This window comes from Myxococcus sp. CA051A, from assembly GCF_013336705.1.
Classification (GTDB): Bacteria; Myxococcota; Myxococcia; order Myxococcales; family Myxococcaceae; genus Myxococcus; species Myxococcus llanfairpwllgwyngyllgogerychwyrndrobwllllantysiliogogogochensis.
The window spans coordinates 284,441-342,111 of the sequence record NZ_JABUMS010000002.1; the positions used below are offsets into that span (position 1 = coordinate 284,441).

Consider the following 57,671-nt stretch of genomic DNA (forward strand, 5'->3'; position numbering starts at 1 on the left):
CGCGCACTGGGGCAGGGGGTGGAGCAGGCCTGGGAGGAGGAAGTCGCGGCGCTGCGAGCGGGCGCCGACCTCCTGGGGTGGAACCTGGGTGGCAAGGTGGTGGCACCCGCGACGGCGGACCCGTACCTGACGGCCACGACGGCGGCGCACCGCATCTTCCAGCGGCTCTCCGTGGGCACCGACGAGGCGACGCGCTCGGAGGCCGTGCAGACGATGTATCGCGAGTCCTACGTGCACTCGGCCACGGCCTTCAAGCCGGAGGCGAAGGAGGTGCTGGAGGCGCTGCTCGCCACGGGCCTGCCCGTGACTGTCGTGACGAATGCGCACACGGAGCTGGTGGAGAAGAAGCTGGACACCCTGGCGCCCAAGGGCCGCGAGCGGCTGAAGGTCTCCGGCGACGCGCGCAAGTTCCTGCTGGACCCACCGGACGTGTCCGACGCGCGCTTCGATGCGCTGCCGGAGATGCAGACGCTGGACGGCGTGCTGCGCCGGCCCGTCTACCTGCGCCGGGGCCGCTACTTCGAGGCCCTCAAGCGCATCTGGGACACCACTGGCACGCGGCCCGAGGACACGCTGGTGGCCGGCGACATCTACGAGCTGGACCTGGCGCTGCCGGCCGCCCTGGGCGCGCACGTGCAACTCGTCGCCCGTGACAACGTGTTGCCGTACGAGCTGAAGGCCATCGAGGCGCTGGGCGCTCGCGGTGGCGTGGACAAGAGCCTGCTCGCGCTCCTGCCTCGCCTGCGCTGAAGCAGCCACCCGCCGATATGCTCCCGAGAGGCGCGGCGTTGACGAGACTGTCGTCCGCCGCGCCCTTTCATCGGAGCCCGCCATGTCCGTCAGTCGCTCGCTGTCGTCGTGCGTCCTCGCCGCCTGCATGTCCGCCTGCGCGACCTCGGCACAGGTGGCGCTGGAGGCGCACCCCGTCAGCGTCCAGCGTCCGGCGAGGGAGCCCGGCTGCGCGTTCGAGGTCTTCGAGGAGCGCGAGCCCCCGCGCCCCTACGCCGAACTCGGCACCCTGGCGGTGACGGGCAACGAGTACCTGGGCGCGCAGGGCCGCAAGGAGCTGCTCCAGGAGACCGCCTGTTTGATGGGCGCGGACGCCGTGCTGTTGCCGCGCCCCTTGGAGCGCAAGGTGGCCGGCGGCCAGCGCGTGCGGGAGTACGAGGCCCGCTTCGTCGCCTGGACGGACGTGCCCGCCCGCGTGGCCTCGAGCGACGAGCCGCCACCCCTCCACCCACGCCCCCCACCCACGGCCCAGGAGGGCTACCTCATCATCCCCGTGGACCCCGAGTGGACGGGCGAGTCCGTTGGCACCGTGGAGCGCGAGGTGAAGCCCGCCGACGGCGCGAAGCGGTAGCCGAAGCTCCAGGAGTCCGGGCACACGCCAGAAACACGAAGCCCCGCGTCCCAGGGAAGGGAGCGCGGGGCTCGGTGCGACGGGCCTTGGAGGCCGGAGAGTCTTAGACCTTCGCGCCCGGGGTGGGCTGGAAGACGTCGTTGAACTCCACGATGGCCTTGTTCAGCGAGGCCTTGATGTCGTTGGTGAGCTCGCGCTTGGAGGCGATGTCCTTCGAGATGGTCGGGTACTTGCCGTCCGTGAAGTCCAGGAACTCACGCATCCAGCGCACCACGTCCGCGACGGGAATCTCGCGAATCCAGCCGCGCTTCTTGGGGTCGTCGCGGTTGGTGGCGGCGTAGATCTGCATGACCTGACGCTCGACGGGCAGCGGCTCGTACTGGCCCTGCTTGAGCAGCTCCACCATGCGGGCGCCGCGGGCCAGCGTCTCCTGCGTGGCCTTGTCGAGGTCCGAGCCGAACTGGGAGAAGGCGGCCAGCTCGCGGTACTGCGCGAGCTCCAGCTTCATGGTGCCGGCCACCTGCTTCATGGCCTTGATCTGCGCGGCGGAACCGACGCGGGACACCGACAGACCGACGTTGATGGCCGGGCGGACGCCGGCGAAGAACAGGTCCGTCTCGAGGAAGATCTGACCGTCGGTGATGGAGATGACGTTCGTCGGGATGTAGGCGGACACGTCGCCGGCCTGCGTCTCGATGATGGGGAGCGCCGTGAGCGAGCCCGCGCCCTCTTCGTCGGACAGCTTGGCGGCGCGCTCCAGCAGGCGGCTGTGCACGTAGAACACGTCGCCGGGGTACGCCTCACGACCCGGGGGGCGGCGCAGCAGCAGCGACAGCTGGCGGTACGCCACGGCCTGCTTGGACAGGTCGTCGTAGATGATGAGGGCGTGCATCTTGTTGTCGCGGAAGTACTCGCCGATGGCCACGCCCGCGTACGGCGCGAAGAACTGCATCGGGGCCGGGTCGGAGGCGTTCGCCGCGACCACCGTGGTGAACTCCATGGCGCCGAAGCGGTTGAGCTTCTCCACGACCTGGGCGACCGTCGACTGCTTCTGGCCGATGGCCACGTAGATGCAGTAAACGTTCAGGCCCTTCTGGTTGATGATGGTGTCGATGGCGACGGCCGTCTTGCCCGTCTGGCGGTCACCGATGATGAGCTCGCGCTGACCACGACCCACCGGCACCAGCGCGTCCAGCGCCTTGATGCCCGTCTGCAGGGGCTCGTGCACGCTCTTGCGCTTCACGATGCCGGGCGCCTTCACTTCCAGGCGGCGCGTCTCGGTGGCCTCGATGGGGCCCTTGCCGTCCAGGGGGATGCCGAGCGGGTCCACCACGCGGCCCAGCAGGCCCTTGCCCACCGGCACGGAGGCGATCTGCTGGGTGCGCTTGACGACGTCACCCTCGCGGATGGCCTGGAAGTCACCCATGATGGCGACGCCGACGTTGTCCTCCTCGAGGTTCAGCACGAGGCCCTTCACGCCGTTGGTGAACTCCACCAGCTCACCGGCCTGCACGCCCTCGAGCCCGTAGATGCGCGCGATACCGTCACCCACGGACAGCACGGTGCCCGTCTCCGCGACGGTGACCTTCTTGCCGTAGTCCTTGATCTGCTCCCGGATGATTCTGCTGATCTCGTCGGCGCGGATTTCCATGGGCGTTTTGCGTCCTCGAACAGGGGGCGGGCCGGGTCGGTTCGGGTCCGCCGAAAGCTAGAAGTCGGGGCCCCTTACCACGCACCCCTACCCACTGCAATGCGCACGACATTCGGGGCTCTCGGGGCATTATCAACCCGGTAAGCGACGGTGCCCCGGTGCCCGGCGAGCGAGGGAGCACGACCCCTCCGGGCACGTGTGGCCGTCAGCGGCCGGGAGGCTCGCGGGGCAGCCAGACGACGAAGCGGGTTCCACCCTGGGAGGACTCCACCGTGAGGCGTCCCCCATGGGCCACGGCCACCTGCCGGGCGATGTAGAGCCCCAGGCCCAGGCCCTCCGCGCTGGCGGGGCGGCCCCGTCGGAAGGGCTCGAAGAGGGTGGCGTGCTCCTCCACCGGCACCGTCAGCGAGTCATTGCGGATGGAGAGCGTCACGCCCCCCACCGAGCCCACCAGCTTCAACCACACCGGCGTGGTGTCCGTGCTGTGTTGCAGGACGCTGCCCAGCAGCGTGTCCGCCAGCTGTGTCAGCCGCGCCTCGTCCCAGTGGCCGCGCAAATCCCCCTGCGTCTCCATCAGCAGGGTGCGGCCGGGGTGGGCCTGTCGCCGCTCGTCCAGCACCCGCTCCACCAGCCGGTCCAGCATCAGCGACTCCGGGCGCACCGGCAGCCCGCCGGCCAGCCGGGCCCGGGTGAAGTCCAGCAGCTCGTGGATCATCCGCTCCATCCGCCGGGCCGCCTGGGCCATGTGGCCCACCAGTCGCTGCTGGGGCTCTTCCATTCCTCCCAGCCGCTGCAGGGCGCCGGTGCCCATCTGGATGGTCTGCAGGGGCGTGCGCAAGTCATTGCCCACCACGCCCAGCAGCTGCTCCCGGAAGTGCTCGGTGCGCTCCGTCCGCTCCTCCGCCGCCTTGCGGCCGCTGATGTCCCAGATGGCGGCCAGTCGCACCTGCCGGCCTTCCCACAGGACGTGCTTGCCCAGCACCTCCAGGGGAATGCGCTGGCCGTCCCGGCGCACGCACATCACCTCGTAGGGCGTCTCCACCCCCCGGGCGACGGCGGACATGACGGCGGGGCGGTATTCGGGGGACACCCACTCGATGAGGTGGTGGCCGATCAAATCCCGGGGCGAGTCGTGACCCAGGAGGTGGGCCAGCGCGCGGTTGGCGTCCAGGACGACGCCGTTCTCATGCAGGAAGTGCCCGTCGCAGGCCACGTCCGCGAGGCTGCGCATGTGCGACTCGCGCTCCCGAAGCCGGGCCTCCTCGTGCGTCCGCGCCGTGTCGTCGCGCATCCACATCACCACGCCCGTGAGCACGCCGGCCTGGTGCGCCGGGGACAGCGCCACGCGCAGGCTGCGCTCTCCACTCGTCGACGACAGCACCCCCGTCACCGGCGCCTCCACCACGCTCTCACCAGAGAGCGCGCGAGACAGCAGGGGGGCCAGGGACACCGCCAGCTTGGGCCACAGGTCGACGAGCGGGCGCCCCAGGTGGGCCCGCATCTCCATGCCGGAAAGCGACGCCAGCGCGCCATTCACCCACACGGTCCGCAGCTCCCTGTCCAACAGGGCGATGCCACAACCCGTCGCGTTCAGTACCGCGCCAAGGAAGGGCCAAGCCTCTTCGGGGGCGACCGCGAAGAGCGGGCCACCGGGGAGGGGGTGAAGCAGGGACTGCGGCATGTTGAGGTCGTCCAGAAAACCCGGGGTTACCCCGCGTTCCCCCGAGTATACCTCTCTCCAGGGGCAACGGGAAATGCCGGTTTGCCCCGGACTGCGGGGTACAGGGACGACCTGCGGAGTGGGCCGCCGGACGGCGGCCGTACTCTTAGTGCTGCTTCAACTCGCGGCGCATCTCCTCCAACTGGGTGCGGAGGCTGCCGTCGTAGAGGATGCTGCCCACCTGGGCGGACACGCCACCGAGGAGGCTGGGGTCCACGCGCGTCTCCAGGATGACGTCGCGCTGGGTGATCTGCTGGAGCGACTGGCGGAGCGCGGCCAGGGTGTCGGCGGGAAGGGCGGCGGCGGTGGTGACGTTGCCGCGCACGCGTCCGGCCCGGGCGTCGGCCATGTCGCGGAAGACGCGGGCGATGTCGGCGACGTAGGGCAGGCGGTTGCGGTCCACCAGCAGCCGCAGGGTGTTGGCCAGCACCGGCTCCAGGTTGGGGACCAGCTTCATGACCCCTTCCACCACCTGCGCTCGCTGCGCGCGGGAGTAGATGGGGTTGTGGAGCACGTCCGTCATCTCCGGGTTCTTCGCGAAGATATCCGCGAAGGAGGAGAGCTGCTCGGCGACGGCATCAATGCGGCCCACCTCCGACGAGACGTCGAGGAGGGCACGGGCGTAGCGGCGGGCAATGGACATGTTCACCATGGCGGTCGCGCCCTTAGCATGGTGCTCCAGGGGCGTCCACCTCCGCGGCCAACGTGCCTGGCCGGACAGGGAAGCGACGCGCGGAGGGCAGGTCTGACGAGAGGGGGCTTGGCGAGGAGGCGGCAAGACCCGTACCGTGGGGTCCCGACCGCCCCCATGCACGACCCCGTCATCGGCATCGACCTGGGTACCACCAACAGCGCCGTCGCCACCGTGGAGGACGGCCGACCGCGCCTGATCCCCTCGCGCGCGGGAGGCCGCCTCACGCCTTCCGTGCTCGGTGTGACGAAGGCCGGCGAGCGCGTCGTGGGGCAGCAAGCCCAAGCGCTCGCGGAGGAGCATCCCGACTCCGTTGTCTGGGCCACGAAGCGCTTCCTTGGCCGGCGCTACACGCCGGAATTGGTGCAACAAGCAAAGGCCCTCGTTCCATATCCACTGGTCGCCGGTCCCTCCGGAGACGTTCGCGTGAAGCTGGCCGGGCGCGTGCTGCCCGTCACCCAGGTCTCCGCGATGATTCTGGGGGAGCTGGCGCTCGACGCGCAGGCGCACTTCGGCCGCACCGTCACCAAGTGTGTCATCACCGTCCCCGCCAACTTCGACGACAACCAGCGCCAGGCCACGCGGGAAGCGGCCTCCATCGCCGGGTTGGATGTGGTGCGGCTGGTGAACGAGCCGACCGCGGCGGCGCTCGCGTACGGCCTGTCGCGCGGCTTCGAGGGCAGCGCGCTGGTGTTTGATTTGGGCGGCGGCACGTTCGATGTCTCCATCCTCGACGTGAAGTCCGGCGTCTTCGAGGTGCGCGCCACCGGCGGCGACCCTCGCCTGGGTGGCGAGGACTTTGATCAACGCATCGTCCAATGGCTGCTCGCGCAGGTGGACGACGAGCTCCGCCATGTCGTGTCCCAGGATGCGCAGAGCCTGCGGCGCCTGAAGGTCGCGGCGGAGGCGGCCAAGCGCGAGCTGACCGAGCACGAGGAGGCGACCGTCTCCGTGTCGGGGCTGGGCGACCATTCCACGGGAGGCCGGCGCACGGAGCTGGAGACGGTGCTCACGCGCTCCTTCTTCGAGACGCTGTCGGAGCCGCTGTCGCGCCGCTGCCTGGAGGTGTGTCAGGGCGTGATGCATGAAGCGAAGATGAATCCGCGCTCGGTGGACGTGGTGCTGCTGGTGGGCGGCATGACGCGCGTGCCGCTGGTGCGCCGGCTGGTGGCGGACTTCTTCGGCCGCGCGCCGTCCACGGACGTGCACCCGGACGAGGCCGTGGCGCTGGGCGCGGCGGTGCAGGCGGACGAACTGTTGCGCCAGTCGGGGCAGGCGCTGCTGTTGGACGTGGCCAGTCAGAGCCTGGGCGTGGGCGTGTTGGGCGGACGCGTGAAGCGGCTCATCGCGAAGAACACGGGCGTGCCCGTCGTCGCGCGCGACATCTTCTTCCCCGGGACGTCCGGCCAGGCCGAGGCGCGCATCCCCGTGTACCAGGGCGAGAGCGAGTTCCAGGACGAGAACCACAAGCTGGGCGAGGTGGTGCTCAAGAACCTGCACGTGGCCGCGCGCGGTGACGTGCCGCTGGAGGTCGTCTTCGAGCTGTCCGGCGAGGCGATTCTGTCCGTGAAGGCCACCGACCTGACCACCGGCAACATGGAGACGGTGCGCCTGGAGGCCCGCGCGGGTCTGCCGCACGGCGAGGCGGAGAAGCTGGGCGCGGAGCAGGCGAACTACGCGAAGTCGCAGGGCGTGGTGGACGCGAAGCGCGCGGAGGAGTTGTTCCGCAAGCTGCTGGAGCGCGGCGAGAAGCTGGCGCGGATGCTCCAGAAGAGCGCGCAGGAGAACCCAAGCCCGGAGGCCGACGCCGCGGTGGGCACGGTGCAGCGGCTGCTCGACGGCGGGCGCTCCGCGCTGGACAGCAAGGACGCGGCGAAGTGCGCCGCCATTGCCCGTCAGCTCACGCAACTGTTGTCCGGCAAGCAGGAGCCGCGCGCCTGACCATGAATGCGCCCACCTCCACCACGCGCGAGGCCGTGTTCGTGGTGGATGACTCGCGCACGGCTCGCGAGGTGGTGAGGTTGCACCTGGCCCGGCTCGGCTGTGAGCCGGTGACGCTGGATGGCGGCGAGGCGTGCCTGTCGGAGCTCGCGCGCCGCGCGCCCATGCTCATCCTGATGGACCTGCGCATGGAGCGCATGCAGGGCGACGAGGTGTGCCGCGCGGTGAAGGCGCACCCGGCCGGCCGCAACGTGCCCGTCATCATGTTCACCTCCGCCGGCGAGCCGCACGAGGTCATGCACTGCTGGCGCGCGGGCGCGGACGACTTCCTGCCCAAGCCCGTGGCGCTGGAGGCCCTCCAGGCGAAGCTGGTGGCCGTGCGCGGCGCCCGCGAGCGCGCGAAGGAAGGTCCTCCCAAGGGCCGCCGCATGCTGCTCGTGGAGGGCGGGCGCTTCCTGCACACCTTCCTGGGCGGCGCGCTGGAGCAGGAGGGCCTGCACGTCCTCTATGCGCGAGACGCGGTGGACGCGGAGAAGCTCGCGAGCGAGCACTCAGCCCTGCTCGACGGCTTCCTCGTGGACGTCTCCCGGGCGCCGCGCGAGACGCTGGCCCTGGCCACGAAGCTGCGCGAGGCGAACCCGAAGAAGCCGCTGGTGCTCTTGTCGCGCGCGGAGGAGTCCGCGGACGTGCTGGCCCGCGCGCAGGTGCTCGCCGGGGCACCGCTGTTGGAGAAGCGGCACCTGGGCGCGGATGAACTCCTGGGGCGGGTGCTGTCGCGGCTCGTCCCGGAGCGTGTGCCCCTGCGCGCCGCGGAGCGCGTGCCCTTCTTCACCGTGGTGGAGTTCGCCCCGGTGGGCGGTGGCGCGACGTTGACGGGCTTCAGCCACGACGCCAGCCCCGACGCCCTCTTCGTGCGCACCCTCACCCCCGCGCGCGAGGGCACCCGGCTGACGCTGAAGGTGCTGCTCGCCGGGCAGCGCACGCCCTGCTCGGCCGAGGCCACTGTTGTCTGGTCCAACCCGCCGCGCACCCCGGGCCCCTTCCGTGCTCCGGCCGGCATGGGCCTGCGACTGGAGCGCATGGACCCGGCGCTCACGCAGCAGTTCGTCCGCTTCGTGCCCAGGACCCACGGTTTTTCCCCCTCGGGGACTCCTCGCTCCTCAGGTTTCTGAGAGGCACTGTCTCCCGCAACCCCCTGGAAATCCCGGAGTCCTCTGTCTGCCCGGTGCTGGCATGACGGTGGCAAGAGCGCGCCCGGACCGTTGAGCCATCTGGACGTGGCGGGGCTGGACGAGCCAGCTCGCGCGCCGGATGGGGCCAAGACGCGAACAGGGAGGAGCCTCATGCGGCAATGGAAGCGCTACGGGTGGGTGGGACTGGCGGCGGTGGCGGCGGTGGGCTGCGGGGATGACCCGGAGTACCCGAAGGTAGAGAACGAACCGGTGCAGCAGCAGGCCCGGCTGGAGTCCTTCGAGGACTGTGCTCCGCTGGAGCAGTACATCGAGGACACGGCGACCCGGAGGATGCGCGCGTCGCTGGAGCAGATGCGGCCTCGCAATGGCGGCTGGCTGTTCGGTGACGGCTCGATGCCGCCCAGGGCGGACGCCCCCACGGAGGGCGACGCCAGCTCGGGAGGCGGCTCGCCGCGCGGGCCGGATGACTACACGGGCACCAACAACCAGGTGGCGGGCGTGCACGAGGCGGATTTCGTGCAGAACGACGGCACGCACATCTTCGTGCTGTCCGGACCCCGGCTGTACCTGCACCGCTCCTGGCCCGCGGAGCAACTCACCCTGGCCTCGTCGATGGAAATCCAGGGCTGGCCCCGGGAGATGCTCTACGACAAGGAGCGCAAGCGGCTGGTCATCACCTCGCAGGTGGATGACGACCGTCCGGGACGTCCCACGGTGTGGGGCGGCTTGCTCACGGGCGCGCCCGTCATGGACTGCGCGGGCTTCCGGTGCGGCTACATGGGAGGCGACACGCTGAAGGTGACGGTGGTGGACGTGTCCAACCTGTCCTCGCCCCAGGTGAAGCAGCAGGTGTTCCTGCCGGGTTCGTACCTCAGCGCCCGTCGCATGGACGGCGCGGTGCGGCTGGTGTTGTCGGACGACTTCCGCTGGCCGGCGGACGTGCGCTTCTATCCCGAGTACTCGTCGTCGCTGGAGCGCAGCAAGAAGCAGATGAACGAGGCCATCGACGCGCTCCTCGTCAAGAACGAGCAGCTCATCCGGGCGCAGACGCTGGCGGACTGGGTGGCTCCGGGCAAGCACGTGGCCGAGGATGGAACCGTCACGCCGCTGCCCGTGTCGTGCGGGGACTTCTACCGCTCCAACGCGCCCACCGGGCTGGGCTTCGTGACGGTGCTGTCGCTGGACCTGGACGCCGCGGAGGGCGCGGCCCCCCTGGGCCGCACCAGCATCGTGTCGGCGCCCGGCACGGTGTACGCGTCCACGGAGGCGCTCTACCTGGCGGCGTCGCACTGGTGGTGGTGGCCGGAGGCGAACCAGTCCGACCACACGTACCTGCACAAGTTCGACCTCAGCGAGCCGAACCGCGCGACGTACGCGGGCAGCGGCACGCTGGAGGGCAGCCTGGTGAACCAGTTCGCCATGGACGAGCACGAGGGCGTGCTGCGCGTGGCCACCACGGTGAGCACCTGGCGCGTCGACCCCACCAACAACGGCAATGACGGCGTGTCGGTCCCCAACTCGATGGAGACCCACAGCCGCGTCGTCACGTTCGGCGCCGAGGGCGGACACCTCCAGGAGCTGGGTCGCAGCGAGGACCTGGCGGCGGGTGAGCGCATCTTCAGCGCGCGCTTCGTGGGCAAGAAGGGCTACGTCGTCACCTTCCGCCAGACGGACCCGCTCTTCACCTTCGACCTGAGTGACCCGGTGCACCCACGCAAGGTGGGCGAGCTGAAGATTCCGGGCTTCTCCACGTACATCCACCCGCTGGGTGACACGCACCTGCTCACCTTCGGCGAGGACCGAGCCGAGGACGGGACCTGGACCAGCCGCGCGCTGAAGCTGTCGCTGTTCGACGTGACGGATTTGGCCCACCCGAAGGAGGCCTTCACGCATCGGATGGGCGGGACGAGCAGCTACAGCGACGCGCAGGGCGACCACAAGGCGTTCAACTTCTTCCCCGCCAAGGGCCTGCTGGCCCTGCCCTTCACGGACTGGAACTACAACAACGGGTACGACTACTGGACGGGCTTCACGAGCGAGCTGCGCGTGTTCCGCGTGGACACGGCCACGGGCTTCACGCCGGTGGGCGCGCTGTCGATGAAGGACGTGTACCAGCGCTTCAACGAGCCCCAGTGGAGCTGGTACTGGTCGCCCTCCGTGCGCCGCAGCGTCATGGCGGACGACTACGTGTACGCCATCACCGACGCCGGCATCCGCGCGTCGAAGGTGGGCTCGCTCCAGACGCCGGTGGCCACCACGGTGTTCCAGCCGCCCGTGCGCTGAAGTCGCACCCGTGTCGCCGCGGGCGTGACATGACGTGACGGGTCGGGGCCCTCGGGACAGTGGATGTCCGGGGGCCCCTGTCTTTTTCCGGAGCCGGTCCACCGCCCGTGCAGGTCAGGTGGGCGGGCAAAGAGGCGTCCCTCGCGATTGGCGCATTCCACTTCGGAAGGCGCTATAGGCCGGGCCGTCATGTCCACCGCCGTCGTTCCGCCACAAACCGAAGTCCGTACCCCTCTTCGCACCGAGTTCCGGGCCCTGACGAAGCTGGCGGTGCCCATCGCCATCGCCCAGGGCGGGCAGGCGCTCATGGGCCTGGTGGACACGCTGGTGATGGGGCACGCGGGCACCTCCGCGCTGGCCTCCGCGGGCCTGGGCAACGGCCTCTTCTTCGCCGTCAGCAGCTTCGGCATGGGGCTGATGATGGGGTTGGACCCCCTGCTGTCCCAGGCCATCGGCGCGCGCAACGAGTCCCGAGCGCGCGCGCTGTTATGGCAGGGCGGCTGGCTGGCGCTGGCGGCGGGCGTGGTGCTGTGGATGCTCTTGTTGACGACGCCGGGCGTGCTTCCCTGGGCGGGAATCGTCGAGCCGGAGCTGCAGCAGACGAAGGACTACCTCGTGTGGCGCGCGCCCTGCCTGCCGCTGATGCTGGCCTTCATGACGGTGCGCACGTACCTGACGTCCACCGCGAACATCCGCCCGCTGGTGGTGGCCACGCTGGCGGCGAACGTGGTGAACCTCCTGGCGGACCTGCTGCTCGTCTTCGGCGGCGCGGGGCTTCCCGAGTGGACGGGCCCGCTGCGGCTGGTGCCGGCGCTGGGCGTGGTGGGCGCGGCGGTGGACTCGGTGCTGTGCACGGCGTTGCAGCTGGGCATCGTCCTCTGGGCGGTGCGCCGCATGCCCGCGCCGGAGACGAAGCCCACGCGCAGGCCGGTGTGGACGGACCTGGCTCAGGCGGCGCGCATCGGCACTCCGGCGGGGCTGCACATCGCCGCGGAGATTGGCGTCTTCGCGCTGGCGGGGGTGCTGGCCGCGGGCCTGGGGCCGGCGAGCATGGGCGCGCATCAAATCGCCATTGCCTTCTCCAGCCTCACCTTCACGGTGGCCGTGGGCATCGGCAACGCGGGCAGCGTGCGCGTGGGCTGGGCGGTGGGCGCGCGCGACACCCCGCAGGCCCGGCTCAGCGGCTTCATGGCCTTCGCGAGTGGCGCGGGCTTCATGGCCCTGGGAGGGCTGCTCTTCGCGACCTTCCCCTTGCCCCTGGCGAAGCTGGCTGGCGCGCCTGCTGACGTGATTCCGCTGGTGGTTCCGCTCTTGATGGTGAGCGCCGTCTTCCAGGTGTTCGACGGCGTGCAGGGCGTGGGCGCGGGCGTGCTGCGCGGCGCCGGAGACACGCGCTTCACCTTCCTGGCCAACATGGTGGGGCACTACGCCATCGGTCTGCCGCTCACGTGGCTGCTCGGCTTCAAGCTGGGGATGGGCGTGGTGGGCATCTGGTGGGGCCTGTGCGCGGGGCTCATCGTGGTGGCCCTGGCGCTGCTCTGGCGCTTCCACCGCGTGAGTGCCGGCACGCTGCGCCCGCTCGAGTCCTGAGCGGGCCCGGCGCCTTGATGCCCGGCGACTACCAGGGCAGGTACTGCTGAATCATCTCCCGCCACACGGGCCAGTCGTGATTGCCGCCCTGCCAGATGGCGAGCTGGTGGGCCAGGTCCTTCTTCCACAGCAGGCTGGAGAGGTGCTCGTTGGAGCCTCGGCAGAAGTCGTGCTCGCCCACCGCGAGCACCATCTCCACGCGCTGGAGCGCGGAGAGTTGGTTGCCGTCGGTGACGTTGGGCAGCCACTGCGTGGCGGAGTGGTAGTAGACGTCCGGGTCGTGGTGGCCGTCGAGGAACTCGTCCGTCTCGAACTTGCCGCCCATGGAGATGAGCCGGCGGAAGACGTCCGGATGGCGCAGGCCCACGTTGTACGTGTGGAAGCCGCCGAAGCTGCACCCGGCAAGCGTGAGCCGGCCTCCCGTGCTCCGACTCAAGAGCAGCGGCACCACCTCGTTCAAGAGATATGCCTCCCACTCCTGGTGGCGGGCGATGCGGTCATGGGGATGGATGGACTTGTTGAACCACGACTCCTCGTCCACCGAGTCCGGGCACACGACGACGTAGCGGCCGGACTGGATGCGGTCGGCGATGGCGCCGATGAGGCCGAAGTCCTCGGCCTGGTAGAAGCGCCCCCGACTGGTGGGGAGCAGCAGCACCGGTTCCCCGGAGTGGCCGAAGAGCAGCAACTCCATGTCCCGATGCAGGCGCTCGCTGTGCCAGCGGTGGTATTCGCGGTTCATGGCCGGCAACTTAACCGCGCCGCGTCAAGGACTGGCAATGGCGTGCGGGCAGAGCGTCCGCACTACGTACGACTGAACACCTCGCGCTGAGCGGAACGAAGAGGCCGCGCGGGGGCTCGGAGCCGGGGTCCGCGCCGTCCCACCCCCGTGGCGTGTCGCGGGTGGATTCGCGAGGGATGAGAAACAGACATGTCTCAAGCATGCTTCCTCGAGGGAGCGGCTGGCTTTCGTCCCCACCTGGAGGGCTGAGCGCAACTTCCACGTTTGTCGGGTGATAATCGACGCGGGGCTTTCCCGTGTTTTGACTGAGGTCCGCACATGTCCAGCGTGAGTGGTAGTTCTGGCGGCAGCAGGGGCGCAGACAGCGCCAGCAGGTCTGATTCCTCCACCCGGTCCGAATCGACCGAGTCCGCTCGCGCGGATGCGGCGAAGGCGGATGCGGCGAAGGCCGAGGCCGCGAAGGCGGAAGCGGCGAAGGCGGAAGCAGCGAAGGCCGCCGCGGCGGCTCAGGCGGTCCAGGCCTCCCTGCAGGTGGACGCCTTCACGGCGGCGCCCCCCGCGGCCCCGGTGGACATCAACCCCCAGCTGTCGATGCTCTCGCCCACGCCCATCTCGCAGCAGGTGGTTGCGGGGCAGCCGCCGGGCTTCACCGCGGCCTCGGTGTTGTCCGCCAACCCGCTGGGGCAGCCGACCTCGTTCACGGGAACCCTGAGCACCCAGGGGCTGATGGCGGCGGCCAACCGCCTCGAGACGCCGGCGATGCGCGAGGCGTGGAGCGGCGCGCAGCTGGCGGCGCAGCGGGCCAAGGACATCGCGACGGAGATGGGGTTCTCGGTCTCCAGCACCAAGCGCACCAAGACGGGGTCGATTGGTTCGAAGTCCACCTCCGACCACCACACGTCGCAGACGAACGCGTACGCCTACGACTTCCCGGCGGAGGGCACGAAGGGCACCAAGCTGGCCGAGGCGATTGCCAAGGCCTACGGTTTTCCCGTCGACCAGCTCGGCACGTACCACAAGCAGCCGTTCACCTTCCAAGACAAGGAGTACCGGGTGCAGGTGCTCTGGGGCTCGAACATCGACCACGATGACCATGTCCACGTGGGCGTTCGCAACCTGGACTGACGCGGGCACGGTGTGTTGACGCGAGGGCGAGCGCCTCGGGGTGAGTGACTCCCGGGGGCTCGCCCTTCGTCTTTCCTGGGGCCTGGCGAGGTCAGTCCGGCCAGTTGCCTTCGAGGGGATGAGGCCCGTCGGTGAAGGCTCGCACCAGGTGCGTGCCGCCGACGAAGGCGCCGGCCCAGGAGCCGCCCTTTCCGCCGAAGGACTCCTCGCGGTCTCCGCGTGAGCGCAGCTTGTTGATGCCGACCTTGAAGGCGTGGAGCCTTCCGGCGATGCGCTCGGCGAGGTCGGGGTCATCCGTCGCCACGGAGGCCACGAGCGCGCCGTTGGAGACGTTGGCCTCCTGGACCAGCTCCTCCTCGGAGTCGACGGAGATCAACACGTCGATGGGCCCGAAGGGCTCGCGCAGGTACAGCTCGCTGTCGCGATGGACGCCGAAGAGCAGGGTGGGGGGCAGGTAGGCGCCGCGCTCCTGCTGCGCGGTGAAGGCGTCGTCCGCGAGCTCGCCCTGGAACAGCACCGCGGTGCCGTGCTCCTTCGCGTCGGTGATGAGGGCGCGAAGCTCCTCGACCTTGCTCGGCGAGATGAGGGGCCCGAAGTCCACGGGCGCGCCCAGGAGCGGGTTGCCGACGCGCAGCGCGGACACGGCGTCCACGTACGTCCGCACGAATTTGGGGACGAGCGACTGCTCCACGACCCAGCGCGTGTAGGCGGTGCAGCGTTGCTTGCCGAAGTCGAAGCCCGCGCGAATCTGCTGGCCGAGCTTGTCCCAGTCCGAGAAGGAGGTGACGGCGTAGGCATTCACGCCTTCCATCTCCAGGGCGTAGCGCTTGTCGGTGGCGCGCAGGCGGCGGTGGACCTCGGCGCCGTTGGCTCGGCCGCCGATGAAGGCGACCCCGGCGATGCGCGGGTGGCCGACGAGTGATTCGGAGAGGTCTCTTCCGCGTCCACCCGCGAGCGAGACAGGCAGCTTCGCGCGGCGCAGCAGGGCGAAGGCGACGGTGAGCGAGACACCGCCCCCTTGTGTCGGAATCTTCGCGATGACCGAGTTGCCCGCGAGCGTCTGGACGAGCACGTTGAGCAGCAGCACGGAGAAGGGATAGTTCCAGGAGGCGATGTTCGACACGAGGCCGAGCGGTTGCCGGCTTTCGAGCATCGGGCCCATCTGCTCCAGGTACCACTCGATGCCCGCGAGACACCGGTCCACGTCGTTGTAGGCCGTGGGCAGTGTCTTGCCGATATCCCACGCGAGGATTCGCACGAGCAGGTCTCGGTGCTCCTTGAGCAGGTCCACCGCGGCGATGACGGCGCGGCTGCGGTCCTCGAGGGAGTGGGCGGCCCACGGGATGAACTCGCCGGCGGCCTTCTCGACGCCCGTGGCGACCTGGGCGGCGTCGAGCAAAGGCAGTTCGGCGAGGACCTTTCCGTCGATGGGAGAGATGGCGTCGAACCAGGCAGGCGGACGGACCCACGCGCCCGCGATGGGAGAGAGCAGCCGTCCTTGAGAGTCGAAAGCCTCCGGGACGACCCGTCTGGCTTCAGCCAGCAGGCGGCGGCTTTCGAGGTGAAGAAGGGGCTCGCCAACGAGTTCGGTATTCAGCACGGTACACCTCCTCGCGCGTCGGGATTCGCTCTGAATCCATTGAAGCCGAGACTCATGACGAGCCGCGGCGTGGGCGGAATATCGTCACGCGCGTCCGGTCTGTCTGGGCAAGCAGGCAAGGGCCCGGCGGGACGGTGGAGACTGGGGCGCAGGGCAGACAGGGGAGCGGACGCGATGATTCGGCTGAGTGCGCGACAGAAGGTGCGGAGGCTGCTTCGAATCTTCGAGCGAGGAGGCGGGCCGGGTGCGCGGACGCGCCCGTTCGAGGACTTCCCCCCGGAGGTTCAGGGACCGCTCCTGGAGCAGGCGAGGTTGCGCGAGGGTGAGCTTCCGGTTCTCGCGTGCGTGCTGACGGAGGCGCAGTGGGTGCTGCTCACCACGAGCCGGGTGGTGATTCGACGACCCGAGGGCGTGCAGGAGGTTGACTGGGGAGAGCTCAAGGACGCGACGACGGAGGGGTTGCACGTGGACTCCGTGCTGGCCTCGGGGGCGCGCGGCAAGCTGGCGTTGAGCCGGTTGATGCTGGTGCGGCATGAGGGTGAGGCCATCGAGCTGGAGCTGGAAGCGGGGCCTCCGTTCTTCGGTCTGTGGAATGCGTTGAAGTCCGTGGCGTCCCGGAACCAGCCGAACTGAATGCAGCGAGTTGATGGCGGGTCCATACCCCCTGGGGAGTAGAGACGACCCATCAGGGTGATGTCATACCTCGGGCAGATGTGAGGAATTAATCGCTCCGCGCGCCGTGCGCTGACGACCACCTATGGGTGCTGTACGGTGATTCAGATGACCTGGGGAGTGTGGCCAGGTCACGGGGGATTGCGATGGCAGAGACTCAAACGCCGCGCATGCTGACGGGAGAGCCGTTGGCCCATGTCACCAGGGATGGGCGTACGCATCTCCTCTATGAGCATCTCAAGGCCGTTGGTCGTCTGGCGGCGGAATTCGCGCCGCGAGAGGACATGAAGGTGTGTGCGCTCCTGACGGGGCTCTGTCACGACCTGGGCAAGCTCTGGCCACCCTTTCAGTTCCGCATCCGCACGGAAAATGGCTTCGAGGCTCATCTGGAAGGTGAGGCGACGACCGTTCGAGACCACTCGACCGCAGGTGCGTTGTGGTTGCTGCGAGTAGATCCTCGATTGCGACCCTTGGCGATGGCCATCGCAGGTCATCACTGCGGACTCCCGAACCTGGAGAAGTTCAAGGCACGGGTCCAGCGTCGGGAGAAGAGAGCCATCTTCGAGGAGATTCTATCCCGAGGTATTCCCAAGGACCTGCTCGAGATTCCATCTGAATTGCCCCTTGCGAGTCTCACGGAGTCCTCGTGGAGAAGCGCTGAAATCTGGGTGCGGATGCTCTTCTCTGTGCTCTGCGACGCCGACTTTCTCGATACCGAGGCGTTCTTCAACGTCCAGCGAAGCGGATTGCGCCACATCGGCGTGACGATGGAACAGCTCGCGAACGCGCTGAATGCATTCCTCGACCACAAGCAGAGTGGTGTCCAGGACACGGAGGTGAATCGTGTCCGCCGAGAGGTTCTCTCCGCCGTGCTCGCGGCGGCTCCGACGCCTCCAGGCGTCTTCAGCCTTACCGTCCCCACGGGAGGCGGGAAGACCCTCACCTCCATGGCTTTTGCCCTGGAGCACGCGCGGGTCCACGGACATCGGCGCGTCATCGTCGCCATCCCCTATACGTCCATCATCGAGCAGAACGCCGCTGTGTATCGGGAGGCGTTCGGCGCGCACGGAGGCGCGGTCATCGAGCACCACTCCGCGGTGGACCCGCGATGCGAGACCGCGCGCAACCGAGTGGCCAGCGAGAACTGGGATGCACCAGTCGTTGTCACCACCACGGTTCAACTGTTGGAGAGCCTCTTCGCCAACCGCCCATTGGCCTGCCGCAAGCTGCACAACATGGCCCACAGTGTCATCGTGCTCGACGAGGCGCAGACGCTTCCCCCGTCACTGCTGCCAACCATCTTGGATGGGCTGGGCATGCTGGTGGAGGACTATGGCTGCTCACTGGTCATCTCCACGGCGACCCAACCCGCTCTGGGGCGGCGACCGAATCTTCAGGAGGGCTTCTCCTCGGTCCGGGAGCTCGTCCCAGCGGAGGTCCGTGCCTTCGAGCGCCTGCATCGGGTGAAGGTGCGCTGGCCCGCGAGTCGCGCTCCGACTCCCTATTCCGAGCTGGCGCAGGCCGTGGCTGGCGAACAGGACGTGCTGGCTGTGGTCCATCAGCGGGAAGACGCGCGCAGGCTCTGTGAGCAGGTGGATGCGCTGTTGGGTGACACTGGGAAGACACTCCATCTGTCGGCACTGATGTGTCCAGAGCACCGCTCCCAAGTCCTCGCTGAAATCAAGGCGCGCAAGACGCGCGGTGAGCCCGTGCGACTGGTGGCGACCCAACTGGTGGAGGCTGGCGTCGACCTGGACTTCCGAGTCGTCTATCGGAGCATGGCGGGACTGGATGCGCTCGCCCAGGCTGCTGGTCGCTGCAACCGCGAAGGACGGATGGAAGGGCTCGGTGAGCTGCGCATCTATGAGGCGGAGACGCCACCTCCACCCGGAGTCCTCCGGACCGCGATGGGGGTCACCCGGACGATGTTGGCGCTGCATCCTGAATTGGACCTGTTCGCGCCAGAGAGCTTTCGGCGCTATTTCGAGCGGCTCTATTCGAGCGCCGTCCGAGATGACAAGGACATTCAGGCCATGCGCGAGGAGTTCCGCTTCTCGGATGTCGCCGACAACTTCAAGCTCGTCGAGGACGATTGGAGTGCGCCTGTCGTGGTGCCCTATGAGGGCTGCGAACCATTGCTCGATGAGCTGCGGCAGTCAGGGCCGTCTCGCGATTGTCTGAGACGCCTGCAGCGCTTCACGGTCACCGTGAAGCGCAGTGACCGTGAGATGTGGCTGAGGCGAGGGCACGCCCGGTTCGCGGAGGACACCGTGGCGTTCCTCGGACCAGACCAGGCACCCGCGTACGACAAACGTTTTGGCTTGATACCCGCCGAAGTTGGGCGCCTCTCCCCCCGTTGATGGACATCTGGAGGTGCGGATGAAGACAGCTACGAGCAGGCGGTTCCAGGTGCGCGCTGAGGGACCCCTGGCGTGCTTCACGCGACCGGAGATGAAGGCCGAGCGCGTCAGCTACGAGGTCATGACTCCCTCGGCGGCGAGAGGCTTGTTGGAGGCCATTCTCTGGAAGCCGGCGATTCGCTGGCATGTCCATGAAATCACCGTATTGACGCCAGTGAAGTGGATGAGCTTCCGTCGCAATGAGGTGAACAGTCGCGCGGTCGTGGGAAGGTTCGACTACGCGGCGGATGAGGACCGGGCCCAGCGGAATACGGTGGCGCTGCGCGACGTCGACTACGTCATCACCGCGTCCTTCTCACTGGTAGCTGCGCGGGCAGGTGCCGAGGACAACATCCGTAAGTTCGAGGAGATGTTCGAGAGGCGATTGGAGAAAGGTCAGTACTTCCACGCTCCCTATCTGGGCTGTCGTGAGTTCTCTGCCCAGGTGAGGCCAATGGACGTGAGCCCTCGTGCCGCGGAGGAGGGGCGAGGTCGCAGGCCGTTGGGACTCATGTTCTACGACTTCGATTTCGGTGGCGGAGATGCGGCGGTTCGCCCCCTGTTCTTCGAAGCATACCTGGAGGATGGCGTGCTGCAGGTGCCGCCCTGGGAGCAGGTGCTGGCTCACAATGGAGATCAGCCATGATGCTGGCCGCGCTCAACAACTTCGCGCGTGAGCGAGGACTGCTGGACGATCCACTCTATGAGACTCGGCCGGTGGATTTTCGTATCTGCCTCAGCACGAAGGGCAAGTTCCTCGAACTCGTGTCCACTCAAACGGAGCGTGGAAGAGGCATCCCTATTCGCATCCCGCGCATTCCCCAACGTTCGGTGAACATCGCGGCGGGTTTCCTGGTCGACAACTCGAAGTATGTGCTGGGCCACGAAGACGAACCGCAAGCACGTGTGGGTAAGGCTGGGAAGGGCGCCGTCCGGTTCGCCGCCTTCTTGAATCTCGTGCGAGAGGCGGTGGCCGAGACGGACGTTCCCGAACTGCGAGCGGTGGAGGTGTTTCTTTCGAACGAGGCAGCTCGTAGGGAGGCCCTCGCGAGGAGGACTCCGGATGAGTGGACGGGCTCGGAGATGCTCGCTTTCGTCGTGGGGGACGCGACGGAACCCGTGCATGAGCACCCTGAAGTCCGAACATGGTGGGAGCAGAAGGGGGAGAAGGCTGTGGCCCTGGGGAAGACGGGTCTGTGCCTGGTGAGTGGAAGGGTTGGTGTGCTCGCGGAGACCCACCCGAAGCTCAAGAACGTGCCGCAAGCACAGAGTTCGGGGGCGGCCCTGGTGTCCTTCAATGCGAAGGCATTCGAGTCCCAGGGCCTCGAACAAGGCGAGAATGCCCCCATCTCCCAGCAGGCGGCACTGGGCTACGTACTCGCGTTGAATGATCTGCTCCGCAAGACAGAAGAGCGTCGCTACAGGCAGGGCATTCAGCTCGGGACGGATTCGGTGCTGGTGTTCTGGACCGACAGCACTCCCCAGAAGGAAAAAGTACTTCTCTACGCGGTGGACCCCTCTGAAGCGGATCTGCGGAACGCGCTCGAAGCGCCGCTCGATGGCCTGGAGAGTGAGGACCTGGAGACGAAGCGCTTCTACGCCGTGACGCTCGCGGGGAACTCGGGACGTGTTGCCGTGCGTGACTGGTTCCAGGAGAGCCTGGGAGAGGTGATACGCAACATTCGGAGATACTTCGATGACCTACGCATCGGAGAATCGAAGTCCAACAAGCCCATCCCCATCTGGCGATTGCTCAAGGCCGTGGAGGCACCTTCAGGTAGAGGGCTCTCTCCAGACCTCGCCACGCGGATGATGGGCGCAGCGCTTCGGGGACACCGTTTCCCCGACCAGCTTCTCTTCGCGGCATTGGACCGACTTCGCTTGCCCCCCTCAGATGACAAACTGGAGCGAGAGCAGCTTCGACTTCGTATCGCACTCATCAAGGCCATCCTCAATCGTCGTCGCGCCTTTCCTTGGGAGGTCACCGTGTCATTGGACAAGACGAATCAACTGAAGCCCTATGTTCTTGGCCGCCTCTTCGCGGTGTTGGAGCGCTTGCAGGGGGCTGCATTGGGGGACACCAATACGACGATCAGAGACCGCTACTTCGGGGCTGCCTCCCGTAACCCGTCCTTGGTCTTCCCTCGCCTCCTTCAGCTCTCAATTCATCATGCCGCCAAGGCGAGATCGGGTGGATACTTGGAGAAAGTGAAGACCGAAGTGATGGCGCTGCTTCCTCCCGAGCAGTTTCCTCGTGTCCAGTTGATGGAGGACCAAGGCCTCTTCGCGGTGGGGTACTACCACCAGCGTGAGGCGTTCTTCACCAGTCATGCCACCTCCGAGAAGAAGCCTGTTGCAGGAGTGGTCTCCGAATCATCTGACTGACGTGGTTCCGTCTCACCCTTTCACGAGAGAGAACGCCATGCCCGAACTCAAGAATCGCTACGACTTTGTCTTGTTGTTCGATGTCCAGGATGGAAATCCCAATGGAGATCCTGACGCTGGAAACCTGCCGCGCACGGACCCTGAAACGGGCCATGGGCTGGTGACCGACGTGTGTCTCAAACGGAAGGTTCGCAACTTCATTTCGCTCACTGAGGAAGGAAAGCCGGGGTTCGACATCTTCGTAAAGGAGAAGGCAATTCTGAACCAGGCCATGGAGTCTGCCTTCTCGAAGCTGAAGATCGACCTGAATGAGAAGCCCGCGGACGCCAAGGATGGGAAGAAGCGCGACTCTCCGGGTAGGGCTCAGGGGGCCGAAGTGGAGCGAGGGCGGGCGTTGATGTGTGAGACGTTCTTCGACATCCGCACCTTTGGCGCCGTCATGTCCACGGGGCCTAACGCTGGCCAGGTACGTGGGCCCGTGCAACTCACTTTTGCCCGCTCGGTACTTCCCGTGGTCTTCCAGGAGCACGCCATTACCCGTGTGGCTGTCACCTCGGATGTCGAGTCGGAGAAGCAGAGCGGAGAAAACAGGACGATGGGCCGCAAGAGTACGGTGCATTATGGGCTCTACCGAGCGCATGGTTTTGTTTCGCCGCACCTCGCAAAACGGACGGGATTCAGCGCGGTGGACTTGGAGGTGCTGTTCAAGTCTTTCCGGCACATGTTCGAGCTGGACCGCAGTGCGGCACGGGGCTTGATGTCGATGCGCAAGATCATCGTCTTCAAGCACGGCTCTGAGCTGGGAAATGCGCCCGCGCATGCCCTGTTTGGCCGCGTCCGTGCAGACGCTGTGTCGCCGGAGAAGACCGCTCGGGCGTTCACGGACTACACGGTGACGGTGGACACGGCGAAGCTGCCTGAGGGCATCGAGGTGATGGACCTGGCAGGATGAGCGACGCCCGCGAGACCTGGGGGCGCGGTCTGCCTTTCGGCACCCGCGGTACTGCGAACGGAAGGCCGCGCTCATCCATGTCGAGCGGCGTTGGCGGGAGGATGTGAACACCGACCTGTGCTGGCTGCTCGCGGCTGCGTATCGCGGGCCGCACGGACCTGTGCTGGTGTCGGATCCGTCGGAGTTTGCGCTCTTTGAAATTCCCAATAGTCGTCAGAGGTTGCGCGGGGCGCTGGATGAGGACCGTGGACGGATTGAGTCGTATGGAACTAGATTCGAGCGAAACGGCCGAAGTCCCGCAGCGTGACGGGGGCGGTTGGAGGCGGGGTCCCTCCTCATGACTGCGAGGAGCGTGGGTTGAAACATTTCGCCAGCCAAGTCAGGGCACCAGCAGCCCCGGTTGCTCCTCGTGACAGCGAGGGGCGTGGGTTGAAACTTGACCGTGCCATCCTTGTTGCCGAGGTAGTCGTCGCTCCTCGAGACCGCGAGGAGCGTGGGTTGAAACTTCGGCCCTGAGTCGTACGGGGACGTGGACTCGTCGCTCCTCGTGACCGCGAGGAGCGTGGGTTGAAAAATCCTGGAGGGCGAGGACTACACCGCTCAGATCGAGTCGCTCCTCGTGACCGCGAGGAGCCTGGGCTGAAACACCACCATGGTCCACGGCCAGGTTGTGGCGGAGGTCGCTCCTCGTGACCACGAGGAGCGTGGGTGTGACGTACTGGGATCAACGTCCCAGTCGCTCCTCGTGACCGCGAGGAGCGTGGGTTGAAACTTGATGTCATCCGCGCCACCGACGACGTCCGGCGGTCGCTCCTCGTGACCGCGAGGAGCGTGGGTTGAAACGGGAACCCGGCGCCATACATCCACGACAGGGTGTCGTCGCTCCTCGTGACCGCGAGGGGCGTGGGTTGAAACTGGAGCACCACGTTCTGCACGCCCTCCACCGCGGGTCGCTCCTCGTGACCGCGAGGAGCGTGGGCTGAAACCGCTCTCGTGGCATCAACATCCACGAGTGGACCAGTCGCTCCTCGTGACCGCGAGGAGCGTGGGTTGAAACAGGGGCGACCCCAGCGAGATGAAGGACGGCAAGTCGCTCCTCGTGACCGCGAGGAGCGTGGGTTGAAACTGGGGCTCGCGCTACATCCGCTCCGGCCGTCTGGTCGCTCCTCGTGACCGCGAGGAGCGTGGGTTGAAACAGCGTTTCCATGCTGACGCCCAAGGGGGCAGCCCTGGTCGCTCCTCGTGACCGCGAGGAGCGTGGGTTGAAACGCCAGCGACATCCAGAATCTCAAGGCCGAGGTCAGTCGCTCCTCGTGACCGCGAGGAGCGTGGGTTGAAACCTTCAGTCAGTGGATGGGTGCGACGCCCAATGGTCGCTCCTCGTGACGGCGAGGAGCGTGGGTTGAAACCAGGCGCCCAGCTCGCGGGAGATAGGCGCGGGGAAGTCGCTCCTCGTGACCGCGAGGAGCGTGGGTTGAAACAAGACCAACACGAACGCGTCCGGTGGAACCATCGTCGCTCCTCGTGACCGCGAGGAGCGTGGGTTGAAACAGCTCGCGAGATGGCTTCCTCGCTCACCAAGCTGGTCGCTCCTCGTGACCGCGAGGAGCGTGGGTTGAAACGATTCGAACGCGAAGGTGAAGTCATACTCGGTCGTCGCTCCTCGTGACCGCGAGGAGCGTGGGTTGAAACGGTCGGTTCGTTGTGCACGACACGGGAACCGGAACGTCGCTCCTCGTGACCGCGAGGAGCGTGGGTTGAAACGCTGGAGGCGAAGGCCAAGACGGCCGAAGTCGTCGCTCCTCGTGACCGCGAGGAGCGTGGGTTGAAACGTCAGGTGCTGGATGATGAGCATGGGGCCGGACGTCGCTCCTCGTGACCGCGAGGAGCGTGGGTTGAAACGACTCCGGCTGGAAACGCTCGCTGGCGCTCATGTCGCTCCTCGTGACCGCGAGGATCGTGGGTTGAAACCGTTCCGGTAGTGGCGCACCTCCGACGAGTCCAGCAGTCGCTCCTCGTGACCACGAGGAGCGTGGGTTGAAACGAGTGAATCGCCCGAAGGCATCGGCCACGGTGGGTCGCTCCTCGTGACCGCGAGGAGCGTGGGTTGAAACTCGGTGATGTACTCGTACGCGACCGTGTCGGCGCGTCGCTCCTCGTGACCGCGAGGAGCGTGGGGTGAAACTTGTGGGCCGGAGCGTCGAGACTCCTGTCGCTGTCGCTCCTCGTGACCGCGAGGAGCGTGGGTTGAAACACCCAACGAGAGTGGCTCGTCAACGCGCCGGCCGTCGCTCCTCGTGACCGCGAGGAGCGTGGGTTGAAACGGAAGGGTGAGGTGGCCGGGCTGCTCTGGGCGGTCGCTCCTCGTGACCGCGAGGAGCGTGGGTTGAAAAATCGTGGACACGGGGACGAAGAGCCCCGGGCCCGTCGCTCCTCGTGACCGCGAGGAGCGTGGGTTGAAACTCCGCGCGATTGATGGCGAGAACCTGGGCCTTGGTCGCTCCTCGTGACCGCGAGGAGCGCGGGTTGAAACGCGTTCCCTCCGGAGTCCCTGTCGTTGGCGTCCGGTCGCTCCTCGTGACCGCGAGGAGCGTGGGTTGAAACCCACCTGGTGTGTGTGTCCGTACTTGTTTTGCGTCGCTCCTCGTGACCGCGAGGAGCGTGGGTTGAAACGCGAAGGATGGCCAGTACATCCGCCGGCGCCTGTCGCTCCTCGTGACCGCGAGGAGCGTGGGTTGAAACATGGTCCACTGGCCATCGGGCCCCTGGGACCACGAGTCGCTCCTCGTGACCGCGAGGAGCGTGGGTTGAAACGCGGCCTCGTCCTTGACCCGCTGGTTGGCGCGCGTCGCTCCTCGTGACCGCGAGGAGCGTGGGTTGAAACAAAAAGGGGCTCCAGCAGTTCGACCGCGATGCGGTCGCTCCTCGTGACCGCGAGGAGCGTGGGTTGAAACAGGTCGCCCAGTGGCATCCCGACGGACAGAGGGCTCGTCGTTCCTCGTGACCGCGAGGAGCGTGGGTTGAAACCTCGCGGAGGCCATCCGCGCCCTGCCGTTGGAGTGTCGTTCCTCGTGACCGCGAGGAGCGTGGGTTGAAACGGCATCGTGTCGTCGTCCGAGTTTCGGTTGAGGTCGTTCCTCGTGACCGCGAGGGGCGTGGGTTGAAACAAGGTGTTGTCAGAGGGGCGGGGCCCAGGGCGGGAAGTCGTTCTTCGTGACCGCGAGGAGAGTGGGTTGAAACTCCTACCTGACGCCGGACCTCTCTGCCGTGGAAGTCGTTCCTCGTGACCGCGAGGAGCGTGGGTTGAAACAAGGGCATCTATCTGGATGGCGTTCCCGTTCAGAAGTCGTTCCTCGTGACCGCGAGGAGCGTGGGTTGAAACGACCGAAGAGGGGCCCTCACGCGTCATGGTCGAGTCGTTCCTCGTGACCGCGAGGAGCGTGGGGTGAAACGCCACGGCCTACCCCCGCCTCGCGAGAGCAACGTCGTTCCTCGTGATCGCGAGGAGCGTGGGTTGAAACGAATTCTGGGCGCAGGAGGCCAGCCCCGAGGTGGTCGTTCCTCGTGACCGCGAGGAGCGTGGGTTGAAACGCTCTCATGGCATGCACGCCCGACGGCACGCGGGGTCGCTCCTCGTGACCGCGAGGAGCGTGGGTTGAAACATCGTCTGGACGGACGCCCAGCCGTCAGCGGCTGAGTCGCTCCTCGTGACCGCGAGGAGCGTGGGTTGAAACGGCTTCCGCCTTAGCCACGAGCCGGGCTGACTCCGTCGCTCCTCGTGACCGCGAGGAGCGTGGGTTGAAACCAATTCGAGCTCGGTGACAAGTTCTCCGCCCCGGTCGCTCCTCGTGACCGCGAGGAGCGTGGGTTGAAACGCGGGTTCGGTGTACGCGGAGCCTTTGCGTGCCGTCGCTCCTCGTGACCGCGAGGAGCGTGGGTTGAAACGGCGGCTGGCGCATCACCGTGTCTGCGGCCGACGGTCGCTCCTCGTGACCGCGAGGAGCGTGGGTTGAAACTTGATGGTTTGCCGCGCCTCCACCGGTCCCGCATGTCGCTCCTCGTGACCGCGAGGAGCGTGGGTTGAAACAGAAGGGCGCCTGGGATGCTCAGATGGTCGAGTCGCTCCTCGTGACCGCGAGGAGCGTGGGTTGAAACGAGCAGTAGCTGCCGGACTCCAGGAGGCCGGCCAGTCGCTCCTCGTGACTGCGAGGAGCGTGGGTTGAAACATCGACGACGTGAAGCCGCAGATGAGCATCCTCTTGTCGCTCCTCGTGACCGCGAGGAGTGTGGGTTGAAACAGCGTCTCTGGGGACTCCACCGGCGAGCGCTGAGTCGCTTCTCGTGACCGCGAGGAGCGTGGGTTGAAACAACATCTGGATGCAGGCGGAGACCTTGCGTGGGAAGCCGCTCCTCGTGATCTCAAGGAGCCTGGGTTAAAACACCGTGGCGAACGGCGCGTCGTCCAGATGCTCCAACTCGTGGTGTCGGTCCGGGTACCCTTCGGCCAGCACCTTCACCGTGTATGTCCCATGGGGCAAGGGTTCGAATACGAAGCGACCTTGCTCATCCACGAGGGCCCGCACTTCGCCCGGCCCCGCCGGGCTGACCTTGTCCACGGCGCCCGGATGGGCTTGGCCCTCCTTGTTCCTCGCCGTGCCGTTGAACGGGCCGAGGGAGTGGAACTCGATGTGGACCCCGGTCTCCGGGAACTCTTCTTCCAGCGTCACACTCGCGCTGCCTCGTTTGCGCGAGGTGCTCGCCGCTCACCCGGGGCCATGCCCTTGCCTCAGGAGTCCGTCCGCCTCCGCCCTCATCTTCCTGAGGATTCGAGAGGTGGCCGGACTCCCGTGGCCTGCTCCGGTTGGAATCGTCCCGCTGGTCAGAGATTGGCGGCGAGCATATCGAGCAGCGCGCGGACCTCGAGCTGTGCCGTGCAGTCGACAAGCCAGTCATTGTTGTCCGCCGTGGGCCCGCATCCATCGACGTGCGTGCTCAGCGTGCCGAGATGATGGAGTGCCTTGTCGAACTCGCCTCGCTGCGCGAACCGCTCGACCTGGGCGAGGTGCGCGGCGATCGAGTTCCGATGACCTGGTGCCTTGAATGCCGAATCAGGGAGGGCGGTGATCGCCGCTTCAATCCACTCGGTGTCCCTCCCGTCGATCACCCCGTCCCCATCCGTGTCCGCATTCAGCGGGTCGAGTGCGTGCGTGACCTCAAACCCGTCTCCAAGCAAATCGTTATCCGTGTCGGAGTCGAGCGGGTCCGTCCCGTAGGTCAGGACCTCCTGGCCATCATTCAACCCGTCATCGTCCGAGTCGGAGTCGAGTGGATTCGTCCCGTGGGTCAGGACCTCCGGGCCATCGGTCAACCCGTCATTGTCCGAGTCGGAGTCGAGCGGATTCGTCCCGTGGGTCCGGATCTCCTGGCTGTCGGTCAACCCGTCACCGTCCGAATCAGCGTCGAGCGGATTCGTTCCGTAGGTCAGAACCTCCTGGCCGTCGGTCAACCCGTCATCGTCCGAGTCGGCGTCGAGCGGATTCGTCCCGTGGGTCAGGACCTCCAGGCCATCGGTCAACCCGTCGCCGTCCGTGTCTGGCAGTAGGGGATTGGTGAGATGGGTCTGGACCTCAGCCGCGTCCCCGAGCCCGTCACCGTCGGTATCCGCGTTGCCTGGCGCGGTTCCTCTCAGGATCTCTTCGCTGTCGAGGAGACCATCGCCATCACTGTCTTCGCACGCGTCACCAACCTGATTGCCATTCCAGTCCTCCTGACCGGGATTCGGCGTGCGGTCACAGTTGTCGTGAGCCGCTTGAATGCCATCCTGATCCTGGTCACCTGCTCTGAGCATGAAGAAGTCGCGTGCGGTATTTCCGCCGCCGACCCAGAGCACGGGACCCACGACATCGTCGCTACCGTCTCCTCCCGACCCCCGATTCGTGGCGAAGACCTCATTGGTCCCACCCCAGAAGATGGGCGACCCGGAGTCTCCTTGGCAGCTCGACGAGTCGTCGTAGTCATACTCTCCGTAGAGCATGCCGCCATTGGCGGGGCAGTGACCATTACCGAGACCCGACTCCAGGAACAGCTGTGTGGCTCCTCTGTCGAGAGTCGCAGGAGTCGCGTCCTCGTCATGACACTCGTCCTCGCCGGTGAGGCCAGTTCCGACCATCATCACACATCGATCCGCTCCATCACATTCTGGCTCATCCGCTGTCGCGGCCTTGATGGCGAGCGGCCTCATGACGTTGCGAGGAACCGCGTTGACCGGGTCGAAGACCAGCACGACGATGTCCGCGCCCCAGCAGCAATCATCTTCATTGGTGGGACAGGCTCCACCCAGTGGATGAATGAAACCCCCAATGGAGGAGCCCAGGTTCTTCAGCGCGTTGAACTGGGCAGTCGAGGAGTTTTGTTGCGATGTGTCGTAGGTCCATCCGACGAAATTGGTGGCGTTCGCGAGACAATGCGCACTCGTCGTCAGCGTGTTGCTGGATGACAGCCACGCCGTGCAGAACCCTCCTGCCCCCATGATTCGGAGGACCTGCGGGTGGGCGCCTGCATCGTCTGCCCAGTCATCCCCGTCGCGATAGACGTCGCTCTCGCTTCCTCTGTCATTCTCCTTCAGCGTTGACTGCTCACCGCCACACGAAGCCAGGGAAGCCGCAATCGCCACGAATAGAGGTCTGTGCATGGTAAGGGCGCAGTAGACTGCGCGGGCTCGCACGCCGACACTCGAAAGGCCAGATTTGTCAGACAGTCATCGTGGGGTACTCAGTCCCACATGTGTGGCCTGAGCAGCCGCGCTTCAATCCTGCGCCAGGCCTACCCAAAGCCAGTCACTGCGTCACGCCCCCCACGGGCGCAGGAACTCTTCCGACTCCGCGAGGATGCGGGGCAGGGACGCGGTCAGCTCGTGGCCGTCCTCTACCTCCACCATCCGCACATGCCTCCGTCCCTCCGCCCACTGGCGCGAGTAACGGATGTCACACGTGTCGTCCGCCTTCCCGTGAATCAACAGCGTCGGCACCCGCACGTCCGGCCAACCTCCCGTGCGCGCGTCCACCGCCTCCGCATCCTCGATGAACCCCGAGTGGATGCGCACCTTGCGCTTCTCCGCGAAGTCGTCCGTCTCAATCCAACCCGACGTCTTCCAGTGTCCCCACGCCGCCTCACCCATCCGCTTCCGCAACTGCGGAACCACATGGAACGCCGGCGCCAGCAACACCAACCCACACACCCTCGCATCCTCCGCCGCGATTCTCGCCGCCGTCAGGCCTCCCAGGCTGGAGCCGAACAGCACCGCCCGATCCTCCTTCTCCCCCAGCGCCGCCCGCACCGTCTCCAACATCGCGCTCAACCGGAGCTGCTCCATCGAGGGCACTCGCAGGTTCAGCCTCGCGACATGGTGGCCTCGCGCCTCGAAGTGCCTCGCCACGGCCACTCCCTTGGCCGAGTCAGGCCCCGACGCGAACCCATGCAGATACAGCCAGCGCGGCGCCACCGGCCCCGGGACAGACGGAAGGTCACTCATGACCACCCACTGTACCGTCAGGCCCGCATCCTCTCGGGGCCTCACCCTCGGACCGCGTTAGCCGCGCTCAACCGAGGCATGAGGCCCGTCGAGGCCGCTCGCTACTTCACTTCACGCGTGAGCCTGGAGTCCCACGGGCACCAGTGGCTGCCCGGCAGGAAGGCACCTCCCGCTTCATCCAGGTGGTCCTCCACGTACACCATGTTCGCGTCGCAGACCTCGATGGCCATCGCGAAGAACCGGATGGTCGTCGGGTCCAGATGGAACGAGAACTTCGGATTGTACGGCTGCGTCCTCTTGATGATTCGCCCATGCACGTGGACTTCGTTCTGCTCCTCGCCGGAGAGAATCTTCCGTGCATGGTTGATCGTCTGGTCGTCCGTCAGCTCGATGATGAACTCGGTCCCAGGTGAGCTCGGCTGCGTGAATGCGAAGCGGGTGGCAGTCGCCATGGCGCAACTCCTGTGAGGGTGGGGCGCCCGATGTAAAGGGTCACCTCCTCAACCCACAAACCGCCCGCGCGCCCCGCAGTGGAAAACCTCTCAGTTCCAGGTGCGGGGTTGCGAAACCACACACCTCAATCCGTCCAGCGACTCACCCACCTCGCGGCTTGCGTCGCCTCGCGAGGCAAGCCGCCTGCTCGGGATTCAACATCCCCACATACGCCAACATCCCGTCGATGCGCGCACCGCGCTTCGCATCCCCACCGTCCCGGTCCTCCTGGTGAATCATCGCGCGCAGCTTGCGCCGCTCCTCCCGCGACAACCCCAGCCCCTCGTTCACCGTGACGCCCGTGACTCGCTGACGCCCACCTCGACGCATCACCCGCGTCTTCTCGCGGTTCACCTCGAAGCCCTCTTCCGTCACGTACTTCGCGGCCAGCGCCCGCACCTTCTCCAGCGCCCCCAGGTCATCCCCCGAGAACGTCAGGTCATCCGCGTAACGCGTGTACGTGTACCCATACCTGCGCGAAAGGCCCGCCAGCCTCCGGTCCAACCGCGTCAGCACCGCGTTGCACAGCCCCGGACTCGTCGGCGCACCCTGCACGCAGACTCGTGGCCCCACCGGCACGTGGAACACCGTCCCCTCCACCTCCACCGGCTGACGCTCCGCCTCCGTCATCAACACCGCCAGCGTCGCCGCCACCGGATAGCCATACCCGAAGGCCAACAACAACCCTCGCACCCGGTTCACCGTCACCGACGGAAAGAAGTCCTTCAGGTCCAGCTTCAACACCACCCGCTTGCCCACGTGCGGCGCCGCCCCCGTCTTGATGGAGCGCCCCGTCACGAAGCCGTGCGCCTGCGCACTCACCGGCAGCTTCGACACCAGCACCGCCAGCAATCTTCGCTGTAGCGCCTTGAGCCTCCGCTTCGGCGCATGCAACAGCCGCACGCCCCCCGAACGCTTCGGCACCGAGAACGTCACGTAGTGCGACACGCGCTCCCGCGCCCGGTGCGTCGAGTAGTGCCGCAACTGCCCCACGGAGATACGCAGCGCCGTGGCCACGTCCTCCTCCGTGCGCCACACCGGCAACCCGTACCGCGCGAGCTGCGCCTCGTCCGGCAGCAAATCGCGCACGTTCCGGTTCCGCGTCCGGAACGCCGTGGAGAAGAAACGCCGCGCCTCGGTCGCCGCGAAGAGCCGCTTGCGCTTCCGCGTGTAGACGCGCTTGCCCTTGGGCAACAGCCGCGCGTCCCGCAGAATCTGTCGCAGGTGCCCGGGCTTCAGCGGCCCCGACGTGGCCACCGTCTCGCGCACCACGTCCGCCGGACGGCCTCGCGCATCTCGCTCGGATGCATCCAGCCGCGCGACGTCGCGTGTCACCGGCTTGGGGGAGAACAGCCCCTTGAACCAATCGAGCCAGCTCATGGTGCTCCGGGAGGGGCCAGGGGACGACCTGCGAGGCGCTGGACCCGGGGTTCCCTGCGTTCCGTACGCTGGGACCCTGGAGAAGAGAAGGAGACAGAACACCGCCGCGGCGAAACACCACGGCACCGACGGCTCATCCGCGAGCCCGGGCCCTTCCCGAGAGCATCACCGGTTATCGTCATCGCCGCCGTCCTCGTCAAGCGCCTCGGTGTCGTCCGCCTCGTCCGTGTCGGCGTCCTCGTTCCTGGGTCGCCGCGCCGCCGCTCCCGTCGTGCTCACCGCGAGCGCCTCGGCCGAAGACGGCACCGAGCTCGCCAGCTCCTTGCGCCGCGCCTTCGCCAGCCGCAGCAACGCCAGCAGGTGCGCGCACGGCCCCTGGTTCATCAGATGCTCGCGGAAGTACTCACAGCCGCACTTGCCGAAGAGGAGCCGGTCCTCGTCGTTCAACACCAGCTCCACGTCCTGCTGCGGCCCCACGTGCCCGTGCACCACCCAGTCGCGGTGGACCACCTCGCGCACCACCGCGCCCTCGGGTGTCGGCAGCTTGCGCACCTTGCGTGTCTCGCGCGTCGTCTCCGACGTCACCTTCACCACGTCCGCCGCCACCAGGCGCTCGGCTTCCTCGCGCCGCACATCCGGTGGATACAGCCGGCCCAGGTTCACGGGCGTGGCGAACAGCTCGCGGTGCCGCCAGTGCCGCGCCTCCACGTCGAACACCGCCCGCCCCGCCGCGCACTGTGTCGCCAACGCCTCCGCCGCTTGCGCCTTGCTCACGCCCAGCGCCCGCGCGACCTCGTCCGTGGAGGCGTGCACGCGCTCACGCAACAACCCGAGCACCCGCTCCGTCAGCTCGCTGTCCTGCCCCGGCTCCAGCAGCAGGTCCATCCCCGCCGTGCCCGTCCACCGGTTCTCCGTCCACCCCGACAGCCCGAGCACGAAGCGAACCCCCGGCCCCAGGTGCACCCCGTAGAAGTGCGGCAGTGCCCGGCCCTTCAGGTAGATGTCCACCTTGTCCGCGTACGGCAGCAATGGCTCCAGCAGCCGCAGCCTCCGCCGACCCCACGTGCGCACCGTGCGCGGCTCCGTGGAGCCATGCGTCGCGCCACGCAACGGCACTTCGTGCTCCCACGGCTCCAGCACCAGCTTCGCGTCCTGACCCGGAGTGAGCACGTAGCGCAGCGCCCGGGGAGACATCTTCGCCTTGGTGAAGGTGAGGTAGCGCACCGCCGATAGCAGGTCCACCGGCCTCACCGTCAGCTTCGTGCCCGGCATCGCCATGCCGCCCTGGAGCTGGAGGAAGCCTCGCACCCACGCGTCTGGCACCTCCACCTTCTGTTCGAAGCGTCCTCCCGCGCCCTGCGTGCGGACCTCGAAGCCCTCCGCACCCACGCGCAGGTGTGTCTCCCGGCTGGAGCGCATCTCCGCCAGCGCCGCCCACAGCCACGCGGTGAAGTCCACGTTGGTGGTGCCGCAGCGCACCTCGCCCTCGGGCGCGAAGCAGCTCCGGTCCACGATGACCATTCCGTACGAACTCTGGTCCTGGCTGAACGCCTCGAAGAAGACGCGGTCCGGGTGCACGGTGATGATGGGGTCCATCAATCCCCCCATCCACTCCGAGCTCCACTCGTCCGATTGCCAGATGAGCTGCCCGAGCGCCTGGAGCGCCAGCCGTATCGGCAGCACGTCCTTCGCCACCTTCGCGTGGAAGCGCACCGGCCGATGCTGGTCTACCGACAAGCCCAGCAGCGCGCGCTCCCGCGTGGACTCGAAGACCGACGGCGTCGCGTAGAGGAGGTCGACCACCGTCATGACAGGGCCTCCTTCGTGGACGCGGAGAAGACTCGCGGAGTCTCCGACGGGCCTCGCAGCTCCGGCCAGCGCGTGAGCACCTTCGCCAGCAGCTCCACCAGGGCCTCCTTCGGATAGCGCTTGTCCGGCAGCGCGAAGGTGTCTCGCATCCGGGGCAGCAACATCCTCGCGGCCTCCACGTCATGCAACGCCGCGTTGGCCAGCGCGTCGAAGGCCGCGTGCCGCGTGCGCCGGTGCAGGGGCCTCAGCAGCGTGGCCTGGAGCAGGTCCAGGTTGAGCATCGCCAGCGCCCTCGCGCGCGGCGAGTCCCGCCCCAGGAGCCGGAACGCGAGCGCCTGCACGTGAATCTGCGGCGCCTCCAGCAGGTCCCTCACCGCCAGCGGGTCCGCCAGATAGAAGTCATCCGAGCGCTGGAAGAACAGCCTCGTGAGCCGGTTCCGCATCAGCAGCCGGTCGAAGTCCCAGATGGAGAACGCGGGCACGGCGCCCAGGGCGTTGGCGGCTCGACGCGCGAACACGCCGCCTTCCTTCGGCAACTTCTCGTAGTGCTCGGCCAGCGCGTCCAGCACCCGCGTCCACTCCTTCTGGCGCTTGTCCGCGCCATGTTCGGGCACGAACTGCGTGGCGGCGCGGCTCGCGATGAAGTCCAGCAGCTCCTCATCGCGCTGCTCCAACGCGCGCGCCACCAGCTCCGGGTATGCCGCATGCCAGCCGGAGGCGACGTGCATCCGGAAGGGGCCGCGCATCAGCTCCGGGAAGCGCTCGTACATCGCCACCGCCGTCGCGTCCTTCAGCGGCAACACCCTCGCGAAGCCCAGGCCGGGCAGGTTCCATTCGGCGCCTGCCCCCGCCACCTGGAGGAGCCGCCGCCGCGCCACGGGCTCGTCCCGGTCCGCGTCCTTCACCAGCTTGCGCACCTCGGTGTCGAACGTCTCCTCCGTCGAGGAGGTGCGCAGCGCCGCCGCCCACACGTCCTCCCAGCCGCGCACCCGACACAGCTCGAGCAACTCCGGCAGGGCCTTCGCGTTCTTCACCCCATGGATGCTCGTCCTGCCGGCCCACCTCGGGAACACCGAGCGCAGGTTCTCCAGGACATAGGGCACCACGTCGCGCCCGCGCTTCTCCACCAGCTCCACGAAGACGTGGGCCGCCATGGTGGGCGCGAACTCCGGATGGTGCTCGCCCAGCTCTCGCACCAGCGCGTCCGGCGCCTTCACCGACTCCGTGAGTGCCATGACGTCCCGACGCCACGTCTCCTCGGACACCAGCCGGCGATACACCGTCCAGGCCTGCTCCGTGTCGCCCCTGGCGAAGAGGCGCTCCCGATAGGTACCCCACATCGGAAGCGGCTTCTTCGACGGGGACCAGGTGTTCTGCGTGAAGGGCAGGTGTTGACGGATGAAGGGCCGCGCCGCCTCCGGGTCCACCGCGTCCAATTCGAGCGCCGTCGCCTCATCCAGCCGGAGGAGAGGTTGCTCCACCTTGCTCAACTCGAGGTGCCGTGCGCCGCGCGTCTTCGCGCCCCGGAAGCGTCGCGTGACGTCCTCGCGCCACACCGCCTCCTGCAGCTTGCCCAGGCCCTGCAGCTTCCAGCCGTACAGCTTGCGGAACACGGCCACGTCGTCGGCGCGGTCCGCGTCCGACAGCCACGTCTCCAGCGCGGCGGCGTACTCACTCTTCCACGGGTCGAACAACTTCCCGCTCGCCGTGACGTTGACCGGCACCAGCCAGGAGAGGATGAGCGGACGGAAGAGGACGCGGTCCCTCACATGCAGCGCCGGTCCCCACAGCCAGGGGCAGCTCTGGAAGCGGGGCCGCCGGGCCAGCGACTCCAGCTCCGCGCGAAGCTCCAGGTCCGACTGTCTTCGCGCGAGGGCGCTCCGGATGGCGGCTTCCATCTCCCGCGCCTCGCGTCTTGCCCGCTGCTCCCAGCTCTCGCTCACGCCTGGTTTTCTACACCGGCCGAGTCAGGCCGCGCACCAGGACAGTTCGCCCGGCGGTGCCTCAGAAGCGCAGCACCGGGCCCACAATCACCGACTGAATCAGCTTGGCGCACTCGTCCACCGAGTCCTTCGTGAGCTTCACGTCACAGAACTGGAAGGCCGTGGCGGCGGAGATGCCCCAGTGCTCGCTGAACCAGCCATCCACGCCCAGGCGGAAGGCCATGCTCGTGGTGTCCACGTTCTCTCGCAGGAAGTTGCCCATCGCGTCCGGGGTGAAGGTGCTGCCCCAACTCTTCGACAGCCGCGCGCCCACCCAGGGGGTGATGGGCTTGTCCCGGAAGAAGCGCAGCCGCGCCTCGATTCCCACCGCCTTGTAATCCAGTTGCGTGCGCTCCAGCCGGTTGTCCCTCGCCGCGTCGCGCAGCTCCGTGCCCCACGTCTCGGAGACTTCGGCCAGCAGCCCCAGGGACAGCCCCGGCGGAGACTCCACGCCCAGGTAGGCATGCAGCGCGGGTCCCTTCGCGCTGAAGTCACTCAAATGGTCCAGGGAGATTCCCGCGCCCAGCGAGGCATGACCATTCCAACCGTCCGCCACCGCCTGGGTGCCCACGCCCAGCACGCCCACCAGCGCCACCCACTTCGACACCTTTTTCATGGAGGCCAGTCTATGTCCGACTCGCGCCCGGAGCATGAAGTGGGACTCCGTGTCATGAAGCCAACCGCCCTCCGTCACGGGAGGACGCCCCGCTCCCGCGCCCGCCCCCGGCCTTCACCGTCGACGAGCAGGCGTCCCGGTACCGCGAGGCCGGTGGACGTCCGCTGGTATTCCTTCAAGGGGGGTGGGTGCTCTTCGCGCCGGCGGAGTCCGGCGGTTAGGCTTTCGTTCATGTCCGTCACCTTTGAAGCCGCGGCCACCGCCGTCCGCGACGCCCTCTCCGACGCGGGACAGGGGCTCGTCGAGCGCGAGGCCATGGTGGAGCTCATCGCGCTGTCCGCCGTCGCCGGTGAGCACCTGCTGGTCATCGGTCCCCCCGGTACCGCGAAGAGCGAGGCCGTGCGCCGCACCGCCCGCGCGCTGGGGGGCTCCTACTTCGAGTACCTGCTGGGCCGCTTCACCGAGCCCTCCGAGTTGTTCGGCCCCGTGGACCTGCGCAAGCTGCGCGAGGGTCTGGTGGAGACGGAGACCACGGGCATGCTGCCGGAGGCGGATGTCGCCTTCCTCGACGAGGTCTTCCTCGGCTCCACCGCCATCCTGAACACGCTGCTGGGCCTGCTCAACGAGCGCACGTTCCGCCGGGGCCACACGCGCATGCGCTGCCCCTTGCGTGTCTGCGTGGGCGCCGCCAACGCGCTGCCCGAGGATGAGTCGCTCGCCGCGTTCGCGGACCGCTTCCTGGCGCGCATCTTCGTCGAGCCCGTGCCGGACCCGCGCCTGGAGGACCTGCTCGCGGGCGGGGCCTCGCTGTGGGGCGAGGGGACGGGACGCCGCGCCTCCCTGGCCGCGCTGGATGTACTCGCGCAGGCGGCGCGCGAGGCGGACCTGGCCCCCGTGCGTCCGCATCTGGCCCACGCGCTGCGCTCCCTGCGCGCGGCGGGGCTGTCGCTGTCGGACCGGCGCGCGGTGAAGGTGCAGCGACTGGTGGCCGCCGCGGCCGTGCTCGCGGGGCGCTCCGTGCCGAGCACCGCGGACTTGTGGCCGCTCGTGTACGCGGTGCCGACGAAGGAAGGACAGGCGCTCGCTCGGGAGGTGTTGAGGGAGTTTCTCGCGGCGACGGAGAACCCTGCCCTCTCGGCGGCGGCGCTGGAGGCCAGCGCGGGGCCGTGGGCTCGGGCTCAGCGAATCGTCCAGGCGGGGCAGGTGCTGCTCGCCGAGCGCCCCAGCGACACCGACGCCGAGGCCTTCGCCGCGTGGCACCTCAAGCTGGAGGGCGTGGCGAGGGAGATGGACGCGAGCTTCGCTCCCGAGTTCCTCACCGAGGACCTGAAGGTCCTGCGCGCCGGGCTCACGGAGGCGCTCGCGCTCGTGTCTCCGGTGTCGCTGGAGGCTCGCGGCGCCGGGCTCTCCTGACCGGAGATGTGACGACTGGCGGCGCGGTCCGCGTCGACGACGCGGGGGACGGGTCTTCAAGACGTGCGAGAGGGCGGTGGAGTGGAGTCATGAGCAGTGAAAGTCAGGGGGCCCTGCCGGTGCGCTGGGGACCGCGCGCGGAGGCGCTGGAGCCGCTCGCCGTCATCGGCGTGGGAGAGGTGGCGCGCGTGCTCGCGCGACGGGCCCTTCGGGAGGACGACGCGAAGCTGGGGGCGTGGCGCGGTGTCGCGGGGCAGGGCGTCCTCGTGCTGCTGGGCGCGGCGGAGTCCCTGCCGTGGGTGGATGGCGCCCTGTACCTGGGCCGCGACAGCGCCGCGCCGTCACTGCTGCTGCCCTGTGCGCTCGCGCCGGACGTGGTGGCCTCGCTGCTGGAGCGTGCGTTGCTGGCGCTGGCGGGGGACACCGCCACGCAGCTCGCCGTGCTTCCTGGCTCGTTTCAGCTCGTCTCGGTGGCCTCGGCTCGGCCGGTGCATCGCCCCACGCTCGTCGCTTGGCTCGCGAGCGAGGAAGCCGGCGCGGGAAGGGAAGGGGCGTCATGAGCTCACTGCCTCCCGTGCTGCGCCCGTGGGCGGAGTCGCTCGCGCTGTTCCCCGAGGAAATGGCCACGCACCTGGGGCCGTTCGTGGCCCGGCTGTCCGCGGCCATGGGGGCGTTGCGCCCGCGCGGAGAGACCGCCGGTGGCGAGCCCCAGGGCTATGACGGAATCACCCGCCGGGGCTCGTTCGACCGGCTGCTCGTCAGTGAGTGGCTGTGGGCCCTGGAGGCTCCGGACGAGCTGGTGCGCCGCGCCGCCTTCGGGGAGCTGTCCTTTCTCAAGCCCGCCTTCCGTCAGCCGCAGGGCGCTCGCCGCACCGTCGTGTTGCTGGACGCGGGGCCCGACCAGCTTGGCAACCCTCGCATCGCACACCTCGCGCTGCTCATCGTCATGGCCCGCCGTGCCCAGGCCGCCGGGGCCTCCTTCGCGTGGGGCGTGCTCCAGGCTCCGCCCGAGCGGGGCACCTATTCCGAGGTGACTCCCAGCGTGCTGCTCTCCTGGCTCTCCGCACGCGACGTGGATCCACCCGCCGCCGAGCGACTCGCCGCATGGCATGAGGCCCTGTCCCTGGGCGATGCGCCGGAAGAGACGTGGCTGGTGGGGAGTGCTCGCCTCGCACGGCTGCCCGGTGCGGAGTCGATGTCCCGCATCGAGGTGACGGAGGTGCTGGCCCCCGAGGTGCGCAAGCTCACCGTGGACGTGCGTCCCGCTTCCCGTCCGGTGCGTTCAGTCGTGCTGGACCTGCCGCCTCCCGACGACAGCATTCGTCTGCTGAGAGACCCGTTCCAGAGTCGCGTCGCGAAGCCCGTGTCGATGGCCGGAGGCCAGAAGGCCCGCTCGTTCCACTTCTCGGCGGACGGCTTCCGGCTGGTGATGTTCCACTCCGACGGCGGCGTGTCCGCGATGGCGATTCCCGACTCGTCCAGCTCCACCGCGCCCCGACCTCGGCGCATGAGGCTTCAGCCCGGTCATCTGATGCTCGCCGCAGGGTGGCGCTCGAATGGCGGACTGCTCGCGTTGATGGAACGGCCGGACCGCTATGTCCTCCATGGCACGCTCAAGCCCCAGCCTCCCCGGGCCGACGCGGGTGAGCGGCGCCCGGTGTCCGAGCGGTGGACGCCGGGCCACGCGTCGGAGCTTCCCGTCGCGCACGGAGGCCCCGGCCGGCTGTTCTCGTGGAGGGACCGCGATGGGGAGTCGGTCCTGCTGCTGACGCGGAGCGGAGAGCTCTTCCTCGTCTACCTGGTCAAGGCCGAGCATCGCGTCGAGTTGATGGCGCTGGACAATTCGGTGACGGCGATGGCCCGGGTCCACGGCAAGCTCGTCTACGTCCGCAGTGGCCCCAGCGTTCGCGTGGGCACGGGGTTGCACAGCCTCTATCCCGTGTCTCCGTATCCGCCCAATGTCTGCAAGCCTGTCTACATCGCGCCCTCGGAGGGGCAGCCCTTGCCTTCGCGGACGACGCTCCATGTCGTGGGGCCGGACGCGTCGACGAGCACGGTGCTGGAGGCCCGGGGGGGGGAGGCCTTCTTCGGTCACGCCGTCGGAGTCAAGGTGCCTGGGGACTCGGGGTTGCTCGCGATGAGTCACGGGCCGAGAGTGTGGCGACTGTTTCTCGAGGGTTCTGTCCAGGACCTCCCGGTGCCTCAAGGCTTCCACGTGGTCGGCGTGGGATGCTGCCATGGCTCTCCAGGGCAGGCCGGGCTGGTGGTGCTGGGGCCGGATGAGCGCACCTTGTCGTGGTTCGGCGCGACCGGCCACCACGTGCTTGCTCAGGCCTCGGCTCCGGTGGTGCACGCGGAGCTCAGCCACACCACGTCGCTGCTCGGCTGGCTCACGCAGACCGGGGAGCTGGTGTTGCTGGACCTTCGTGACGGACACGTGCGCTATCGCGCGACGGCGGAGGGCATATGAGGCGCTTCGCCCACGCGAGGGCGGCGCCGCGTCAGCATGTGCACCGGGGCACGGTGAGTGCCTCGGCGTTCTGGTTCGACCCGGAGCTGCTCGGCGAGCAGGAGGCTCGGCGGCGGGTGATGGCGTTGTGGGCGCCGGGCGCGTCCGTGCTGTTCGTGGCGGAGGGTTATCTGCTGCGGCTTCACTGTGCTCAGCGGGTCTCGACGGGGTCGAGCCCGGGTCTGCCCCTCACGCTCGAAGGCGGTGTGCTCACCTCCGCGCCGCTGGCTGCCTCGGAGTGGGCGCGGTTGGGTGCGCCGCGTGACTCGCTCGTGCTCGTGCGAGCGGGCGTCGCCCGGGTCCATCCGCTGTCGAGCGCGCGGGTCGTGGACCTGTCCTCGTGGTTCGACGTGTCCGCGTGGACGGTGCTGCCCACGCGGAGCCTGGGCGCGCCACCTCCACCCGTGGCAGCCGCGGTGGAGCCCGTGGCGCCTGTCACACGCGCCTCCTTCGGTGGCTCCATTCCCGAGCCGTCCGATGAAGCACGGGTGGTGCTCGCGCGCATGGAGGGACGTGCGCCCCCTTCCGATGCCGTCGTGGCCGAGCGTCCTGGACTGCTGGCTCGGCTGCGCTCCGCATGGAAGGGACAGGCCGCCGAAGTGAAGGGGCCGGGCACGCGTCCTGGACTGCTGTCGCGACTGCGCTCCGCATGGACGGGACAGGCCGCCGAAGTGAAGGGGTCGGGCACGCGGCCTGGACTGCTGTCGCGGCTGCGCTCCGCATGGACGGGACAGGCCGCCGGAGTGAAGGGGTCGGGCGCGCGTCCTGGACTGCTGTCGCGGCTGCGCTCCGCATGGACGGGCCGGAGTGCCGCGTCGTCGGGCTCCAGCGGTGACGGCGTCGTCGCGCGCGCTGGAGTGTTGTCGCAACTGCGCGCCCTATGGGGGTCCGCATCGAAGGCGGAGACAGCGGAGGGTGAGGGTGGAGGAACAGGAAGCAGGTGGCTTGGCCGCCTCGCGGCGTGGCTGAGGAACACTCCCTCCACGGCGGGCGCGCTGCCCTCGGGTGAAGGCAAGGGCTCCTCCTCGTCGGGCTCGCGGCGCGAGGTCCTGGCTCCGAGGACTCCCTCCCTGTTGGGCCGACTGTGGGCGGCGCTCCGGCCGCGCTCGACGGCGAAGGCGGCGGGCGGTGGAAGTGGCGCTCGTGGTGGCCAGACGTCACCTCGGAATGCGGGGCCTCCTCCAGGCCCGGGGGCTCTGGCGCGCCTGTCTCAGTGGCTGCTGCGACACACTCCGCTGGGCGAGCTGCTCGGCCGGCGCAAGGCGGAGTACCTGCGTCGCCTCTTCGAGATGTTCGAGGGTGGGGACCTGCACGAGGCGCTGCGCCATGCCATCCCGTTGAATCAGAAGCAGAACGACGACACGCGCGAGGCGCTCGGGCTCCCGGGACCGCGAGAGGACCTCAAGCTCCAGCTCGGCCCGCGCGGCCCCGCCGCCACTTTCGCTGGAGGCGACGCGCTCTACGAGGCACTCCGGCAGCGCTACCGCGCGGCCTTGCAGCGCTTCGAGCGCGAGGGTCGCATCGAGGAGGCCGCGTTCATCCTCTCCGAGTTGCTCGGCGCGCACGAGGAAGCCGTCGCCTTCCTGGAGCGACACCGTCGCTTCAAGCTCGCGGCGGAGCTGGCCGAGGGGCGTGCCCTGGCACCCGGTCTGGTGGTGCGTCAGTGGTTTCTCGCGAAGGACCCACAGCGCGCGAAGGCCATCGCCCGGCGCAGCGGCTGCTTCGAGGACGCGGTGCTGCGCCTGGAGAGCACGCATTTCGCGGAGGCACATGAGCTGCGTCTGCTGTGGGGCCAGTCTCGCGCCGAGGCGGGAAGCTGGGTCCAGGCCGTCGAGGCCATCTGGCCGGTGCAGGCGGCTCGGGAGCAGGCGCGCGAGTGGATAGAGCGTGGCGTGGACGTGGGCGGCGTGGGCGGCGCGCGACTCCTGGCGCTGTGGGCGGGCTCGCTTCCGGGAGGACTCGACGCGGCGCGTGCCCGCGTGCTCGCGCTGCTGGACGACGACTCCCTGAATGGCGCGGCGGAGCGGCTGGCCTTCGCCCAGACGCTGGCGAGCGAGCCTCCCTGCGGAGTCCGCTCGGCCTTGCTCGTGCCCACCGTGCGCGCCCTCATGAGGGACAGGGCCCTGGTTCCGGCCCACTTGCCCACCGACTTCATCACCTATTTGCTCAGGGACCTGCCGGACGGCGCGCTGCGCGCGGACCTGCCCGCGCTGGCCCCCAAGGTCCCGTCCCCGTGGACCCGCTTCGTGGTGCAGGCGACCGCCTCGCTCGGGGACGCGGGGCCATTCGCCATCCATGACGCGGTGGTGCTCCCCTCGGATCGGCTGCTGCTCGCGCTGGGCGAGGCGGGCGCGGTGTTGCTGAGCGCGGAGGGCCGCAGGCTGGCGCACTTCGATGTGCCGGCCTTCTCCCTGGTCGCCTCCATCCATGGGGACCGCGTGCTGGCCATCGCGCGTCGGGGCGAGCTGCACCATGTGTCCCGCGTGGACGTGGTGCGGCGGCGGGCCACCGCGTGGTGCGACGTGGCCATGCACGCGTGGGCGCCGACGTATGACGGTGAGACATGGTTCGTCGCCTCGGAGCTCACGGTGATGATGCTGGACGCGCAGGCCGCCGAGCCGCGTGCCCTGTGGCGGGTGTCGAAGGTGCCTGGCCCCGTCGCCATGCTGGCCGCGGACGAGACACACCTGTGCTTCGTGACCACCGACGCGGAGTGCTGGGTCTATGCGCTGCAAGACGGCCCCACCCTGCGCTCGCGTGAGCCGTTCGTGGCCCTCGGCAAGGGTGTCTCCGCCGTGCTGCGCTCCTGCGCCATCACCGCCGATGGCGAGGTGCGCGCCTCCGTCCACTTCAGCGACCGCGAGTACCCTCGCCCTGGAGAGGCGGACTGGCTGTGGGTGAAGCCTCAAGGACCGCGCTTCGCCGCGCCGATGTCCGTGGTCGGTGAGTCCCTGGAGCGCGTGAAGTGCTTCCTCTCCGAGTCGTGGCGCGCGGAGCTGACGCTCTTCGACGGGGCCTGGCAGGTCCGCCTGCTCGACGTCAGTGAAGTCATGCGCGCGCGGCTCAACTTCACCTTCGAGGGGTCACCGACTCCCCAGGTCCGCCTCACCAACACCGCGCTGCTCATGTTCGACACACGGGGCAGGATGCTGTGGCTGGACCTGGAGTACGGCACGGTGCGCAACGTCGGCGCCGCGTGAGCCGCATCGGCCCCTGACGTCGGGGTTGAAACAAGATGTCGGAGGAGAGACTTGTTTCAGATACCTCGGCCCTCCTGTCCTGTCCGCCAGACCCCAGGCTTCGCGTTCGGTGGAGGACAACCCGGGCGTGACGCGCGACGCAGCGCCGGAAATCCAGATTCGCTGAAGTTGGAAGCGAACCAGTGTCATGGACCCATGGCACATCTTGATACGCGCGCCCGGGGTGGTCACCCTGAGTAGGACCATGGCTCTGCGTCTCCAGCTCTCTCCTCCTGCGTTGCGAACGCTCGACCGGTGTCCTGCCCCGGTGAGACAGAAGCTTCAAGGCGAGCTGGCCGAGCTGGCCGCGGGACTCCCGCTCGAGGGGCCGTTGTTGCCCGAGGAGGTGGGGTTGGTGGTGTTGGGCTCCGGCTTCCGCGTCCACTATCTGCTGGAGCAGGAGCACCGCCTGCTGCGGCTCACGGACGTGATGGCGCCGACGTCGCACTGAAGGACGCCGCGAACCCGGGCGGAAGTGTGGCCTGGATGGCGCATCGCTTCCGAGCGGTTGTCGAAGGGCGGGGGAGTGGCTAGACCCACGGCACGTCGTGCCCGGCCCGGAACACCCTCTTCGACACGCCCTTGCCCATTCCCCTGGCTGACTTCCTGATTCAAAACCGCGACACCATCCTGGAGGCCTGGGAGGTGGAGGTGCGCTCCATCCCCGCGGCCCAGGCCCTGACGCGCCCCGCGCTCCGCGACGGCCTGCCCGGGTTGCTGGAGGGCATCGCGAGGATGATGCGAAAGCCCCAGGCGGAGCTGGCCTCGGGGCTGAGCGCCATCAGCGACCACCACGCCCTGGAGCGCCTGGGCGAGGGCTTCGACCTGCGACAGGTCGTCACCGAGTACCGGCTCCTGCGCGGTTGCGTGCTGCGCCTGTGGTCCGCGCGAGGCCACGCCACGCTCCGCCCCGACGAGGAGCGCATCTTCCACGAGGCGATGGACGAGGCCGTCGCCGCCGCAGTCAGTCGCTACACGCGCGCCCGCGAGCGCACCATCCAGGCCCTGGACCGCATCAGCGCGGCGGCGCTGGGCAGCCCCGACGTGGCGGGCTTCCTGCCCCGGCTGCTCCAGGTGCTGTGCGAGACGGTGGCCGCCGTGGACGTGGCCGTCGTCCTGCTGCGCGACGGCGAGGACTTCCTGCGCGTGGAGAGCGGCGTGGGCGAAGGCGTGGACATCGGGGGGCTCGTGCCCATGGGGCAGGGCTTCGTCGGCACCATCGCCGCGACGCGCGAGCCCTTGCTGGTACACGACGCCAGCGGCGACGAGCGGGCCCACTCCGCCGTGGTGCGCACCTCCGACGTGCGCGCGCTGTACGGCGTCCCGCTCGTCTTGAACGACGTGCTCATCGGCGTGGCCCTCATGGGCAGCCGCGTCAGCACCGAGTTGTCCGAGGAGGACCTGCTGCTGTTTCGCGCCATGGCGTCGCGCGCCACCGGACTGCTCGCCCAGGGCCAGGCCCGGGACCGCGAGCGCGAGGCCCGCGCGGAGGCGGAGGCTTCCCTGAAGCGCCTGCGCGAGAGCGAGGCCGGCCTGCGGCGTTGGGAGGAGGTCTTCTTCCGCCTGGGGGTCGGCGTCGTCGTGGTGTCCGCCGAGGACGACACCCTGCTCGACGTGAATCCCGCCTTCGCGCGCATGCACGGAGCCTCGCCGGAGGAACTCATCGGCCAGCCGCTGGAGGCGACAATCGCGCCCGAGGCCCGGGGCATGCTCCCGCGCCACGCCGCCGCCGCGAACTCCAAGCCCTCGCACGAGTACGAGTCGCTCCACGTGCGCAAGGATGGCAGCCGCTTCCCCGCCTTCTCCCACGTCACGGCCTTTCGCGACGAGACGGGGAAGGTGTCGCGGCGCGTGGCCACCGTGCTGGACATCACCCAACGCCGCGCGGTGGAGACGGACCGGCAGCGATTGCTGTCCACCATCGAATCGGAGCGCGCGCGGCTGGCCGCCGTGCTGGAGCAATTGCCCGCGGGCGTCTTCATCGCGGACGCCGCCAGCGGCCGGCTGGTGCTCGCCAACCGGCAGGTCGCCATGCTCACCGGGCGCCCCTTCCAGCCCATGTCCAACGTGGACACGTTCGCCACCCTCTACGGCGCCTGTCATCCGGACGGGACACCCTATGCCCCGGACGCGTGGCCGCTGGCGCGCACGCTGAGCACCGGCGAGGTGGTGCAGGGCGAGGAGGCGATGCTGAAGCACGAGGATGGCCACACGCTCACCGTGCTCGTCTCCAGCGCGCCCATCCGCGACAGGGACGGAGAGCTCATCGCCGGGGTCGCCACGCTGGCGGACGTCACCGAGCGCCGCCGCGCGCAGGAGGCCGAGCTCCAGGCGGCCCGCTTCGGCGAGCGCCTCATCGCCATCGTCAGCCATGACCTGCGCAACCCCCTCAACGCCATCCATCTGTCCACCACGCAGCTGCTCCACAGCGAGGTGCTCGCGGAACGCGAGCGCCGCTTCGTCACGCGCATCGCCCGCTCCAGCGCGCGGATGACGCGGATGATTTCAGAGCTGCTCGACTTCACGCGCGGGCGGCTGGGCGGAGGCATCCCCATCCAGCGCACGCCGGGAGACTTGCGCGCGGTGGTGCGGCAGGGCGTGGAGGAACTGGAGGCCGCGTGGCCGGAGCGCACCCTGCGGGTGGCGGGGGGCTCCGGCCGGTATGACGGTCAGTGGGACGCCGACCGGCTGCTCCAGGTGGTGAGCAACCTGGGCGGCAACGCGCTCCAGTACAGCGCGCCGGACGCGCCCATCACCCTCACGCTGTCGGACCTGGGCGACACGGTGGTGCTGGAGGTCCACAACCCCGGCGAGCCCATCTCCGCCGAAGCGCTGCCCCACCTGTTCGACCCGTTCCGTCGCGCCACGAGCAGTCACCCCGGCAGCAGCATCAGCGGGGGCCTGGGCCTGGGCCTCTACATCGTCGAGCAGGTGGTGAAGGGCCACGGCGGCCACATCCAGGTGACCTCCACCGAGGCGGACGGCACCGTCTTCAAGGTGACGCTCCCGCGCGTGCCGCTCCCGGCCTGACGTGCCGGCGCCGTCAGCCCGCGTTCACCACGCGGGCGAGCGTCGCGCGCAGCTCCCAGAGGTCCACCGGCTTGGGCACCGCGGCCTGGACGCCCTCGGGGAGCGGCTGGCTGTTGCCCGCGCCGGACACGACGACGACGGGCAGGGCGCTCAGCCTGGCGTCCTCACGGACGTGGCGCATCAGCTCCCACCCGCTCATCACCGGCATCATCAAGTCCAGCAGCACCGCGTCCGGGCGGGGGAGTCGCCTCAGGCGCTCCCATGCCGTCTGGCCGTTGCCCGCCGTCTCCACGGCGAAGCCTTCCATCGTCAGGAACTCCTCCAGCAGCTCCCGGCTATCGGCGTGGTCTTCGACCAGGAGGACGAGGCTTGGCGTGCACATGGAGACTCAGACTCGTACCGAAGGGCCAGGGTCGCCAGCCGCACTGCGTCGATACGTCCACGTCACGACTGCGGGGATGTTCGCTAGCACACGCTTCCGGAATGGGACGTGGGCGGCGTTCAGCTTGCGGGGTCCTCCTCCGGCAGCAGCCTGTCCTCCAGCACCTCTTCGGGGGACTCACCGGCCTGCACGCGCAGCGCGGCGTAGCGCAGGCCCGTCACCTCCGCGAGGGCGTCCGCGCGACCGAACACCTGGCCGGCGCGGCGGGCGTACAGCCGCAGGGTGCGCGCCAGCTCCGCGCCGGTGCCGAAGCGCTCCTCGCGCTCGGGCGCCAGCGTGCCTCGCAAGAGCGGCTGGAAGGCCACGGGCACCGCGCGCAGCGCGTCCTCCAGGTCCTCGCGCGTGTAGGCGCGGATGCGGCGGCGCAGCTCCCGCGCGGCGGCCACGCTGACGGCTTCCTGCATGGCCGAGTCGAGCGCGTGCTCCTGCGTCGGCGTGTCCGACGACAGCGCCTGCTCGCGACGACGGCGGCGCTCCGCCTCGAACCGGTCCGCGCCCTCGAAGAGGTGTCGTCCGGTGAGCAGTTGGAGCAGCACCAGCCCCAGGCTGAACAGGTCCGCGCGTCCATCCAACGCCTGGCGCGCGACGTGCTCGGGGGCGGCGTAGGCGAGGCTGGTGGGATGCTCCTGTCCCTCGGGAGTGCCGGAGAGCACGGACGACGCGGCGCCGAAGTCGAGCAGCTTCACCGCGCCGTGCTCGGTGATGAGGATGTTGTGGGGACCGACGTCGCGGTGGACGACGCGCAGCGCCCGGCCGTGCTCGTCGGTGAGGGTGTGGGCGTGGTGCAGCGCCTCCGCGACCTCGGCGGCGACATAGAGGGAGAAGCCCTCCGTGAAGGGCAGGTGGGCGCGGCCGGAGGCCTCCATGAGCGAGTCCAGCCGGTGGCCGGGGGTGTGCTCGAAGACGAGCACGGGCGCCTCGTCCGGGCCCTTGAGGTCGTGCACGCTGACGACGTTGGGATGGTGCAGCAGCGCGGTGAGCCGGCCTTCCTCCCAGAGCCGGTGCGCGGCCTCGGCGCGCAGCGGGCGCTTGATGACCGCGTAGCCACCGAAGTCCGACTCGTAGCGGCGGCGCGCGAGGAGCAACTCCCCGTGGTGCGCGGCGCCCAGCGACTTGACGAGCTCATAGGAGGCGCGACCGGAGCGCAGCAGCACGTGCGGCTGGGCGGAGGCGTCGGACGACGGGGGCGACATGGCGACTCTCCTCGGACGAACGGACCCGATGGGCCCGCGGGCTCACTCGGAGAGTATGGTCGTCCTCCGGCGGGAAGTCACCTCCTGGGTAGTGTGTCTTCCATCCGCCGCTTCATGGCTCCGAGGCCGGCTTCATGAGCCCGTCCTGGCGCGCGTACTCGCGCACCAGCTCCACCTCGTCCAGCAGCCGCGGCGAGTCAGGGAAGACCTTCTCCGCGCGCTCCGCCAGCCGCAGCCCCTTCTCCAGGGACTCCTTCGTGCGCGTGTCGCCCAGGCCGCGCAGCATGCCGGCCCACGCCTGCTCCAGCGTCTTCAGGGCGTGGGACGAGCCCTCTTCCCACAGCGTCATCGCGTCGTCCTCGCGGCCCCGGATGACGTCCAGGAAGTAGCCCAGCTCCACCAGCGCGGCCGGGTTGCGGCGCGACACGGAGACGGACTGCTCCAGGAGCCGCTGCACCTCGGTGAAGGTGACCTCGGGGTCCACGCCCGGCTCCTCCGCCAGCTGGAGCAGTCGCGCCAGCTCCAGCAGCGCGGGCGCGAAGGTGGGCGCATCCCGCGTCAGCTCGCGCAGCAGGCGCAACTGCTCCGGGCTCGCGGGGGTGGCGTCGCCAGCCTCGCGGGTGGCCAACAGACGCTTCATCAGCTCATCGGCGGTGGGGTGCCCGGCCATGGTGGGTCCTCGGTCTTCGAGCAAGCACTGCTGTTCTGGAGGAACTTGCGGGCCACGTCGAGCCTCGCCTGCGCCGCCTCGCGCGAGGCTTCCGCTCCTGAACAGTTTTGAGGCTATGTCTTGATTTTCAGCTTTACGAATGGGAGGTGTCAAGCCGCGAAGTCGGGGCGCGGACGACCTGGAAGGAGGGGCCCACCGCGCGTGGAAGGTCCCATGTCACGTCCTGGACCTCCTGGGTTTCACGCGGGAGCCCCGTCATAGGGGGCTCGGCGGGATTCGGGGGGCGACGGTGGACGGGAAAAGAGGTGTGTCGGGGGGTAGGACGCGATATCAGGGAGGACCGGGAGACTACCCGGCATATCGGTATTTCGCCTGATGACTTGCTGGGTTATAAGCCCTGTCGGACACGCGTCCGAGGGCGGCCTGTGCCTGTGCAGGCCGGGGCCTCGGCCCGTACTCATAAGGTTGATGCGGTGAAGACCCACCCTGAAGGTTCCGCCTCCACCCGCAAGTCACCCCGGGCACGCCAGGGGCGGCCGAGCGACCGCGCCCGACAATCGCGTCAACAGCTGGAGCGGCGCCTGGCGGTGAGCGTTGGCGAGGAGGCGCGGTCGGCGCGGATGCGCGCGGGGCTGACGCAGGCGGATGTGGCCGAGCGCATCGGCATCGCCGCGGAGGTCTATGGGCGGATGGAGCGCGGGAAGATGATGCCCAGCGTGCCGACGCTGTTCCGCCTGTGTCTGGCGCTGCGCCTGTCGGCGGACGTGGGCCTGGGGCTCGTCACGGCGGCCTCGGTGGGCGCGGCGCTGTGGGAGGAGGACTCGCGGGACAAGGACCACCTGCCGGAGATGCGCCGCCTCCTGCGCACGCTGCGCCGCATGTCGCGTGGTCAGCTCAAGCTCGTGAACCAGGTCGCCGCCGCCATCCTGCCCCAGCGCTGAGCGCGGGGGGAGATCGCACCATCGGCGCGGACAGCGCGTGGCGGCCCGTCACGCGTGCTTCAGCGGCTTGGAAGACAGAGGGTGTCGGGTGGGCACCGCTCGGGGCCCATCGTCCCGAGCCGGGCGGGTTCCCGGAGCACGGCCGCGTCCTCGTGGGGCCCCGCCGTCTGCTCGGCGGTGAGCGTGGCCGGGGTCGAGGGAATCAAGCTCAGCGCCACCAACACCAGCAGCAACCCGAAGAGCAGTTGGAGCAGGCGCGCGCGCACGACATGGATGGACGGTGGGGCGATCATTCCGCACGCCCCCCGACGACAGACCACGTCCACGCAGCCGCCGCGTCCCCCACCGAGTGACTCGGCGGAGCCAGGGAGAGCAGGCGGGCGTCGCGAGGCGGAAACGCGGACAGCGGCAGGGCGGTGGACGCCAGCCGGCACCAGGACAGGGACAGACAAAGACTCATGACGCAGGGCTCCGGAGTGCGGGGAACTTGGTGAGCCCCCGTGCCCATGTCCTCCCTCCCTCGGAGACAAGGCGCGTGTCGGGTGCGTGACGTGGCGGGTGCGCTTCGTCCAACCCGGGACGGAGTCGAAGGTTTCGCGGTTGCTTCTGCTCTGCGGGTGACGGCTTCGCGGGAGGGGTGCTTGTCACCCTGCCCCGTCCCTGGCCTCATGCATCCAGGGGCCCTCGGGAACAGACGTGACGGAAACGATTCGGGGAAGGCGACGCGGAGGACTCGGCTCGCGCGCGCTCATCGCGGTGTGGCTGCTGGTGCTGCTCGTGCCGGTGCTCCCCGCGCATGCCCAGGCTCCGTCACCGCCGGATGGAGGCAGCGCGGATGCGGGCGTGTCCGCGGCGGAAGTCGGCCTCGCGCGCACGGACGCGGGCTGGGCGGTGGAGGTCGTCACGCCGGATGGAGGCGTGGCCGAGCCCGTCTTCATTCCCCCCGCGCTGACGCGAGACGCCCCCGCGCCCTATCCGCCCGAGCTCGCGTCGGAGCGTGTCTCGGGCGTGGTCCAACTGGAGCTGCTGGTCGACGACGCGGGGGAGGTCGAATCCGCCACGCTGGTGCGGGGCGTCCACCCGCTGTTGGACAAAGCCGCGCTGCACGCCGCGCCGTCCCTGCGCTTCTCGCCCGCCACCGTGGATGGACAGCCGGTGCCGGTGCGCCTCGCCTTCGAGTACCGCTTCGAGGCGCCCGTCGTCGCCGAGGATGCGCGCCCCGAAGGCCCCGTCACCTTGCGTGGACTGGTGCGCACCAAGGGCAACCGGCGCCCCGTCGTCGGTGCCACGCTGGTGTCGGACAGCATGCCGGACGCGCCGGTGCAGACGGATACGCAGGGACGCTTCGAGGCGCGCTGGCCCCCGGGAGGACATCGCGTCCGCGTGTCCGCGCCCGGCCACAAGCCCGGCCTCTTCCGCGAGGAGCTCGGGACGCAGGAGGCGCTGGAGGTGGTGTACGGGCTTGCGCCGCTCGTCATCAATCCCTACGAGACGGTGGTGCGCGGAGACCGCGAGCGCACCGAGGTCAGCCGCGTCACGTTGCACGACGCGGAGCTGCGCGAAGTGCCCGGCACCATGGGCGACCCGTTCCGCGTCATCATGTTGCTGCCGGGCGTGAGCAGCATGTTGTCCGGCGTGGCCTACCCCGTGGTGCGCGGCAGCCAGCCCGCGGCCACCGGCTACTTCCTGGATGGCATCCGCGTCCCCATCCTCTTCCACCTCTTCCTCGGCCCCGCGGTCATCCACCCGGACTTCATCGACGCCATCGACTTCTTCCCGGGCTCACCGCCGCCCCGCTACGGGCGACTGCTGGGCGGGGCGATTGAAGGCCGGCTCAGCAGGCCGCGCGATGACCGCGTCCACGGCAGCGCCTACGCGGACCTCATCAACGCGGGCTTCTTCCTGGAGACGCCGTTCGTCTCCACCGGCACCAACGTCAGCCTCGCGGGGCGCTACTCCTATACGCCGTGGCTCATCGCGCTCGCGGCCAACAAGCTCCAGGACCCGCCCCAGTCGGGCCGCCTCAACCCGAAGGTCATCCTCGACTTCTGGGACTACCAGCTGCGCGTGGAGCAGGACGTGGGGCAGGGCAAGCTGCGGCTGTTCGCGTTCGGCTCGTCGGACACGTTCGGCTCCGAGGCGCAGGACGAGTTCGGAGACACCGCGCTGCAGTCCATCATCTTCCACCGCGTGGACCTGCGGCACCGCCACCCGCTGGCCGGCGGCGAGTTCGAAATCGGCGCGACGTGGGGCCTGGACCGCTTCGCCGTCACCAGCAGCACCCCGCCGAGCGACGCGACGTCCGTCTTCATCGACCAGGGCACCTGGTCCGCGCGCCTGGGCTACACCGCGCCGCTGGACCCCAAAGTCACCCTGCGGCTGGGCGGCGACGTGGACCACAAGCGCGCCATCGTCGACTTCTACGAGCTGAACCCGGACGAGGAGACCGCCGAGTTCGCCCCGGTGGCGCTGGCCACCTTCCTGGGCGCGTGGGCGGAGCTGGTGTGGCAGCCCACCCCCAAGTGGTCCGTGGTGCCGGGGCTTCGCGTGGACAACTACCACCTGTCCCCGGGCATCGACCGCACCGCGCTGGAGCCGCGCCTCACCCTGCGTCACCAGCTCACCGACTCGCTCGTCCTCAAGGGCTCCGCGGGCCTGTTCCACCAGCCGCCCACTTCACTCATCAGCCTGCCCGTGGTGGACGTGGGCAGCCTGCTGTTGGGGCTGCAGGAGGGCGCGCAGTTCTCGTTCGGCGCGGAGTGGAAGGCGCTCCAGGGGCTGGAGCTGGGCATGGACGTCTACGTCAACCCGCTGGTGCGGACCATCGAGCTGACGCCCTTCTCCGACGAGGGCCTGGTGGATGACCCGGACCCGCTGCCCGCGCCGGACCAGGACCCGGGCATCCCGAACCGCGACGACATCAACTTCCCCGACTTCAAGAGCCACGGCCTCGCGTATGGCCTGGAGCTGCTCGTCCGCCATCCGCTGGGCGACAACTGGTTCGGCTGGCTCTCGTACACGCTGCAGCGCAGCGTCCGGCGCACGCGTTTCTACCGGTACGACGTGGAGGGCAACGTGCTGGGCGAGGCTTCCGCGGACCTGCCCTTCGCCTTCGACCAGTCCCACGTGCTCAACCTGGTGCTCAGCTACAAGTTCTCCAACAGCGTCACCCTGGGGGGCGTGCTGCACTTCAACACCGGCCGTCCGGAGTACGGAACGCTGGGCACGCAGACCCACCGCGCGGGACAGGACAGCTCCGGCAGGCCGTCGTGGGTGAAGGTGGACCGGGACTCCGTGGACCGGCTGCCGCCCTTCTTCCGCTTCGATGTGCGCCTGTCCAAGTCGTGGGTGTACGAGACCTTCAGCCTGGAGGCCTACCTGGACATGCTCAATGTCACCATCAGTCAGGAGACGGTGAGCTTTGAGTACGACGGAGGAGGCGGCCGACCGCTCTCCAAGGAGGCCGTGGGGCTGCCCATCGTCCTGCCCATCCTGGGCGCGAAGGGGCGATACTGAACCTGGCGAGTGATGGATAACGCACGCTTGCCGTCTCTCCCCGTGAGCGACCCCGACAAGCAGACTGCTGGCACGGTTTGATTCCGGGCCGAGGAGTGTTGATGGGAGCCGGCCTGCCCTCGGGTCGGATGGACACTCCCAGGCTTCGACGGTGGACCGCCCCGACATCCAGGTGAAGACTCCATGTTCCACGAAGGGATAGCGACGATGGCGGAATGGTTGCGGTGGCGGGGAACGCCCCCACATGGCGCGGCGGGCGCTCAGGGGGGCTCGAGCGCCTCGCAGTCGCCGGACGCGTCCCCCGACAGCACCGGCCTCGTGGGCGTTGAAGCTCCGGGCGTGCTGCTGGTCGACGACAACCCCGCCAACCTGGTGTCGCTGGAGGCCATCCTGGAGCCGCTGGGCGTGCGGCTCGCGAAGGCGTCCTCCGGAGAGCAGGCGCTGCGCTTCCTCCTGCGCGAGGACTACGCCGTCATCCTGCTGGACGTGCGGATGGCGGGGATGAACGGCTTCGAGACGGCCTCCCTCATCAAGCAGCGGGAGCGCACCCGCAACGTCCCCATCATCTTCCTCACCGCGTACGGGCGCGATGACTCGGAGCTCGTCACCGGCTACTCCACCGGCGCAGTGGACTTCCTGCAGAAGCCCTTCCCGCCGGAAGTGCTTCGCTCGAAGGTCACCGTCTTCGTGGAGCTGTTCCGCGCGCAGCACCAGGTGCGCGCGCAGGCGGAGCTGTTGCGACAGAAGGAAGCGGAGGCGCGCGAGCTGGCGCACCGCGCGGCGGGCCACATCGACCGGCTGCGCGACTTCACCGCGCGGCTGTCGGAGGCCAGCACGGTGGCGGAGGTGTGCCGCGCGCTCTTCGAGCAGGGGTTGGTGGCCGCGGGCGCGAAGGCGGGCGCGGTGAACCTCCTGAATGACGAAGGGGACGCGCTCGAAATCGTGGACGCGGTGGGCTACCCCGAGCAGGTGCTGGCCAAGTGGCGCCGCATCCCCCTGTCCAACCCGGTGCCGCTCACGGAGGCGGTGCGCGAGCAGCGGCCCATCTGGCTGGGCTCATTGGAGGACTGGCAGGGGCGCTATCCGCACCTGAATGCGTACGGCATCCACGAGTCCGCCATCGCCCTGCCGCTGCTCGTGAAGGGGCGGGCGCTGGGGGCCATTGGCCTGTCCTTCGCGCGGGCGCGGCTGTTCACGGAGATGGACCGGGCCTTCTTCTCCGCGCTGGCGCACGCGTGCGCGCAGGCGCTGGAGCAGGTGCGCCTCATCACCGAGGAGCGCCGCGTGCACGAGGAGCTGCGGCGGCGCTCGGAGTTCGAGCAGCAGCTGGTGGGAATCGTGTCGCACGACTTGCGCAACCCCCTGGCGGCCATCTCCATGTCGGTGGGTCTCCTGGAGAAGAAGGGCGAGCTGTCCGACATGCAGCGGCGCACGGTGCAGCGCATCGGTCAGGCCAGCGAGCGCGCGGCGCGGATGATTCGCGACCTGTTGGACTTCACCAAGGCGCGGCTGGGCGGCGGCATCGCCCTGCACCGAACACCCACGGACCTCCGGGAGGTGGTGACGCAGGTGCTGGACGAGGTGCAGGGCGCCCACCCCGGCCGGCCCGTGCAGGTGGACGTGGCGCCGGACGTGCGGGGGGAATGGGACCCGGACCGCATCGCCCAGGTGCTGACCAACCTGCTCTCCAACGCGCTGGCCTACAGCCCGCCGGAGGCTCCGGTGCGGGTGCGCACGTTCGCGGAGGCAGGCCAGGCGATGGTGAGTGTCTACAACGGTGGGGACCCCATCCCGCCCGAACTCATGTCGCGCCTGTTCGAGCCGATGACGCGAGGCATGCTCAAGGAAGGCCAGTCCAGCCGCAGCATCGGCCTGGGCCTCTACATCGTCCGGGACATCATCCGCGGCCACGGTGGCAGCGTGGACGTGGTGTCCTCGCAGGAGGACGGCACCACCTTCACGGTACGCCTGCCCCGGCTCCAGGACTGAGGAGGTGGGTGTGATGCCTTCCTGCCCCGTGGGGCAGTGGCGGGTGTCGCCCACGGTGCACTTTGCTCCCGGAAGCGGGAGGGGCGGGGGGCGAGCCGGTCCGGGCGTCGGGGGTGGGGGAGGACGTGGCTTGAGCCACACAGTGCTTACGGGTGAGCACTGCGGCAATCGCTGTACCCGAGGACAAGTTCGCGACACCTCGGACATGGCACTCTCTACCAACGCGTGTTCCGCGCCCCAGTCTCCGCACGTGGACTGGAGGGGTGCTGGGCGCCGGGGGGAAGTCGATGGTGAGCCTGTCGTCGTTGCCAGGGAATGCCCTGGCACGGTCGCTCCATGCCGGAAGTCCCGCACCGTGCATGCGCTTGGAAGCGCTGCGGGGACCGGCGGGCGAGGTGCTCGACTTCCAGTGGTCGTCGCTCAACGCGGCGGCCGAGCACTTCGTGCATGACTGGGGCGTGCCCTCCTGTGTCTCGCGCTGGGTGCAGCAGGGCTTGCGCGGCGTGGAGCTGGAGGCGTGCGTGCGGGTCTGGGCCACGGGCGTGCCCCTGTCCTCGACGTTGCGCCTGTCCTGCGACGGGCTGGACGCGTGCTTCCAGGTGGTGGGCGTCAAGGAGGCCGACGGCCTGGCGCTGTGGCTGTTGGAGCCGTCACCGGAGGACGCGGCGGGGCTGCGCGACGCGCTGGAGCGGGAGCGGGAGGCCCGGCGGCGCGCGGAGGGGGCGCTGGAGAACACCCGGGACGTGCAGGCCCGCGAGGAGCTCTTGCGGCTGGCCCTGTCCAAGGCGCGCATGGTGGCGTGGGAGTGGACGGAGGCGCGGCGCGTGGTGACGTGGTCCCAGGACGCGGACGCGTTTTTTGGCCAGGCGCCAGCAACGCTGGGCACCTCGCTGCCGAGCTTCCTGTCCTGTGTGGTGGTGGAGGACCGGCACCGCGTCGCGCGGGGAATCGAACAGGCGCTGGCGGTGGACGGGGCCTACACGCTGAAGTTCCGCTGTCGGCACGCGGACGGCACCACGCACTGGTACGAGGCGGTGGGACAGAGCTTCCACGAGGCGGAGCGGCCGCACCGCATGGTGGGCGTGGTGGCGGACTGCACCGAGCGCGAGCAGGCGGAGTCCGCGCTGCGGGAGGCGGAGGAGCGCTACCGGCTGGCCGCTCGCGCCACGCATGACGTGCTGTGGGACTGCGACCTGGCGACGGGGCGCGTGCGCTGGGATGCCGGACAGGAGGAGCTGTTCGGCTACGGACGCGACGCCGCGGACCATGAGCTGGGCTGGTGGACGCAGCGGCTGCACCCGGACGAGCGCGACGCGGTGGCGGACGGCCTGCGCGACTTCGTGGCGTCCACCCGGGACGCGTGGCAGGCGGAGTACCGCTTCCTGCGCCATGACGGAAGCTGGGCCCATGTGTTGGACCGGGGCGTGCTGTCGCGTGACGCGGCGGGCCGGCCGGTGCGGATGATTGGCTCGATGATGGACATCACCGAGCGCAAGCACGCGCTGGAGCGGCTGGCGGAGGAGGCGGAGTTCCGCGAGCGCTTCATCGGGATTCTGGGCCACGATTTGCGCAACCCCCTCAACGCCATAACCCTGTCCGCCCGGGCCCTGCGGCGCCGCGCCCCCATCAGCTCCACCCAGCAGCAGATGGCCCAGCGCATCGAAGCGTCCGCGGAGCGGATGGGCACCATGATTTCGGACATCCTCGACCTCACGCGGGCGAGGCTGTCCGGCGGCATCCCCCTGCAAGTGGCGCCGGCGAATCTCTCCACCGTGTGTCAGCAGGTGGTGGAGGAGCTGTCCGCGGTCCATCCGGACCGCTACATCGCCTTCGACGTGGACGGCCGCTGTGACGGGCTGTGGGACGCGGACCGGCTGGCGCAGGTGCTCAGCAACCTGGTGGGTAATGCGCTGGAGCACGGCGCCCAGGACGCACCCGTGCTGCTGCGGTGTCTGGATTATGAGACGCGCCAGGTGGTGGAGGTCCACAACCCCGGCGCGCCCATTCCCGCGCCGCAGCTGGCCACGCTGTTCGACCCGTTCCGTCAGGCCGGCGCCGCGCGCGAGAAGGGCCGACGACGGGGTGGGCTGGGACTCGGCCTGTTCATCGTCCGGGAGATTGTCCACGCGCATGGTGGCAGCGTGGACGTGCGTTCCTCGGAGCTGGACGGCACGACGTTCACCGTGACGCTGCCGCGCGACGCCCGCCGCGCGGCGCGGTGATGTTTCAAGAACGTCTCGCGGTGTGTCACGGCCAGTGAATCATCGTCAACCGTGAGTCGATACACGGCTGAATCGTCAGCCGTTTCACGATGTCCCTGTCTGACGCACGACCCCAGCGGAAGAATTGCACGTGGGTACACCTGTCGCTCCTGGCGAGAAGCACTACCCGTTGTCTTGGCCGCGAGAAACCGCGCGGTCACCCCCAACGCGGAGACAGTCCCATGCGCCAGTGCTTCAGCCGTTTCGAGTCCCGTCCTTCCTTCCTTCGAGAACTGACGGCGTGGGGGTTGCCCGCGCTCTTGAGCGTCACTATCGGATGTGGCCCCGCGGGGATGGGTGATGGCGAGCCGAACGAGTCGACAGGCACCCACGAAGAGGGGCTGGTCTCGACGA

Annotated in this window: 39 protein-coding genes and 1 CRISPR repeat array (2 of these 40 running past the window's edge); of the genes, 23 read left to right on the top strand and 16 right to left on the bottom strand. The window is 68.8% G+C overall.

Annotated features, from left to right (window positions below; translation table 11 throughout):
• Both HUA74_RS06620 and HUA74_RS06625 read left to right on the top strand, forming a co-directional pair.
• On the top strand, positions 1 to 750 hold the 3' portion of the coding sequence (locus tag HUA74_RS06620) for an HAD family hydrolase (protein ID WP_174453856.1). The gene continues 99 nt to the left of window position 1, outside the view; 750 of the gene's 849 nt are visible here — the last part of the coding sequence; its start codon lies off the left edge, out of view; it ends in the stop codon at positions 748 to 750.
• 82 nt (positions 751 to 832) lie between these two features.
• The gene (locus tag HUA74_RS06625; protein ID WP_174453857.1) at positions 833 to 1,360 is read left to right on the top strand and encodes a hypothetical protein; all 528 of its coding nucleotides are present in this window, start codon (positions 833 to 835) and stop codon (positions 1,358 to 1,360) included.
• Positions 1,361 to 1,463: 103 nt separating this feature from the next.
• Here the strand turns inward: HUA74_RS06625 and atpA are convergent, their stop codons facing one another.
• From atpA to atpH, 3 genes are all read right to left on the bottom strand, one after another.
• Complete coding sequence (gene atpA, locus HUA74_RS06630; protein WP_174453858.1) at positions 1,464 to 3,011, bottom strand: F0F1 ATP synthase subunit alpha; 1,548 nt, start codon at positions 3,009 to 3,011, stop codon at positions 1,464 to 1,466.
• Between the two features lie 205 nt (positions 3,012 to 3,216).
• Positions 3,217 to 4,692: a PAS domain-containing protein gene (locus HUA74_RS06635; protein WP_141640438.1), complete on the bottom strand. Its 1,476-nt coding sequence runs from the start codon at positions 4,690 to 4,692 to the stop codon at positions 3,217 to 3,219.
• Between the two features lie 145 nt (positions 4,693 to 4,837).
• A complete protein-coding gene (gene atpH / locus HUA74_RS06640; protein WP_174453859.1) occupies positions 4,838 to 5,383 on the bottom strand; it encodes an ATP synthase F1 subunit delta in 546 nt (181 codons plus the stop codon).
• Between the two features lie 156 nt (positions 5,384 to 5,539).
• Here atpH and HUA74_RS06645 point away from each other — a divergent pair, with 156 nt between their 5' ends.
• The 4 genes from HUA74_RS06645 to HUA74_RS06660 all read left to right on the top strand — a co-directional run bounded on the left by HUA74_RS06645 (position 5,540) and on the right by HUA74_RS06660 (position 12,429).
• Entirely contained in the window at positions 5,540 to 7,363 is a 1,824-nt protein-coding gene (locus tag HUA74_RS06645) for an Hsp70 family protein (RefSeq protein ID WP_141640440.1), read from the top strand.
• 2 nt (positions 7,364 to 7,365) lie between these two features.
• A complete protein-coding gene (locus tag HUA74_RS06650; RefSeq protein WP_174453860.1) occupies positions 7,366 to 8,535 on the top strand; it encodes a TIGR02266 family protein in 1,170 nt (389 codons plus the stop codon).
• 171 nt (positions 8,536 to 8,706) lie between these two features.
• Complete coding sequence (locus HUA74_RS06655) at positions 8,707 to 10,839, top strand: beta-propeller domain-containing protein (RefSeq protein ID WP_174453861.1); 2,133 nt, start codon at positions 8,707 to 8,709, stop codon at positions 10,837 to 10,839.
• A 189-nt stretch (positions 10,840 to 11,028) separates the two neighbouring features.
• Positions 11,029 to 12,429 carry an MATE family efflux transporter gene (locus tag HUA74_RS06660; RefSeq protein ID WP_174453862.1) on the top strand — a complete coding sequence of 467 codons (1,401 nt, stop codon included), beginning with the start codon at positions 11,029 to 11,031 and terminating at the stop codon, positions 12,427 to 12,429.
• 28 nt (positions 12,430 to 12,457) lie between these two features.
• Here HUA74_RS06660 and HUA74_RS06665 read toward each other — a convergent pair whose 3' ends face one another.
• The gene (locus HUA74_RS06665; protein ID WP_141640444.1) at positions 12,458 to 13,171 is read right to left on the bottom strand and encodes an esterase family protein; all 714 of its coding nucleotides are present in this window, start codon (positions 13,169 to 13,171) and stop codon (positions 12,458 to 12,460) included.
• Positions 13,172 to 13,489: 318 nt separating this feature from the next.
• Between HUA74_RS06665 and HUA74_RS06670 the strand changes: the two genes are divergently transcribed.
• The gene (locus HUA74_RS06670) at positions 13,490 to 14,296 is read left to right on the top strand and encodes a hypothetical protein (protein WP_174453863.1); all 807 of its coding nucleotides are present in this window, start codon (positions 13,490 to 13,492) and stop codon (positions 14,294 to 14,296) included.
• Between the two features lie 91 nt (positions 14,297 to 14,387).
• On the opposite strand, the gene HUA74_RS06675 is transcribed toward HUA74_RS06670, so the two are convergent.
• Complete coding sequence (locus HUA74_RS06675; protein ID WP_174453864.1) at positions 14,388 to 15,896, bottom strand: aldehyde dehydrogenase family protein; 1,509 nt, start codon at positions 15,894 to 15,896, stop codon at positions 14,388 to 14,390.
• A 174-nt stretch (positions 15,897 to 16,070) separates the two neighbouring features.
• Between HUA74_RS06675 and HUA74_RS06680 the strand changes: the two genes are divergently transcribed.
• From HUA74_RS06680 to cas7c, 5 genes are all read left to right on the top strand, one after another.
• Positions 16,071 to 16,529, top strand: coding sequence for a hypothetical protein (locus tag HUA74_RS06680; RefSeq protein WP_174453865.1), 459 nt, complete (start codon positions 16,071 to 16,073; stop codon positions 16,527 to 16,529).
• 209 nt (positions 16,530 to 16,738) lie between these two features.
• Positions 16,739 to 18,928, top strand: a complete 2,190-nt coding sequence (locus HUA74_RS06685; protein WP_174454340.1) for a CRISPR-associated endonuclease Cas3'' — start codon at positions 16,739 to 16,741, stop codon at positions 18,926 to 18,928.
• A 19-nt stretch (positions 18,929 to 18,947) separates the two neighbouring features.
• Positions 18,948 to 19,613 (top strand): type I-C CRISPR-associated protein Cas5c, encoded by a 666-nt coding sequence (gene cas5c, locus HUA74_RS06690; RefSeq protein WP_174453866.1) that lies wholly within the window; start codon positions 18,948 to 18,950, stop codon positions 19,611 to 19,613.
• On the top strand, positions 19,610 to 21,352 hold the full coding sequence (cas8c, locus tag HUA74_RS06695; protein ID WP_174453867.1) for a type I-C CRISPR-associated protein Cas8c/Csd1: 1,743 nt from the start codon (positions 19,610 to 19,612) through the stop codon (positions 21,350 to 21,352). The genes cas5c and cas8c overlap by 4 nt, the downstream gene beginning before the upstream one ends.
• A 37-nt stretch (positions 21,353 to 21,389) precedes the next feature.
• On the top strand, positions 21,390 to 22,304 hold the full coding sequence (gene cas7c, locus HUA74_RS06700; protein ID WP_174453868.1) for a type I-C CRISPR-associated protein Cas7/Csd2: 915 nt from the start codon (positions 21,390 to 21,392) through the stop codon (positions 22,302 to 22,304).
• A 327-nt stretch (positions 22,305 to 22,631) separates the two neighbouring features.
• Positions 22,632 to 26,744: a CRISPR direct-repeat array (repeat unit 37 nt; unit sequence GTCGCTCCTCGTGACCGCGAGGAGCGTGGGTTGAAAC).
• A gap of 439 nt (positions 26,745 to 27,183) precedes the next feature.
• On the opposite strand, the gene HUA74_RS06705 is transcribed toward cas7c, so the two are convergent.
• From HUA74_RS06705 to HUA74_RS06735, 7 genes are all read right to left on the bottom strand, one after another.
• Positions 27,184 to 28,977 carry a trypsin-like serine protease gene (locus HUA74_RS06705; protein WP_174453869.1) on the bottom strand — a complete coding sequence of 598 codons (1,794 nt, stop codon included), beginning with the start codon at positions 28,975 to 28,977 and terminating at the stop codon, positions 27,184 to 27,186.
• Between the two features lie 171 nt (positions 28,978 to 29,148).
• The gene (locus HUA74_RS06710; protein WP_174453870.1) at positions 29,149 to 29,835 is read right to left on the bottom strand and encodes a YqiA/YcfP family alpha/beta fold hydrolase; all 687 of its coding nucleotides are present in this window, start codon (positions 29,833 to 29,835) and stop codon (positions 29,149 to 29,151) included.
• Between the two features lie 101 nt (positions 29,836 to 29,936).
• Positions 29,937 to 30,287: a calmodulin gene (locus HUA74_RS06715; protein ID WP_174453871.1), complete on the bottom strand. Its 351-nt coding sequence runs from the start codon at positions 30,285 to 30,287 to the stop codon at positions 29,937 to 29,939.
• Positions 30,288 to 30,429: 142 nt separating this feature from the next.
• On the bottom strand, positions 30,430 to 31,707 hold the full coding sequence (locus HUA74_RS06720) for a reverse transcriptase family protein (RefSeq protein ID WP_174453872.1): 1,278 nt from the start codon (positions 31,705 to 31,707) through the stop codon (positions 30,430 to 30,432).
• A gap of 165 nt (positions 31,708 to 31,872) precedes the next feature.
• The gene (locus HUA74_RS06725) at positions 31,873 to 33,516 is read right to left on the bottom strand and encodes an SWIM zinc finger family protein (RefSeq protein ID WP_174453873.1); all 1,644 of its coding nucleotides are present in this window, start codon (positions 33,514 to 33,516) and stop codon (positions 31,873 to 31,875) included.
• Complete coding sequence (locus tag HUA74_RS06730) at positions 33,513 to 35,459, bottom strand: gliding motility protein (RefSeq protein ID WP_174453874.1); 1,947 nt, start codon at positions 35,457 to 35,459, stop codon at positions 33,513 to 33,515. The genes HUA74_RS06725 and HUA74_RS06730 overlap by 4 nt, the downstream gene beginning before the upstream one ends.
• A gap of 61 nt (positions 35,460 to 35,520) precedes the next feature.
• Positions 35,521 to 36,114, bottom strand: a complete 594-nt coding sequence (locus HUA74_RS06735; protein ID WP_174453875.1) for a hypothetical protein — start codon at positions 36,112 to 36,114, stop codon at positions 35,521 to 35,523.
• A 231-nt stretch (positions 36,115 to 36,345) separates the two neighbouring features.
• On the opposite strand from HUA74_RS06735, the gene HUA74_RS06740 reads away from it, so the two are divergent.
• The 6 genes from HUA74_RS06740 to HUA74_RS06765 all read left to right on the top strand — a co-directional run bounded on the left by HUA74_RS06740 (position 36,346) and on the right by HUA74_RS06765 (position 46,305).
• Positions 36,346 to 37,527: an AAA family ATPase gene (locus tag HUA74_RS06740; protein ID WP_174453876.1), complete on the top strand. Its 1,182-nt coding sequence runs from the start codon at positions 36,346 to 36,348 to the stop codon at positions 37,525 to 37,527.
• 89 nt (positions 37,528 to 37,616) lie between these two features.
• A complete protein-coding gene (locus HUA74_RS06745) occupies positions 37,617 to 38,087 on the top strand; it encodes a hypothetical protein (RefSeq protein WP_174453877.1) in 471 nt (156 codons plus the stop codon).
• A complete protein-coding gene (locus HUA74_RS06750; protein WP_174453878.1) occupies positions 38,084 to 39,997 on the top strand; it encodes a hypothetical protein in 1,914 nt (637 codons plus the stop codon). The genes HUA74_RS06745 and HUA74_RS06750 overlap by 4 nt, the downstream gene beginning before the upstream one ends.
• A complete protein-coding gene (locus tag HUA74_RS06755; protein ID WP_174453879.1) occupies positions 39,994 to 43,236 on the top strand; it encodes a bpX6 domain-containing protein in 3,243 nt (1,080 codons plus the stop codon). The genes HUA74_RS06750 and HUA74_RS06755 overlap by 4 nt, the downstream gene beginning before the upstream one ends.
• A gap of 244 nt (positions 43,237 to 43,480) precedes the next feature.
• Complete coding sequence (locus tag HUA74_RS06760) at positions 43,481 to 43,726, top strand: hypothetical protein (protein ID WP_141640468.1); 246 nt, start codon at positions 43,481 to 43,483, stop codon at positions 43,724 to 43,726.
• A 131-nt stretch (positions 43,727 to 43,857) separates the two neighbouring features.
• Positions 43,858 to 46,305 carry a PAS domain S-box protein gene (locus tag HUA74_RS06765; RefSeq protein ID WP_174453880.1) on the top strand — a complete coding sequence of 816 codons (2,448 nt, stop codon included), beginning with the start codon at positions 43,858 to 43,860 and terminating at the stop codon, positions 46,303 to 46,305.
• A gap of 13 nt (positions 46,306 to 46,318) precedes the next feature.
• On the opposite strand, the gene HUA74_RS06770 is transcribed toward HUA74_RS06765, so the two are convergent.
• The 3 genes from HUA74_RS06770 to HUA74_RS06780 all read right to left on the bottom strand — a co-directional run bounded on the left by HUA74_RS06770 (position 46,319) and on the right by HUA74_RS06780 (position 48,610).
• Complete coding sequence (locus HUA74_RS06770; protein WP_174453881.1) at positions 46,319 to 46,687, bottom strand: response regulator; 369 nt, start codon at positions 46,685 to 46,687, stop codon at positions 46,319 to 46,321.
• Positions 46,688 to 46,806: 119 nt separating this feature from the next.
• Positions 46,807 to 47,940: a protein kinase gene (locus tag HUA74_RS06775; RefSeq protein ID WP_174453882.1), complete on the bottom strand. Its 1,134-nt coding sequence runs from the start codon at positions 47,938 to 47,940 to the stop codon at positions 46,807 to 46,809.
• 112 nt (positions 47,941 to 48,052) lie between these two features.
• On the bottom strand, positions 48,053 to 48,610 hold the full coding sequence (locus HUA74_RS06780; RefSeq protein WP_141640472.1) for a hypothetical protein: 558 nt from the start codon (positions 48,608 to 48,610) through the stop codon (positions 48,053 to 48,055).
• A 569-nt stretch (positions 48,611 to 49,179) separates the two neighbouring features.
• On the opposite strand from HUA74_RS06780, the gene HUA74_RS06785 reads away from it, so the two are divergent.
• Complete coding sequence (locus HUA74_RS06785; protein WP_046716786.1) at positions 49,180 to 49,551, top strand: helix-turn-helix domain-containing protein; 372 nt, start codon at positions 49,180 to 49,182, stop codon at positions 49,549 to 49,551.
• Between the two features lie 59 nt (positions 49,552 to 49,610).
• Here the strand turns inward: HUA74_RS06785 and HUA74_RS06790 are convergent, their stop codons facing one another.
• On the bottom strand, positions 49,611 to 49,844 hold the full coding sequence (locus tag HUA74_RS06790) for a hypothetical protein (protein ID WP_141640473.1): 234 nt from the start codon (positions 49,842 to 49,844) through the stop codon (positions 49,611 to 49,613).
• A gap of 475 nt (positions 49,845 to 50,319) precedes the next feature.
• Here HUA74_RS06790 and HUA74_RS06795 point away from each other — a divergent pair, with 475 nt between their 5' ends.
• The 4 genes from HUA74_RS06795 to HUA74_RS06810 all read left to right on the top strand — a co-directional run.
• Positions 50,320 to 53,067: a TonB-dependent receptor domain-containing protein gene (locus tag HUA74_RS06795; protein WP_371817219.1), complete on the top strand. Its 2,748-nt coding sequence runs from the start codon at positions 50,320 to 50,322 to the stop codon at positions 53,065 to 53,067.
• Positions 53,068 to 53,274: 207 nt separating this feature from the next.
• Entirely contained in the window at positions 53,275 to 55,056 is a 1,782-nt protein-coding gene (locus HUA74_RS06800; RefSeq protein ID WP_174453883.1) for a hybrid sensor histidine kinase/response regulator, read from the top strand.
• Between the two features lie 359 nt (positions 55,057 to 55,415).
• A complete protein-coding gene (locus HUA74_RS45475; RefSeq protein WP_254624957.1) occupies positions 55,416 to 57,278 on the top strand; it encodes a sensor histidine kinase in 1,863 nt (620 codons plus the stop codon).
• Between the two features lie 221 nt (positions 57,279 to 57,499).
• Positions 57,500 to 57,671: the 5' end (the start) of a hypothetical protein gene (locus tag HUA74_RS06810; protein ID WP_141643196.1), read on the top strand. It continues 818 nt past the right edge of the window; the window shows 172 of its 990 coding nt (coding positions 1-172); the start codon lies at positions 57,500 to 57,502; its stop codon lies off the right edge, out of view.

Excerpts from the sequence above, each read along its gene's own strand:
- HUA74_RS06735 (WP_174453875.1), bottom strand. The coding sequence starts at position 36,114 with ATGAAAAAGGTGTCGAAGTGGGTGGCGCTGGTGGGCGTGCTGGGCGTG.
- HUA74_RS06775 (WP_174453882.1), bottom strand. The coding sequence starts at position 47,940 with ATGTCGCCCCCGTCGTCCGACGCCTCCGCCCAGCCGCACGTGCTGCTG.
- HUA74_RS06635 (WP_141640438.1), bottom strand. The coding sequence starts at position 4,692 with ATGCCGCAGTCCCTGCTTCACCCCCTCCCCGGTGGCCCGCTCTTCGCG.
- atpA (WP_174453858.1), bottom strand. The coding sequence starts at position 3,011 with ATGGAAATCCGCGCCGACGAGATCAGCAGAATCATCCGGGAGCAGATC.
- HUA74_RS06670 (WP_174453863.1), top strand. The coding sequence starts at position 13,490 with ATGTCCAGCGTGAGTGGTAGTTCTGGCGGCAGCAGGGGCGCAGACAGC.
- HUA74_RS06755 (WP_174453879.1), top strand. The coding sequence starts at position 39,994 with ATGAGGCGCTTCGCCCACGCGAGGGCGGCGCCGCGTCAGCATGTGCAC.
- HUA74_RS06660 (WP_174453862.1), top strand. The coding sequence starts at position 11,029 with ATGTCCACCGCCGTCGTTCCGCCACAAACCGAAGTCCGTACCCCTCTT.
- HUA74_RS06740 (WP_174453876.1), top strand. The coding sequence starts at position 36,346 with ATGTCCGTCACCTTTGAAGCCGCGGCCACCGCCGTCCGCGACGCCCTC.
- cas5c (WP_174453866.1), top strand. The coding sequence starts at position 18,948 with ATGAAGACAGCTACGAGCAGGCGGTTCCAGGTGCGCGCTGAGGGACCC.
- HUA74_RS06715 (WP_174453871.1), bottom strand. The coding sequence starts at position 30,287 with ATGGCGACTGCCACCCGCTTCGCATTCACGCAGCCGAGCTCACCTGGG.
- cas7c (WP_174453868.1), top strand. The coding sequence starts at position 21,390 with ATGCCCGAACTCAAGAATCGCTACGACTTTGTCTTGTTGTTCGATGTC.
- HUA74_RS06710 (WP_174453870.1), bottom strand. The coding sequence starts at position 29,835 with ATGAGTGACCTTCCGTCTGTCCCGGGGCCGGTGGCGCCGCGCTGGCTG.
- HUA74_RS06625 (WP_174453857.1), top strand. The coding sequence starts at position 833 with ATGTCCGTCAGTCGCTCGCTGTCGTCGTGCGTCCTCGCCGCCTGCATG.
- HUA74_RS06770 (WP_174453881.1), bottom strand. The coding sequence starts at position 46,687 with ATGTGCACGCCAAGCCTCGTCCTCCTGGTCGAAGACCACGCCGATAGC.
- HUA74_RS06725 (WP_174453873.1), bottom strand. The coding sequence starts at position 33,516 with ATGACGGTGGTCGACCTCCTCTACGCGACGCCGTCGGTCTTCGAGTCC.
- cas8c (WP_174453867.1), top strand. The coding sequence starts at position 19,610 with ATGATGCTGGCCGCGCTCAACAACTTCGCGCGTGAGCGAGGACTGCTG.
- HUA74_RS06645 (WP_141640440.1), top strand. The coding sequence starts at position 5,540 with ATGCACGACCCCGTCATCGGCATCGACCTGGGTACCACCAACAGCGCC.
- HUA74_RS06685 (WP_174454340.1), top strand. The coding sequence starts at position 16,739 with ATGCTGACGGGAGAGCCGTTGGCCCATGTCACCAGGGATGGGCGTACG.
- HUA74_RS06790 (WP_141640473.1), bottom strand. The coding sequence starts at position 49,844 with ATGATCGCCCCACCGTCCATCCATGTCGTGCGCGCGCGCCTGCTCCAA.
- HUA74_RS06720 (WP_174453872.1), bottom strand. The coding sequence starts at position 31,707 with ATGAGCTGGCTCGATTGGTTCAAGGGGCTGTTCTCCCCCAAGCCGGTG.
- HUA74_RS06745 (WP_174453877.1), top strand. The coding sequence starts at position 37,617 with ATGAGCAGTGAAAGTCAGGGGGCCCTGCCGGTGCGCTGGGGACCGCGC.
- HUA74_RS06680 (WP_174453865.1), top strand. The coding sequence starts at position 16,071 with ATGATTCGGCTGAGTGCGCGACAGAAGGTGCGGAGGCTGCTTCGAATC.
- HUA74_RS06650 (WP_174453860.1), top strand. The coding sequence starts at position 7,366 with ATGAATGCGCCCACCTCCACCACGCGCGAGGCCGTGTTCGTGGTGGAT.
- HUA74_RS06750 (WP_174453878.1), top strand. The coding sequence starts at position 38,084 with ATGAGCTCACTGCCTCCCGTGCTGCGCCCGTGGGCGGAGTCGCTCGCG.
- HUA74_RS06780 (WP_141640472.1), bottom strand. The coding sequence starts at position 48,610 with ATGGCCGGGCACCCCACCGCCGATGAGCTGATGAAGCGTCTGTTGGCC.
- HUA74_RS06665 (WP_141640444.1), bottom strand. The coding sequence starts at position 13,171 with ATGAACCGCGAATACCACCGCTGGCACAGCGAGCGCCTGCATCGGGAC.
- HUA74_RS06760 (WP_141640468.1), top strand. The coding sequence starts at position 43,481 with ATGGCTCTGCGTCTCCAGCTCTCTCCTCCTGCGTTGCGAACGCTCGAC.
- atpH (WP_174453859.1), bottom strand. The coding sequence starts at position 5,383 with ATGGTGAACATGTCCATTGCCCGCCGCTACGCCCGTGCCCTCCTCGAC.
- HUA74_RS06800 (WP_174453883.1), top strand. The coding sequence starts at position 53,275 with ATGGCGGAATGGTTGCGGTGGCGGGGAACGCCCCCACATGGCGCGGCG.
- HUA74_RS06655 (WP_174453861.1), top strand. The coding sequence starts at position 8,707 with ATGCGGCAATGGAAGCGCTACGGGTGGGTGGGACTGGCGGCGGTGGCG.
- HUA74_RS45475 (WP_254624957.1), top strand. The coding sequence starts at position 55,416 with ATGCGCTTGGAAGCGCTGCGGGGACCGGCGGGCGAGGTGCTCGACTTC.